We start from the raw sequence: 57,671 nt of genomic DNA on the forward strand, positions 1-57,671 counted from the left end.
AAATTGATCGTACCGATGGCGTAAGCCTCGACTTTGGCGCATGGCGTTTTAATGTCCGCGCATCCAACACCGAGCCCTTACTACGTTTAAACATCGAAAGTCGGGCAGACCGCCACGCTCAGCCTATGCAACATTATGTAGACGAATTGACAGGATTGATTCAGAACTAATCCATAATAAAAAAGGAGCGATTCGCTCCTTTTTTATTGGTATTTAATTATATCCATTAGGATTTTGTTTCTGCCAGTTCCAGCTATCAGCAAGCATATCCTCTAGGCTATATTGTGGTTGCCAACCCAACTCAGCAACTGCACGGCTATTGTCTGAAAAAGAAGTCGCAACATCGCCAGCTCGACGTGCTACAAACTCAAAGACTACAGACATACCATTAACTTGTTCAAAGGTGTCTTTAACTTGCAAAACAGATGAACCATTACCTGTACCGATATTCCATGCTCGGCAACCTTTCGACTGTAATCGGTTATTTAAAGCACACAAATGCGCATTCGCTAAGTCAACCACATGAATATAGTCACGTACACCAGTGCCATCTACTGTGTCATAGTCATTGCCATAAATGGACAATTTTTCACGGCGCCCCACGGCAACTTGAGTCACATACGGCATTAAATTATTTGGAATACCTTGTGGGTCTTCACCAATACGCCCACTCTTATGTGCACCTACTGGGTTAAAATAACGAAGCAATGCGATTGACCATTCTGGATTAGACGCCGACAACTTTTGCAATAACTGTTCAACAATCAACTTAGTATAACCATAGTTGTTACTTGGCATACCTGTTGGCATATCTTCGTTTAGAGGAGAAGTATTGGCTTCATCATATACAGCAGCAGACGAACTAAACACTAGTGTATAAACTTTAGCCTTTACCATCGATTTAACCAGTTGAATGCTACCTGCAATATTATTATCAAAATAAATGAGCGGTTTTTCTTGGCTTTCACCAACCGCTTTTAAACCTGCGAAGTGAATAACAGCATCAATTGAATGGGTCTGAAAAACACGATCAAGTTCATCTGCATTACGAATATCGCCCTGCACAAAAGCTAAACTTTTTTGGGTGATATCTTGAACTCTATTTAAAGACTCTTCTGAACTATTCGAAAGATTATCAAAAACAATGACTTCATGCCCTGCATCTAATAACTCGATACAAGTATGGGAACCTATATAACCTGCGCCACCCGTGACTAGAATTTTAGCCATCTACCTTTCCTAACAATATTTTAATTAACCCCCGTGTCGAGGCATCAAGTTTTGAAAAATCATTTTGAATACCATTTAAAATCGGAAGTAGCTGATCGGCAATCTGTTTACCTTTTTCAACGCCCCATTGATCAAACGGGTTAATATTCCAAATTACAGACTGAACAAATACTTTATGTTCATATAAAGCGATCAGCATTCCTAGATTATACGGGTTTAATTCTTTCAATAATAATGTAGAACTTGGTTGATTACCTTCATATTGCTTATAAATTGGTAAATTCTCTAATTCAGTCGAATCTAAAGCTTCGTTACCAAATGCTAGTAATCTTGACTGTGCTAAACAGTTTGAAAGTGCAAGATGATGTTGTTCGACTAGAGCTTCTGCATTTTCCACATAAGTAAAATGATCTGCATTATAACGTTGTATCGGTGCAATAAAATCACAGCTTACCGCTTGAGAACCTTGATGTAACAATTGATAGAAGGCATGCTGGGCATTTGGTCCAACCTCACCCCATATAATAGGGCAAGTGTCTAACTCAACCTTTTGTCCATTGCGCTGTACAGATTTACCATTAGATTCCATTTCAAGCTGTTGCAAGTACGCAGCAAAATATTTTAAACGCCCGTCATAAGGTAATACCGCATGGGTATGAATATTTAAAAAGTTATTATTCCAGATACCTATCAACGCCATCAAAACCGGAATATTTTGATCAAAACTCGTATTCTGAAAATGCTCATCAACTGCATGAGCCCCTGCTAAAAGTTGCTGAAAACCTTCCACACCAATCGTCAAGGCTATAGGTAAACCGATACAAGACCATAGAGAATAGCGTCCACCTACCCAGTCCCACAGTAGTAGCTGGTTTTCAGGTGCAATTCCCCATTCTGACATTTTGTCAGCTTTTGTAGATACGCCAATAAAGTGACTTTTTAACACACGAGCATGTGTTCCTAATGCTTTTTCAAGCCACTGACGCACCGTTTGAGCATTTGATAAAGTGTCAATCGTACCAAAAGACTTAGATGAAATAATAAATAAAGTTGTTTCAGGACGAAGTTGATGGAGTAATCCTGATAACTGGCTACCATCCATAGTAGACACAAAGTGAACATTTAAAGGCTTAGCCGTTTTTACTTTGAAATCAGACAACGCATGAGTGACCATTTGTGGTCCTAAATCAGAACCACCCACCCCAATATTTACAACGTCTTGAATCACCTCACCAGTTGAACCACGATATTGTCCTGCATGGATTTTTTCCACTAAGGCATACATACGTTGTAACTGGTTATGAACTTGTTCTGTTAAATCTGGGAACTTCGAATAGTCAGCAGGTAAACGCAATGCCCAATGCATTGCTTCACGTTGCTCAGTACAATTAATTTTATTTTGTGAAAAAAGGCGATTAATCCATTCAGTTAAATTTTTAGTATTCGCGAGAGCTACTAATTGTTCCAAAATATCTTTGGTTAAGCGGTGCTTACTATAATCAAAAAATAATTGATCAAATTTTACAGAATAATTTTGAAAACGATCTGGCTCTAAAGCAAACAACTCTTTTATATGTAATTTTGAGTTTTTTTCACCTAAAGTTTGCAGATGAGCTAAAGGTGAGACTAATTCCTTTGGAAATTGCTCAATTGATTTACTCATAAGCGACCTACTCCTTCATAAGCAAAACCTTTCGCCTTTACATAAGCCGGATCATAAATATTACGCCCATCTAAAATTAAAGGATGTTTCATTAACTGTTGTAGTTGCTTAAAGTCAGGACTCCAATATTGCTTCCATGCAGTGACTAGACATAGTGCATGAGCATCTCGTACTGCCTCATATTGATCAGTACATAAAATTAAATCTTCACGATGCCCATAAGTTGCAGCTATTTCATCTAAAGCTTGAGGGTCATGCAGACGTACTATTACACCTTGCGCCCATAATGCAGCTAATAAAATATGAATTGGTGAATTATGTATATTTGAAGTGTTCTCTTTAAAGGATGCACCCCAAATCGCAACTGTTTTACCGTTTAGGCTACAGTGATAATAATTCCATAACTTACGGAATAAAATTTCTTTCTGCTGCTCATTAATCGCCCAAACTTGTTCCAAAAGGCGGCTTTTTGTTCCAGTTTCAGACACAGTGCTCGAAAGTGTTAAAATATCATGCGAAAAATTCTCACCGCCAAATCCTACGCCTGGCGATAGATATGCAGCACCAATACGTGTATCCGCCGCTATACCATGCTTTACATTCGCAATATCAATACCTAACTTTTCGGCAACCATAGCCAAGTCATTCATATAACTAATACGGGTAGCCAACATGCCTGAAATACTAAGTTTGGTGAACTCAGCATCTAAAATTGGCATAAATAAATATTGATAACTAAATTGGAAAAAAGGACGCAATAACTCTTGCATAGTTTCACTTGCATCTCTAGATTCCACACCGATAATGACATGCTTTACATTTAATACGCTGTTGATGGCATTACCTTCTTGAATCACATCAGGAAAGTAAACCCACTCATCTTTTGGCAAATGCTGTTTTAATTTTTCTGTACCGTGCAAACCAAAAGTAGAACCATTAATCATTAAACGTGGGTGAACAATTGGTCGTTCACTCAATTTCTCAACTGTTTTTAATGCAAGTTCAATTTGTGTTGGGCTAAAACAGAATAAATAAACTTCAATATCTAAAGGAATCTCAGAAAAAGGGCTCTCTTTTAAGAAACCCGCTTTTCGCTGTTTGTTTAAATAATTATTTACGTCTTGATCTTGATACGAAAGTACAGAAATATTTTCTTCACAGGTGACACTTGTACACCAGTAAATTTGATTACCATATTCAGCTAATAACGCTGCCATCACGCCGGCATGTAACGTTGTTCCAAATACTGCGATTTTCATTGCACACCTGATTTTTTGTATTTTATAGATTTCTCTTCCCTTTACAGGAAGAGAATATACTGCTCAGCTACTATATTCAGTAGTTTTTACAAATACTTAAGCAGAACTACAAAACTTTATAATTTAAGTTCTTGAATCAGCTGTTTAAATTCCAATCCTAACTTAGGGTGTGCAACACCATAGTGTAGTACAGCTTTCAAATAGCCAAGCTTGCTGCCACAGTCAAAAGTTTGGCCTTGCATCCGATAGGCTTCAACGGTATCAGTTTCTTGAAGCATCGCGATCGCATCAGTTAACTGTATTTCATTGCCCGCACCTTTCGGTGTATTTTCCAAAAGCTGCATAATCTTAGCAGGTAAAATATAACGCCCCACTACAGATAAATTAGAAGGTGCAGAACCTATAGCAGGCTTTTCGATAATTCCCTGCATAGCAATACTTTCACCCTCATTCGGGCTCTGCTTTACATCAACAATTCCATATTGATCTACAAGATGATCTGGTACTGCCTCAACCATGATTTGAGCAGCTTGACTGGATTCATAGCGTGAAATCATACGCGACAGATCATTTTGCCCTGAGTTATCCTGAACTAATACATCTGGCAATAACACAGCAAAATCATCTTGCCCAACAATACTTTTCGCACATAAAACAGCATGCCCCAAACCCAAAGGTTGAGGCTGCCTTACACTTATCACACTCACATGAGAGGGAATGATGTGCGTAATTTCTTCAAGTAAATCGAATTTTTTCTTTTGCTCTAGAGTCGTTTCTAGTTCAAAGTTTCGATCAAAATAGTTTTCAATTGATGCCTTAGATGAATGAGTTACCAAAATAATTTGCTCAATTCCGGCTTCTACAGCTTCACGCACTACATATTCAATTGCAGGACGATCAACCACTGTGACCATTTCTTTGGGAATTGACTTACTTGCTGGTAAAAAACGTGTACCTAATCCCGCTACAGGTAAAACTGCCTTTTTAATCACACATTCACTCTCTAATTAACCATAATATCTTTACTACGTTTATAACCATCCACATAGTGTTCGAGTTGACATAGCGCCCAATCAATATCTTTTTGAACAGCAGTCATGTTATTAACCCGCTCAAAAACTTCTTGAATCTCTGTAAGAGGATAAAACTTTTCAAATGATCGAAGAATTCTACTGTGCTCGGTGTATTCAGTATTTTCTTGATCAATTAATAATTCTTCATAAAGTTTTTCACCTGGGCGTAATCCGCTGTAGTGAATTGCGATATCCCCTTGCTCTGAGTCTTGTTCACGCACAGTTAAACCACTTAAAGAAATCATTTGTCGAGCTAAATCCTGAATACGGACAGGTTCACCCATATCAAGTAAAAAGACATCTCCACCTTTACCTAGAGCACCAGCTTGAATAACTAACTGAGATGCTTCAGGAATGGTCATAAAGTAGCGTGTTACATCTGGATGGGTCACAGTAATAGGACCACCTTTTGCAATCTGATTTTTAAATAAGGGAACTACAGAGCCTGAAGAACCTAATACATTACCAAAACGTACAATACTAATTTGAGTTTGCTTTTGAGCTTCAGCCATTGCCTGACAATAAAGTTCGGCCATGCGTTTTGAGGCGCCCATAACATTGGTTGGACGTACGGCTTTATCAGTCGAGATTAGAACAAATGTCTCAACACCCTTTTTCACAGCTGCATTTAAACTATTCGCTGTTCCAATCGCATTGTTCTTCAGACCAGCAATAGGGTTACATTCTACTAAAGGTACATGTTTATAGGCCGCGGCATGATAAACAGTCTGTACACTATATTGCTCAATAATACGTTCTAATTTTTGTTGATCCTGAACAGTACCTAAAATTGGAATAATTTCACATTGAGCACTTAGGCGTAATTCTCTATCAATGCTGTAAAGAGCAAATTCCGTAATTTCATAAATGATCAACATTTTAGGTTGATTTTTAATAATTTGTCTACATAACTCCGAGCCAATAGAACCACCAGCCCCTGTTACCATTACGATTTTATTATGAATATTTTTTGCAAGTAAATGATCTACAGGTGGTACTGGATCACGTCCCAATAAATCAACAATGTCTACTTCACGAATATCAGCAACTTTTAGTTCACCATCAACTAACTGAGTAAGGCCAGGAAGTTCCGTAATTTTAAGATGTGCAGGTTCTAACTGTTGAATAATTTCACTTTTACGTACGCGACCTACTGAAGGTAATGCTAATAAAATTTCATCAGTTTTATATTTTTCAAACCGTTGTAAAGCTTTTTCTAAAGATAGTACTTTTAAACCGCCAACCATATGGTCTTGCAAAGAACTATTATCATCAATGAAGAAGACAGGTAAATGGTTGCCAGAACGATAAAGCACAGCTGCAATTTGCTGACCAGCATCACCTGCACCATAAATTGCGATACGCTTTCTCTCTTCCCCTGTGAGTAATGCAGCTTTTACAATGAAACGGATAAATGCACGGCTACACCAAATCCAGCTAAACATTAAGAAACCAAACATCAATGGAATTGAGGTTGGAACAAAAGCTGCCGAGAATGCATTTAGGCTATATAAAACAACTACCATCAGTGCAACAGCAAGCGCTAATTTTGCAATAAAGGCTTCGTTAAAAGTACGGACAATAAAGCGATATACCCCTGTTACCATTAAACTTAAAATAGCCACGATAGTAACGATGGCTACTCCATAGTTAATGCCTGGAATAACCTCAGCACCTAAGTCAAATAAACGGAGGGCGTAACAAAACCACAAAATAACAGGAAACGCAAAAAGGTCTACAAGAACCAAAAAACATTGTTTGGCGAGTCTTGGGGCAGACGCAAACTGATAAATAATCTTTTTCACAATACTCTTCTAATCGTTCTAGTAACCGTGCGATATTTATACTCATTTCTCATATAACTAGAAATAAAATTTACGCAGCGGTTACATAACTTTAAATCAGATCATAATTCAAAAGAAAGCTATGTGAATAGCTTCATATTTTTATGATTGTATAGCTCTATTAACGGCGTTAATTGCAAGAATTGTTTTTTCTATACTATCTTGGCTCAAAGTCGGATGTACTAAGAACATTAAGCTTTTTTCACCTAATTGCTGTGCATTTTCCAAACGTTTTTCTGGGCGCCATGGGGTACCATCAAATGCATGCTCTAAATAAACTTCCGAACAAGAGCCACTAAAGCAAGGTACGCTTTGCGCATTAATTTCTTGCATTATACGATCACGTGACCAACCCTCTGGCAACGCCTCTAAATTTACTTGCACATAACATTTATAATATGCATGAACATAATCATCTGAAGGTATGTGAACGCTAAAGTAAGGAGAATTTTCAAACGCTCTTAAAATCTTTTCTGCATTTTCAGTACGCTTTTGTGTCCATTCAGTCATTCGTGTTAACTGAATTCGACCAATAACGGCTTGCATTTCCATCATGCGCCAGTTGGTACCAAATGAGTCATGCAACCAGCGGAAACCTGGAGGGTGCTGTTTGTTATAAATACTGTCATAGCTTTTACCATGGTCTTTATATGACCACATTTTTTTCCAAAGCACCTCATCATTTGTGGTGACCATACCGCCCTCACCACCAGTTGTCATAATTTTATCTTGGCAAAAAGACCAAGCAGAAATATGACCGATTGACCCTGCAGCTTTACCTTTATATTTTGCACCATGAGCCTGTGCGCAATCTTCAATAACATAGATGCCGCGCTCAGCAGCAAGTTGCATAATCGGATCCATATCGCACATCCAACCAGCCAAATGTACACAAATAATTGCTTTTGTATTTGGTGTAAGTACAGCCTCAATCGTACGTCGTGAAATGTTTTGAGAATCTAATTCTACATCTGCAAAAACAGGATTAGCACCAGCGGTTACAATTGAACTTGCTGAAGCAAGAAAAGTACGAGACGTCACAATAACGTCATCACCTACACCAATATCTAAGGCTTTTAATGCAACATCCAACGCAACAGTTCCATTTGCCAAAGCGACCGCATATTTTGTACCAGAAAACTCGGCAAATTCTTTTTCAAAAATTCTACATTCTTGGCCAGTCCAATAATTTACTTTATTTGATAGTAATACATTTTTGACTGCGTCAGCTTCTTCTATAGTAAAACTTGGCCATGGTTCAAATGCAGTGTTTAACATTTTGATTTCCTAATAAAAAATATTTCTTACTTACTTTCTTTCTAAAATTCTGGCAGGGTTACCGACAACTGTTACGCCAGCTGCTACACTCTTAGTTACTACAGCACCCATACCAACAACAGCACCTTTACCAATTACTAAAGGCTTGTCAGGTGTACCTTGTTTAATGACGGCTCCTGCACCAATGTAGGCATGATCTTCAATACGAATATTGCCATTACATTTAACGCCTGGAGCAAATGTAACGTAGTCACCAATCACACAGTCATGCTCAACATAACTGTATAAATTAGCATGAAAACATTTACCGATTTTTATATTTGATGTAATTGAAACAAAAGGACTTAAGGCCGCACCTTCACTTATTTCAACGTTATCCATCATTACTGTATTATCAGCTTGCACAGACCAAAGTTTAATACCATCAGCAATCAACTGATTAGCAATTTTTTCACGAATTTGACTATTCGCAATAGCAATTAATACATACTTATTCGAGCATTCTATTGTTTTAAAAGTTTGATAGTTAACAGCTGTATGCCCGTTTACTATCTTTTCTTCTTGTAAACTATCATCAATAAAATAAATTTCTGCTGCAATACCCTGTCGTTGGAGCTGTTGTCTTGCAACAGGCATCAGACTGCGACCACAGCCTGAAGCACCATAAATCGCATAGATATGGTTACTCATTTATCTGCTTCCGACTTTGAACCTGTAAACTTGGTCATCGTCGCTTCACCAGCTTCATTAATATCATCTTTAGCGATTACTTTTTTAACAGTTTGCAGCATAATTTTAAAGTCTAACCAAAGCGATCTATTTTCAACGTACCACGTATCAAGTTTAAACTTTTCTTCCCAGCCAATTGCATTACGTCCATTCACCTGAGCATGACCAGTCATTCCTGGACGTACATCATGACGCTTTGCCTGTTCTTTATTATAAAGCGGCAAGTACTCCATCAGTAAAGGTCGTGGGCCAACAATACTCATATCACCTTTAATCACGTTCCAAAGCTCAGGCATTTCATCCAAACTGGTAGAACGAAGCATTTTACCAAATGGCGTTAGACGCTCACTATCTGGTAAAGGATGACCCTTGGCATCTGTTGCATCTTTCATAGTTCGAAACTTAATCATTTCAAACGGCTTCCCATGTAAACCTGGGCGAACTTGGCGAAACAATACTGGCGAGCCTAAGTTTTTTTTCACCTTATATGCAACATAGAAATATAATGGTGAGAGTAAAATAAGAGCAATAGAAGCAATAACAATATCCAGTAAACGCTTTAGCATATTATGCTCCTGTTACCCAGTCAGAGAACTTTTGAGAAAGAATGGATCGATTAAATTGTTCTTTAGCAACTTGCTGACCATTTTTACCCATCTGATTGAGTTGCTCACGTTGATCCGCAGCTTGTTCCAATGCATCAGCAAAGGCTTTTGGATTTTCAGGTGGCACAGCAAACCCACATCGTTCCTTTATAATTAACTCAGCTAACCAACCTGGATAGTTATTTAGGACTGGTAAACCTGCCGAAATATAGTCAAAGAATTTGTTAGGAGATGTACCATAATAAAAAGCTGGAACATTCGCTAAAATTTGCAAACCAATATCTGCGCTTGCCATAAGACCAGCCAATTTTGCTTTGTTAACGGGATCATGAAAAACTACATTATCTAATTGAAGCTTTTCAGCTCGCTCCATCAATGCTTTTTTCTGCATACCATCACCTACAAGAACAAGTTTAATATCTGTTCTTTGACGGTCTTTCAACTCTACAGCTACATCTAACACAGCATTCAAGCCATTTGCTAAGCCATGCGTCCCTGTAAAAATTGCCATCAAGTCTGCTTCTTCCACGCCTTCAGGGCGCCATGATTGGTGATCAGAAGCAAAAATGTCTAAATCACACCCATTAGGAATAGAGGCTACTTTTCCTGGTGCAATACCACGTTTGATTATGCCATCCACAATTCCAGGGGATAGACCAATTAAACGATCAGCAGAATGATAAGAAGTCCACTCAAGTACTGACATCATCCATAAAACAATAGGATTTTTTATCACCCCCATAGCTTTCGGAAGTTCAGGCCATAAGTCACGCACCTCAAAAATAAAAGGTTTCCGACGTAACCATTTAGCAAAAATACCTGGAATGCCTGCTGTTAAAGGTGTAGTTGTTGCAAAAACAATATCGTATTGCTCTGTGAAAGCAACTTTAATTGATTTAAATGCAAAACTTAAAAAAATTAGAATTCGTTTTAAAAACGATAAACTATTTGAATAAGGCAATTCAAATTCAATAATATCAATACCATCCACTACACCGCGGCGCACCCCCTTATTAAAAGGTTGGGTTAAACCAGTCTGTCCAGCACCAAAAGAACCACAAACCATAGTGACTTGATGCCCATTGCGAATCAATGATTGAGCCATTGCATAAGAACGAATCCCAGCTGACCCTTTTGGCGTAGAAAAATGTTGATGGAAATATAAAATTTTCATTTTTTCTCTTTTACTCAAAACCGCTTAAATAATTCATTTTAAGTCCTTAATTACTTATAAAATCCCCTTTGTATCAACTACAAATTTAGGATTTATTTCATATAAGCCTTTTTTGAATTCTTTATGTTCTACTAAAATTAGATGAATATCGGCTTTATTTTTTTCTTCTAATTGAATAAGCTGAATATTTGAAGGCATATTTACAGGCATATTATCAATATTTGGTTCAATTGCTAAAATATTTAAACCTTGTTGTGCTAACTGTTTAGTAATTTCTAAAGCGGGACTTTCACGCAAATCATCAATATCAGGTTTAAATGCTAAACCATAACATGCAATAGTGACATCCTGAATAGACTTATTTGGATTGGCTTGTAAAAACTCTACAATTTTAATCTTAACTTGATCAATTACCCATTCAGGTTTCGCATCGTTAACTTCACGTGCAGTTCGAATTAAACGCGCTTGCTCAGGCGTTTTAGCAACGATAAACCAAGGATCGACAGCAATACAATGTCCACCTACACCTGGGCCTGGCTGTAAAATATTTACACGTGGGTGACGGTTCGCTAAAGAGATTAGTTCCCAAACATTAATACCTAATTTATCACAAATAATTGAAAGTTCATTTGCAAAAGCAATATTAACATCACGGAAAGAATTTTCTGTTAACTTGCACATTTCCGCTGTCCGGGCATTTGTTTCAATACACTCACCTTTTACAAAGATTTTATATAACTCACAAGCCGCGGCTGAACAACGTGGTGTCATCCCTCCAATAATACGGTCATTACTAATGAGTTCTTGCAAAACTTTCCCTGGCAAGACACGTTCTGGACAGTGTGCAACTAAAATATCTGCCTGTTCACTATGTGTTTGAGGAAATGTTAAATCCGAACGCGCATCAGCTAGCCAAGCCGACATCTGCTCTGTAGCCTCTACAGGAGAGGTTGATTCTAGAATCACCAAATTACCAGGTTTTAAAAACGGTGCCAAAGCTTTTGCCGCGGCTTCAATATATTTTAAATCAGGTTGATAATCATCTTTAAATGGTGTAGGAACAGCAACAATATAAGCATCTGCTTCTGTTGGTACCATTTGAGCTGTTAATTTAGATTGTGCGACGACATCACGTACTAAAGCATCTAGATCTGGCTCAACAATATGAACTTTACCTTGGTTGATCATATCTACAGCATGTTGGTTCACATCCACACCTGTTACTTTTACTCCATGCGCCGCAAATGTTGCCGCAGTCGGTAAACCGATATAGCCAAGACCAATTACACAAATATGTTTAAATGAATTCTTCATAATCAATACTTTTTCAAAATCAGGTGGTTAAATTCAAACTAAATTTATTTTCAAAAAATCAATAATCTGCTGACAAGCAGTACCATCGCCATAAGGATTATGTGCGGAAGCCATCTCAGCATAAAGCTTTGGATCTTCAAGCAGCTGCGTTACCAACTCCTCAATTCTATTTACATCAGTACCTACTAGCCTTACAGTTCCCGCTTCAACAGCTTCTGGACGCTCAGTTGTATCTCGCATCACTAAAACTGGTTTACCCAAAGAAGGGGCTTCTTCTTGAATTCCACCTGAATCAGTTAAAATTAAATAGCTTTGATTCATCAAATAGACAAAAGGTAAATAATCTTGGGGAGCTATCAGGTGAATATTAGAAATACCCGTCAAAAGCTCATTGACAGGTTGTTGTACATTCGGATTTAGATGAACAGGATAAATAATCTGTACATTAGGATACTTTTTGGCTAAATGCGCTAAAGCAGTACAGATATTTAAAAAACCTTGTCCAAAGTTTTCACGACGGTGACCTGTTACTAAAATCAATTTTTTACTTTTATCAAGAAAATTGAATTCCTGTTCAAACTTTTGTATTAATTGTTGTTCTTGTTCTACTTTGTTTTTTACTTGTAATAAAGCATCAATAACGGTATTACCAGTCACAACTACGTTTATGGGATTAATATCTTCTTTAATTAAGTTATTGTAAGAAGAATTAGTTGGAGCAAAATGATAGTTTGCCAAGACTCCTGTTAATTTTCGATTAGCTTCTTCAGGCCAAGGTGAGTATAAATTTCCCGTCCGCAAACCAGCCTCTACATGGCCAATTTTTATTTTGTGGTAATATGCAGCCAATGAAGCTGCAAATGTGGTTGCAGTATCACCGTGTACTAGAATTAGATCAGGTTTCCATATTTCAAACACCTGATCTAAACCTTTTAATACACTAGAAGTTATATCAGATAGGGTTTGTCCTGGTTTCATTAAATTTAGATCAAAATCTGGATTTAATTGGAATAAATCTAGTACTTGATCTAACATTTGCCGATGTTGTCCCGTTACACACACTTTCGTTTCAAAGTTATCATTATCCTCTTGCAATTTAATTGCTAGAGGTGCCATCTTAATAGCTTCTGGTCTCGTACCAAATATTAATAAAACTTTTTGCACCTGAAATAATCCTTTTAATGAATACATGAACAACCATCAAAATTCCACTCTATAAAGCAACTTTAAACTATCAAAAAAGCTTATTGATTTTTAATAAAATCGCATTTACAGAATAAAATTTCACCGTAACGATTTAAAATTTAATCCTAGCCTTTTTATTACTGCTAATAACCTTGTCAAATATAATAAAAAATTATATTGAAATGGTGATTTCAAATAAACCAGGGTGAAATTCCACATAATTTTAAACCCACTCATAATTTCATGTATCATTTTCATTTGCTTTCTTGATGCAGAGTTTGGTCTAAGTCTACGATAGTAAATAACATCTGGTGAAGTAGACATTATATTTTTAATATTTTTAGATATTTCAAACATAAATAAAGCATCTTCACTTTTATCAAGATTTAAATTAAAACGATTTGTACCTATAAGCTGTCTCGGTATTAATTTAGAACATGAATTTGATAAATATTTCCTATAAGTAATAAGGCTTTTTGATTTAAAATCATGCTTAAAACTTAAATAATCTTCAATCAGAACATCCTGACTTTCTTTAAAACCAAATACATTAGAAGTAACTATACCATTGCTATTAGCACTAAAAAGCAATTCCTCTAAATAATTTTCACTCAATAAATCATCATCATCTAAAAACAAAATATAAGGATTAGATGTTTTTTCTAAACCTAAATTTCGAGCATTTGATACGCCTTTTTTTTCTGTATATATAAAGGAATAATTAAAAGAAAATTTGCTTAACTTTTCTTTAATATTAGAATAATAAGGCTCTTTACATCCATTCAGAATAATAGTAACTTTAAACTTATCAAATGAAATTTTTTGTTTTTGAATAGATTGCAAAGTTTCTATAATATAGGTATCAGGCTGATACGTTGGAATAATAATATCTATAAACATACTAAATCTTCTTATCCAAATTATATTTAGAAAATAATACAATAAGTGCTATGAGGATAAAAAAGCGAGAACTTGCATAATCTGCTCTCACCATTCCAGTTATTAAAAGATCAAAAAACAAAGCATAACAAATAAATTTTTGAAGAATATCAGTTGAAGATCTTTTAATTAAAAGAAATATTTTGACAAAAATACCCAAAAACAGGCACAAACCAACAATACCCATTTCTACAATCACATCAACTAAAACATTATTGGATGTTTCAAACATATTATAGTTAGTACGTAGGGCAGCAAATTTAAAATTAGTTACTCCATATCCAAAAAGAATTGTTAATATATTTGAGTTTAAAAATGTATTTATTACCTCAAAAATTGTTTGAAACCGTACATCTTCACCAATATTTTCTACTCGACCAAGAACATAGCCAATATTTTTAAATTTATCTAATGCACTTACTATAAAAAATAAACCGGCTACTAAAAAAATAGACACAAAAGTCACATATGTTCTATTTTTAAAATTTGCCACTAGAATTAAAGCTAATCCTAAAGAGCTCAGTGCACTTACATAACCTGAGGGTGAAAAAGATAATAATAAAACTAAAGTCCCAATACAGAAAAAAATGAATTTATTTATATTTCTTTTAAATATAATTAATGAAAGTATCATAAAGTCTAAAACAAAAGGGACAAAGAAGCTTGGTTCCGCTGCAATTCCTGTTAATCGCCCTTGAATATCATAGTCACTTTTACCAACACCATGAACCATACTTCTTGTTTCAAAAGGGAATGACCCTATCCCCAAATATAATGATAATGCCTGCCAATAGCCTGTTAAAATCAGTATAAAACAACCTAATGCATAAAAAAAAGCCATTTTTTTGGGGTTAAAGTATTCGGTATTATAAGCAGATAAAGAAACAATAAACCAAGCTAACATTGAAAATAAAATTACATTTAGAATACGCCCATACATATTAATTTCTTTAAAAGAAAATATAGAATTATCTAATATATATACAGCTAAAAAACCCAAAAAAGTGGATAACAATATTGCTAAATAATAGTTATTTATTATTTTAAAAAAAGACTTATCTAATATACTTTTTGTGTAAATAAAAATTGAAATAAAACTAAAACCAATTAGTGCAAAAAAGTAATTAATCATCCTTGAATTTACATCAAAAGAGACTGCCAAGAAAGATGTTGACAAGAAACAAAGTAGTAACAAAGATATCATTTTTGATATATTCAAAGGTGTCCCTCACTTACTTAATTGACATTTCCTCTTGCATCTTTAAAACCAGAGTGAAATATTAAGACAATTATACATTTATTTTTAAAAAAAAAACTTAAACAATAAAATTAATAACAAAAAAGTTATTAAAAACTACATATTCATTCTTACTCAAAAAAGGATTTATATTCCATAATCATTATCTTTAGATTACTTAACCCTAGTAAACTTCAATAAAATCCACCTAAGCTTCACTTAAAATATTTAAAAATTGATTTTTATTATTTTTTGATGAATTTTTTAAACTTAAATCTTGGCTTTTTAATCTTAGCTCTCTCATCAAATTATATTCTTTAGAAATTTTAGTAAAAGCATCAACTAACGTAAGTTCATTACCTTGCTCAACTAAAATCGAACAATCCTCATTAAGAATCTGTCTAAAAATTGGGTTATCCCAAGCAACTATTAAATTACCAGAACACATTTGCTCAAGTAAAGCATTAGAAAGCCCCCCTCCTCCCATTGAATTACTAGAAAAAGTTAGTGCAACAGAAACATCTATATTTTTTAAAAAATCTGGCATTTCCTGATTATTTATTCCATTAATAAACTCTACATTCTCCTCTTGTTCAACCAATTCTAAAATATTATTCATATAACTACCCTGACCAACAATTTTAAAAGAAATATTATTACTTCCTCTTTTATTAAATAATCTAATAGCATTACAAAACTTAATAATACCTTTATTTTCTTCTAACCGTCCAATAAAGGCTATTGATATTTTACCTTCCTTAGGTATTACACTTATTTCATTAAACCACCTATCAGCATTTACTCCATTATTAATCACCTTATTAGCAATACCAATATTAGAATAAAAAGCACCAGTATCCTTACCATTTGTTAAGACGCAATCAAAATAAAATTTAAGCAGTATATATTCAATAAAGATTAATGGCAGTCTTAGAATTTTAGTTTTCATTCCAAATTCTCGACGACTAATTGTTCTTAACCATATAATTTTTTTTCCCCTATATAAAATAGGAGGATAACTAAAAAAACAAGCTAGCATTTCATTTAAACTACCTACAGCTACAACTTGTGAGCTTCTCTTATTTCTTCTAATCATCAAGAAACATAATTTCAAAATAAATAATAAGGTTAAAGGTACAAAACTTTTAGCTCCTAAATCAATTTGATGATTTTCAATGAGATTACCTCCTTTCATATGAAAATCAACCATATTTTCTGGTTTTAGTTTCAATGAATAAAGCACAACCTGCAATTTATCTTGATCTGCCTTCATTTCATTAAAACAATTATTAAACCAAGTCTCCCTTCCTCCATCAGCAAATCCAAATTTAGAAAGCATAATCATATCTATTTTCACTTTTGGATCTCCTTGATTTCCTTAGCTGGAACTCCACCAATTACAACATAACCTTTTGTAAAGCTTTTGGTAACCACTGCTCCAGCAGCAACAATTGTATTATCTCCCAATTCGACTCCTGGTAAAATAACACTATTCATTCCAATCCAACACTTTTCACCCAATTTTACATCTAACCCTTCAGTATGAGCATCTAAATCTGTTAATTTATGATTTGCTGTAATAATTCCTACATTTGGTGCAATATAAGTTCCTTTACCTATGTAAATCTTACCTTTAAAGTTTTGAAAGTAGGTTCCAGGTGATTGAAAATTATTAATATCATCTGGATGAAAATAAATATTCTGATCATTTGATACTTGACAAGTAAGAGCTGTTGGAAAACACTTTGGTTTACTTAGTCTTAATATATTTTTAACCCATATAGATCTTAAAGCAAAAATATAACCTTCAAAACTTTTATCGAAATACCTACCTGTTAAATATTTTTTATCAAAAAAAAGTCTCAAAAAAAGTTTTACTAATGGTGTAATTTTCCATAGTATAGTTTTTAAAAATTTTTTCATAAACCAAACCCTCTTAAAAAAATAACCAATATTAAAACCAATCCACTTACAACACTTAATAATGGCAGAGTCTTTTTTACTAAAAAAATATAATTTTTAAAATTTAATTTAGCAGCTTTTGAAAAAACAAAAAAACATATACCATAAAAGATAGCACTACAAATAGTATAATTTTCCAACAAATATCTTGGATCTATATTATATTGTGCATATAATGCACCTATTTTCAAAACAAAACCAAATACTGTTAAAAATAAAATTTCTTTTTGCTTTCCTGAAATGTGCATAATCATGGATATAGGCGAGGATAGCAATTGAAAAATAAACCATGGAATCATCCAACTGATCAATATCCCGACGTAAGCCCATTCATTGCCAAAAATATACTTTACAAGTAGCGGGCTAACTACACCTATCACTATTAAAATACTTACTCCATATTTTAATAAATCCATCAATACATTTACAGTATATTCACCAATTTCTCCTTTTTCTAGAGCTTTGGGTGCTTGAGCTAAATAGACCTGTGAAACAGCCCCACCAATAAAACGCATTGGAACAGCCATAATTTGCATTGCTAGCATTAAATAACCAGCTTGTGGACCTTTTGCTAGTGCCGCAATAATAATAAGTGGTAATTGAATGCCAGCTGCGTTTGCTAAACCCTCAAATGTAGAATATTTAGGGAATTGATCATATTTCTTAAAAGTTTGCTTTAATTGGCTAAAACTCACACTTCTTAAAAATTGATTTGTTTCATAGTAGAAATTAACTGCTAATTGTTTAATACCTGCTGAAACCTTTATAATTTGCCCTAAAATTAATCCTATACTTGAAAACCCCATTACCCCCATAATAAGTTGTATAGAGGTTCCACTAAGAGATTGTAATACTCTGGTCTTTGCAATTAATTTAAATTGTTTTTTTCGTGTTATCCAATATTGTAATGTATTATAAATTCCAGAAAAAAATAATCCTATAGGTAAAAGCCATATTAATTTTGAAAAACCAGGTTGCTTCAATATAATAATAATTTCCGCGTGAAACAGCCAAATTATTAAAGCAACTAATAAACTTATAATAGAATTACTAATTAAGGAAAGCAAAACTAAATGAACAGCTTCCTTATCATCTTCTGGTATAGAAATAGCAATTTCAAATCGTAAACAGCTTCCAACCATCAAAGTCATAAGAAGTGAAGTATAAACAGCAAATATAGCAAATTCTGCTGGATTATATAGTCTTGTCAATATTGGCAAAGTTAATATTGATACTCCTTGAGCAAAAGCTGTTCCTCCTACCAAAACAGAAACAGCTTTCAAAAAGCCTCCTTGAGCATTGAGCTTATTATTAATCTTTACAAGAAGGCTTTTCACAGTTTAATCAACCTATTAAAGCTTGAACAATTTTCTCTTGAGCTTCAATAGTCAAGTACGGATGCATCGGCAAACTCATTACTCTTTCAGCGATAGCATCACCGACAGGCAACATCACATTTTTATCCGCTACAGCAGGTTGCTTATTAAGAGGAATCGGATAATGCACAGCTGTTGGAATACCCTGTGCTTTTAGTTTTTCTTGTACTTCTGCACGGTTATTAACCTGAATCGTATATTGTGCCCAAGCACTGGTATTATGCGACTCAAGATATGGTGTTGTGTGAATACCTGCCTGATTAAATAACTGATTATAAACTTCAGCTACTTTTTGACGTGCTTGCATTTCATCATCCAAAATTTCTAATTTTGGTAATAAAATAGCCGCCTGAATTGTATCTAGACGGCTATTCACGCCTACACGAATATGATGATAACGCTTGTCTTGACCATGACGCGCAATTTGACGGATCACTTTAGTAAGCTCATCATCATTGGTAAAAATAGCACCACCATCACCATAGCAACCCAATGGCTTACTTGGGAAAAAGCTAGTACAGGCAACCGTACTTAGGTTACAGCTTTTACGACCTTTATAAGTCGCACCAAAACTTTGCGCAGCATCCTCAATCACAGGAATACCAAACTTTGCGGCAATCGCATTGATTGCATCAAAGTCTGCACACTGACCATATAAACTCACAGGAATAATGGCTTTGGTCCGAGGAGTAATTGCCGCTTCTAATTTTTCAACGTCTAAATTGTAAGTCTTCGGATTTACATCAACGTAGACAGGTTTTGCACCTAAAAGTGCAACTGTTTCAGCCGTTGCAATATAAGTAAAACCTGGCGTGATCACTTCATCACCAGGTCCGATACCGAATGCCATTTGTGCAATTTGCAACGCATCTGTCCCATTGGCACAAGTAATGCAGTGTTTAGCACCTACATAGGCAGCAAGTTTTTCTTCCAACTCAATTACTTCTGGGCCTAAAATGTACTGACCATGTGTCAATACATTTTGAATGCCAGCATCAATTCTATCTTTAATTCGATTTTGCTGTGCTTTTAAATCAATAAAGTCAATCATAATTAACCCTGCTTTGTCAGTGTCGTTCCATCAAGTTTATAAACTGCTCCTGTATGTGAACAGATTACTTCTGCCTGTCCCTGTAAAGGAAGGTCAAGCTGCTCACCAAATTCACTCATCCAGCCAATTTGTTTCGCGGGCACCCCAACCATTAGCGCATAAGCTGGTACATTTTTATTTACTACAGCACCAGCCCCAACAAAAGCATAAGCTCCAATGGTGACACCACAAACAATAGTACAGTTTGCCCCAAGCGTAGCGCCCTTTTTCACCAGAGTGTCACGATATTGATCTTTACGCTCAATTAAAGAACGAGGGTTATACACATTGGTAAAGACCATGCTTGGCCCACAAAATACACCCTCTTCCAAAAATACATTATCGTAAACCGATACATTATTTTGGACTTTACAATGGTCACCAATCACAACCCGGTTACCAACAAAGACGTTTTGACCTAAAGACACGCCTTTACCGATTTTGGCACCACCACAGACATGAACGAAATGCCAAACACGTGAATCTTCACCAATTTGTGCGCCATCATCGACTATGGCAGTTTCATGTTGATAAAAGCTCATGCTTTTTTCACCTTTGCCAATAATGGATGTGGATTTTCTGGGTTTTCAACAATAGAAGAAACACGAATCACTTCAACAGTTTCAATTGCTGCACGGTTCTCTTCAACACCATAACCTTTACCTTCTAATACACGTTGATAGCTTTGTGTATGTAAATCGGTAAAGCCGCCTGAAAACTCAAGCTCTTCATTTTCAATGGTAATACTACGATAAGTCAGCTTTTCACCTTGTACCGCATTTTCTGGCAAATTATTTGCATCAATTGACAAGAACCAACGAACACGGGCACGTTCGTATTCCAAGTAACCCGACGCAGTTTTTTCATCACGGAAATGCACTTCATTTTTAACAATTTTTCCAAAAATAAAATGCAGCATGTCGTAAAAATGCACACCGATATTCGTTGCCACACCACCAGACTTCTGGTCTAACCCTTTCCATGATTTTAGATACCATTTACCACGAGAAGTTAAATAAGTAAGATCAACATCGAATACTTTATCAGCTGGTGCAGATTGAACTTTATCACGCAATGCAATAATGGAAGGGTGTAACCGTAATTGTAAAATTGAGTTTACTTTGGCACCGTATTGTTTTTCATATTCAGATAACATATTTAAGTCTTCTGAATTCAGTACCAATGGTTTTTCACAAATGACTTCAATGCCGTTTTTCAAAGCATATTTCATATGTGGTGCATGTAAATAATTAGGTGAGCAAATCGCTACATAATCCAGCTTTTCACCTTTTAGTTTTTGGTCTTCTACATACGCTTCGAATTCTTCAAATTCGGTAAAAAACTCAGCTTCCGGAAAATGGCTATCCATAATCCCAACCGAGTCATTTACATCCATTGCTACAGCCAAGGTATTGCCAGTTTCTTTAATTGCTTTTAAGTGACGCGGTGCGATATAACCAGCAGCACCAATTAATGCAAATTTTTTCATGATCAAAACTTCAATTTAATAATAAGATAAAATTAGAGACGGAATACGGTGAAGCCTGCATCTGACATTTCTGTACGATTAAATAGGCTCTTCACATCAGCCAATACAGGTTTTTCACTCTTCACGTAACTGCGCAGCTCATTTGCAGAAAGTGAGCGGAATTCGTTATGGCCTACCGCAACAATGACGCTATCTACAGGGTTTTGAGCATCAACTTTTCCAAGCTCAACACCATACTCATGTCTAACTTCATCTGCATCTGCCCATGGGTCTGCCACTACGACTTGTGCTCCCCAAAATTCTAACTCTTTAATAAGATCGGCCACTTTACTATTGCGGATGTCAGGGCAGTTTTCTTTAAAAGTTACTCCGAGTACACCAACTTTTGCACGAGGTACATCAATACCATTTTGAAGCATAAGCTTAATCGTGTTACGCGCTACATAGCGTGCCATGTTGTCATTAATACGACGGCCTGCAAGAATTACTTGTGGATGATAACCAACTTCTTCGGCTTTATGAGTCAAGTAGTAAGGGTCTACACCAATGCAATGTCCCCCAACTAATCCAGGACGGAATGGTAAAAAGTTCCATTTACTGCCTGCTGCTTCTAACACATCTAAAGTATCAATACCGATACGATCAAAAATCACAGATAGCTCATTCACTAAAGCAATATTTAAATCACGTTGCGTGTTTTCAATCACTTTGGCAGCTTCTGCAACTTTAATACTAGTTGCTTTGTGAGTGCCTGCAGTAATAATGCTTGCATACACTGCATCTACAGTATCTGCCACTTCGGGAGTGCTACCGCTCGTAATCTTTTTAATTTTAGTTAGCGTATTAACTTTATCACCTGGATTAATACGTTCAGGACTATAACCGGCAAAGAAATCTTGGTTAAATTTGAGGCCCGATATTTTTTCTAATATCGGAATACAGACTTCTTCTGTTGCGCCTGGATATACTGTAGATTCATATACAACTATATCGCCTTTCTTTAAAGCTTGCCCTACAGTCTCACTTGCTTTTTTCAAGGGAGTTAAATCAGGACGATTCACCTGATCGACAGGTGTAGGAACAGTTACAATAAAAAAATTACTTGTTTTTAAATCATCTAAATTTGAACTAAAACTTAATTGTTCTGCTTTTAGAAGCTCTTCTGGCGAAACTTCTAAAGTATGGTCTTGACCATTTTTTAATTCATTAATACGGTTTTTGTTAATATCAAACCCTATTACTGGCCCTTTTTTTCCAAACTCAACTGCCAATGGCAAGCCTACATACCCTAAACCTATAATCGCTATTCTTAAATCGGCAAGTTGCATAAAAGTTAGCCTTTTTCCTTACAAGATTGTATCTATTAAATATATGTTGCATGTTAACTGAATATCGCCGAGCGTAACTATATCAGTTTTTTTCTACTCTCCGTATTGCAATTGTATAAAAGTGTTTACAATGCAAGTATCTCCAGTTAAACAATTCTGTTAAAAATAATATCTTTTAACATTTCTATTAATTTCCTATAACCAACTTAGCTGGCGTAGATAAACTAAACATACAAAGCTCTACTATTTTTCGGTGTTTTTTCATTTCTTTTCAGCTAGAATCTGTCCATCCTGCGTTTAGTTTAAATAGACACTTGTTACTATGCAGTGGACGATATCAATTAAAGATAAATACACAAAGGGTCGCGTGTGAAGTATTGCCAGTTTTTCTCTATTCTTACCTTAAGTTTAAGTGCTGCCAGCTGTGCGGTTACTTCCGGCTTACAAACTTATGATATTCCAAGTGAAGGGATTTATAAAACAGATCTCGGTACTACGGTTAACGTCGTTAAAATCTCTCAAGAAACAATACCAGCAATTCAACCTGCTCAAATTGACTATCAACGCGACTATGTAAGCTTATTTAAAAATCAACAACCTATTTACCGCTTAAGTCCCGGAGATACTCTCTCTATTCAGCTTTGGGCTTACCCTGAAATTACGCCACCTGTGAATGGCATTAGTAACGAGCAATCAATTCAAGCCAATGGTTACCCTATTGACCAGAGCGGATACATTCAATTTCCTCTAGTTGGTCGTTATAAGGCTGCTGGTAAGTCACTTGCTCAAGTCAATCGCGAACTTCGTAGCCAACTTTCCCACTTCTTAAAAAACCCTGATGTGATAGTTCGCGTACTCTCCTATGAGGGCCAACGCTTCTCTGTACAAGGGAGTGTTACTAAAGGTGGGCAATTCTACCTAAGTGATCAACCAGTAAGTGTATACTCAGCTCTAGGTATGGCTGGTGGCGTCACTACAATGGGCGATAATACTTATATTCAACTCATTCGAAATGGTCGAACCTACAACTTAAATACGATCGATTTAGAAAAAGCCGGATATTCATTACATAAGCTATTGGTTCAACCCAATGACACAATTTATGTGAGTACTCGTGAAAACCAGAAAATTTATGTCATGGGTGAAGCTGGGAAAAGTCAAGCCTTACCAATGCGTGATCAAGGTATGACGTTAAGTGATGCCTTAGGAGAGAGTTTAGGTATTAATCCAGCTTCTGGCAGTGCAAGCAAAATTTATATAGTTCGTACTAATCCAAATGATCATACTACTGAGATATATCATTTAAACCTACTCAGTATTGGTGACTTTGGTTTAGCCAATCAGTTTAAATTACGCAGTAATGATATTGTGTATGTTGATGCGACTGGCCTGACCCGCTGGCAGCGTGTGATTAATCAAATTATTCCATTCTCAAATGCTTTATATAACATAGACCGTTTGGGACAATAATATTATGCAAATTAAAAATATTTTAGTGGTTTGCATTGGAAATATCTGTCGTAGTCCTATGGCAGAATATTTCTTAAAGCAGCAATACCCCCAATTAAATATTGAATCTGCTGGCATTTCAGGGCTTATAGGCCATCAAGCTGACAATAAAGCACAACTTTGTATGCAGCGCTTAGGTATCGATATGCAACCCCATATTGCTAGAAAACTAAGTGCTGAACACATTAAAAAAGCTGACCTGATTTTGGTCATGAGTCACAACCAGCAAAAACATATTGAACAAACTTGGCCTTTTGCAAAAGGTAAAACTTATCGTTTGGGTCACTGGCAAAATAGAAATGTGCCAGATCCTTATCAGCATGATCAAGCTATTTTTGATCAAACCTGCCAGCTTATTCAACAGTGTATTGCTGACTGGAAACCTTATATTTAACGCCTAGATTTTAAGCTTATGAACCAAAATACGAATACCGAAGATACAATCGATTTAAAAGAATTGTTTTTTTCACTCATTGCACAGTGGAAGCTTATCGCTCTATGCGTTATTTTAAGTCTTGTATGTGCTCTACTCTACTTACGTGTCACTCCAAATACTTACTCCGTTGATGCACTAGTTCAAGTAGAAGACAGTAAGGGAGCTTCTGCTGCACTATTAGGGGATCTGTCCAATATGATTGAGCAAAAGTCCCCTGCTCAAGCCGAAATTGAAATTTTAAAATCTCGTTTAGTATTGGGTTCAGTCATTAAAGACTTGCATCTGAATATAAAAATTTCCAGCACAGAGAATACTTTTAGTCATCGCTTATTAAGCGATACTGAATATAAAACTGAATATAATAAAAAATCAGTTATCTTTAAGGATGGGCTTAAAAGTTTTGAAATTCGTACATTAGAAATTCCAGCGTATTACCTAGATAAAACCTTACATCTTAACTTTGATAAGCAATCTTTACGTTTAACTGATCCAACAACTGAAGAAGTTATATTAAATGTTCCTCTTAATCAGCTAAACCAAGTTGCAGGACCACATGGATCTTGGAAAGTTGCGATCTTCACAAAAAACCAGTTTGATACAACTTATAACATTAAAAACTTATCTATTCCTGCTGCTGTAAATGCGATTAGTTCAAACTACTCAGTTGCTGAACGTGGAAAACTTACAGGGGTGTTAGGTCTAAACTACCAAGGTCAAGACAAGGAACATATTACCAAAGTTCTAAATGCAATTTTAGCAACTTATAGTGCACAAAATATTGAACGTCGCTCTGCTGAGTCTGCTCAAACATTAAAGTTTTTGGATGAACAACTGCCAGATCTAAAAAAACAACTTGATGATGCAGAACGTCAGTTTAATAAATTCCGTCAACAATACAACACGGTTGATGTGACTAAAGAATCTGAGTTGTACTTGACTCAAAGTATCACCTTAGAAACTAAAAAAGCTGAGTTTGAACAAAAACAAGCGGAAATGGCGGCAAAATACACCGCTGAACACCCTGCAATGCGTGAAATTAATGGACAGTTGGGTGCCATTAATAAGCAAATTGGTGAACTCAACAGTACGCTAAAACAATTGCCAGATGTACAACGTCAATATTTACAATTGTACCGCGAGGTTGAGGTAAAAACGCAGCTTTACACTGCTTTATTAAACTCTTACCAACAGCTTCGAATTGCAAAAGCTGGTGAAATTGGCAATGTACGTGTCGTTGATACTGCTGTTGAACCAGTTGAGCCAATTAAACCTAAAAAGTTACAAGTCCTTATCTTATCTTTATTCTTAGGCGGTTTTATAGGAACATTAATTGCCTTGTTACGTAATATGTTACGTACAGGAATTAAAGATTCTGGACAAATTGAGAATGAACTGGATTTACCAGTTTATGCAACAGTTCCACGCTCTCCAGTTCAAGAAAGTCGCATCAAGATTTTAAAGAAGAAGAAGAGTATTCCTATTCTTGCTGTTAAAAATAGTGATGATATTGCAATTGAGAGCTTACGTAGTATCCGTACTGCGATTCACTTTGCATTGGCGAGTGCGAAAAATAATATCATTATGATTGCAGGCCCGTCACCAGAAGTAGGTAAATCCTTTATTTCGACTAACCTTGCAACAATTTTTGCACAAGGTGATAAGCGTGTGTTACTGATTGATGCCGATATGCGTCGTGGTTATATGCACAAATACTTTGATGTTGACGTAAAGCCAGGTCTTTCTGAATTATTAAGTGGGCAAGCTGATCTTCAGCAGGCACTTCACAAAACTCAAGTTGCTAACCTTGATGTGATTACACGTGGTAAGAGCCCAACAAATCCTTCAGAAATTCTAAGCTCAAACCAATTTAAAGAATTACTTGAGCAGCTACAAAGTCAATATGACCACATTATTATTGATACTCCACCAGTGCTTGCTGTAACTGACGGTATTATTATTTCGCAATATACTGGTGTGAATTTAATTGTTGCTCGTTATGCTAAATCACAAATGAAAGAACTTGAATTAACACTTAATCGCTTTGAACAAGCGGGTGTTAAAGTCAACGGCTTTATTCTTAACGACATTCAACGTGCTAGCGCGGGTTACGGTTACGGCTATAACTACGCTTACGCATATAAAGCACAAAAAGAAGATTAAGCGTAAAATCATAAAAAAACCGGATCAAATGATCCGGTTTTTTTATGATTTTTTAAGCTTAAGCACATTAAAACTAACTAAAATATATAAAAAACCACTCGTTTTTTTTCTTAAACATTCTATGCTTAAGCATGCTAAGATCAAAAGCAGCCTTTTTAGACTCAAATGATTATTTTTGGAACCTTTTATGAGTAAAGCCTTACCCATTGCTGTCGCTGTAGTTTTAGGCGGTGCTGCACTTGTACCAGTATATTATGCAAGCCAACATCCGACCACAGAAGTCGGAAGCAAGGCAAATAAAAATGCCACCCCAATTGAAAAAATTAGTTATGTTCTTGGATATGAAGTTGCTCAGCAAACTCCACCTGAGCTAGATACAAAATCATTTGTGAAAGGGATTCATGATGCTCGCAGCAAGCAGCCAAGTGCTTATACTCAAGAAGAGTTGAAAGCTGCTGTAGGCGCTTATGAAAAAGAATTGCAGCAAAAAATGCAGCAACAGAATAAACCAGAACAAGCTGCTGGTGCTGCTCCTGAGTCTGCCGATGCTCAATTCCTTGCAGAAAATAAAACAAAAGCTGGCGTAAAAACTACGGCGTCTGGCTTGCAATATATCATTACTAAAGAAGGCACAGGTAAACAACCTACTGCACAGTCTATAGTTAAAGTACATTACGAAGGCCGTTTAATTAATGGTCAGGTTTTTGATAGTTCTTATAAACGCGGTGAGCCAGTTGAGTTTCCACTCAATCAGGTTATTCCAGGCTGGACTGAAGGACTTCAATTGATGAAAGAAGGCGGTAAAGCGACGTTCTTCATTCCATCAAATCTTGCCTATGGCCCTCAGGAAGTTCCTGGCATTCCAGCAAACAGTACACTGATTTTTGATGTAGAACTCATTTCAGTGAAATAAAAACATTCAGGAGAGTAGAACACTACTCTCCTTTTTTTTGGAAAACGGCATGAAAAAAATTGGTCTAATTATTGCAACATCAACAATGAGTTTATCTGTTTTTGCTGCAACTCCTATAACGAATAAAAGCCCAGCAAAAGAACAATTTAGCTATAGTTATGGCTATTTGATGGGCCGTAATAATACTGATGCATTAACAGATCTAAATCTTGATACTTTTTACCAAGGTCTTCAAGAAGGCGCACAAAGTAAAACAGCACGCCTAACTGATGAAGAAATGGCAAAAGCGATTAATGACTATAAGAAAACCTTAGAAGCCAAACAACTCGTCGAATTTCAAAGAACAGGGCAACAGAATGCTCTGGCTGGTACAAAATTTCTAGCTGACAATGCAAAAAAATCAGGTGTAATCACGACTAAATCTGGTCTTCAATACCAAGTATTAAAAGAAGGTAATGGTCAAAAACCGAAAGCCACATCTCGTGTTAAAGTAAATTATGAAGGTCGTTTACTAGATGGGACTGTATTTGATAGTTCTATTGCCCGTAATCATCCAGTTGAGTTTCAGCTCAGTCAAGTGATTACAGGTTGGACAGAAGGTCTACAGACCATGAAAGAAGGCGGAAAGACTCGCTTCTTTATTCCGGCTAATCTTGCTTATCGTGAGGTCGGTGCTGGCGACAGTATTGGCCCAAACAGTACTTTAATTTTTGATATTGAATTACTACAAGTTTTACCGAAATAAATTCATTAGATATAAAAAAAGCGATCATTTAAGATCGCTTTTTTATTTTTAGTGTTTTAAGTCTCTAGGACGAAAACCTGTAACAACGAGAGCAACCAGATAAGCAACTACGCCGACGACACATAATCCAACCACTTCGGCAACACGTAACCACTGTGAAAGTTCACCGTTGTACCAATTTAACGCAAACCAAAGCGCTGCAATCATGGCAAGGTTCGCCAAACCATATTGAAGTCCTAATTTTTTCCAATGCGAATCAAATCGGAAAATATTACGTTTATGTAAATAGAAGTAGAGTAAACCCGCATTCACTAAAGCCGAGCCTGAAGATGCCAATGCAAGTGCCATATGCTCTGCATGCCAATCAATCAATTTAAAGAAACCAATAAATACAACGTTTAAAATAGCATTCGCTGCAACTGACATTAAACCGACACGTACTGGTGTTTTGGTATCTTGCTGTGCATAGAAACCAGGTGCAAAGACTTTAATCAACATAAATGAAATCACGCCTGCACTCATACATTGCAGTGCTAGAGCTGTCATTTGTGTATCACGTAGGTCAAACTCGCCACGCTGGAATAATGCCTGAATGATTGGTGTAGAAAGCATAAATAAAGCAATACTTGCTGGTAAACCAACCAATACAATAATTTTTGCAGCCCAGTCGATCATACCGCGGAACTTTGCTTGATCTTGTTCTGCATGACGAGCAGAAAGTGAAGGTAAAATCACTGTACCAATCGCAACCCCGATTAAACCTAACGGCAACTCAGTCATACGCTCTGCACTGTAGAGCCAAGATACTGAACCATCTTGCATGAAAGATGCCCAAATCGTATTTAATAATAGGTTAATCTGGGTAACAGATACCCCAAATAATGCTGGAAGCATTAATTTTAAAATACGCTCTACACCTTCATGTTTAAAATCAACTTTAGGTGGGATCAGCAGGTTTTTACGCCATAGCTCTGGAATTTGTATCGCTAACTGCAAAACACCCGCCACAACAACTGACCAGCCTAATGCTTTGATCGGTTCAGCCATATACGGCGTAAGCCACCATGCCCCGGCAATCATCGCGACATTCAGCAACACTGGTGAAAAAGCTGGTGAAGCAAACGAACCATAACTATTTAAAATACTGCTGGCAAAAGCTGTCAGCGACATAAACAATAAATAAGGGATGGTCAGACGAAACATGCTGACTGCTAAATCGAACTTTTCAGGATCGCTATGGAAACCAGGTGCGTACATATAAATGATTGCAGGGGCTAAAACCATAGCAACAAAAGTTAGTAGTGTCATGACTGTTAACAAGCAGCCAAATACCCGACTAATCAAAATCTGCACTTCAGCGTGTGCTCGGCCTGTTTTATATTCAGTTAATACTGGAATAAAGGCTTGAGAAAAGGCACCTTCGGCAAACAATCGTCGAAAGAAGTTGGGAATACGAAAAGCGACGACGAAGGTATCGAAATCTTTACCCGCACCAAACACGTTGAGCAATACGACGTCACGCACTAACCCTAACACTCGTGACAACATCGTCATTGCACTGACAATAAAAGTCGATCGCCACAATGCCATCGTACTCACCTACAGCTATATTCGAAAGACGCTATTGTAATGAAACTAGAAAATCTTTTCGTTGTGAAATGATGAATGAACTCAACTTTTTTTCTGAGCAAGTAATTGTCTAAAGTGCTGCCATTTAAAATAAGGCCCTGGATCAGTTTTTCGGCCGGGCGCAACATCTGAATGTCCTGTAATATGGTTTTTAATTTCAGGATAAGCCTGACGAATGGCAGTAACGACGTCGGTTAATACATCGTATTGTACTTCTTCAAAGGGCAAATCATCACTTCCTTCAAGCTCTATCCCAATTGAATAATCATTGCATTCTACTTTGGCTAAATAACTCGAACGCCCTGCATGCCATGCCCGATCGTTAAAATTAACAAACTGAAGGACTTCTCCACTACGTAAAATCAGCAAATGCGTAGAAACCTGCATCCCCTCAATAGTTTGAAAATAAGGATGAACTGACCAATCTAATTTATTTTGAAAAAACTGCTCAATATATCCGCCTCCAAATTGAGATGGCGGCAAACTAATATTATGAACCACAATCATTTGAATTTCGGTACCAGTCGGACGCTGGTTAAAATTTGGAGAAGGGATTTGTCTCGCCCCTTTTAATTGCCCATCTATAACTTCATACGGTGTAATTTGCTTCATTGAGATGCCAATAAATTGCTTGCCAATTGTTTTAGTTTAAAGCAGTTATCTTCTTTTCAAAGTAGTAAATGCGATTGTTTATCGCGATTAATCTGATAAAACAGCTTATTTTTAAAGTCGACGGTGCTAATATATCGCAAGTTTTAGGGTCATCTACAAAATGGAAACCGTATGAGCATACCTCAATCTTTGCTTGAACAATCAATTCAAATCAATATTCAGCAAGCATTACAAGAAGATATTGGGGACGGTGATATTACCGCTATGCTCACACCCGAAGATGAGCAAGCCACTGCGACCATTATTAGTCGTGAAGATATGGTTTTAGCTGGACAGCCTTGGGTTAATGCACTCATCTCAGCCTATGACAATACGGTGCAGGTAACTTGGTTAAAACAAGAAGGTGACCGTGTTGCTGCAAATGAGGCATTTTTAAAACTTGCAGGTTCTGCACGTAGCTTACTTACTGTAGAGCGCCCTGCTTTAAACTTTATTCAGACTTTATCGGCGGTTGCAACGAAAACTGCTGAATATGTTCAACAGCTCGAAGGTTTAAATACAAAACTTCTCGATACACGCAAAACCTTACCGGGCTTACGTATTGCACAGAAATATGCTGTGGCTATTGGTGGTGGTCAAAACCATCGTCTAGGTTTATTCGATGCGTTCTTAATTAAAGAAAACCATATTATGGCGGCTGGTGGTATTGCTCAGGCAATTGCCAAAGCCCATCAAATTGCACCGGGTAAACCCGTTGAAGTCGAAGTTGAAACTTGGGATGAGCTAAACCAAGCGCTCGAAGCTGGGGCAGATATTGTTATGCTTGATAACTTCAGCCAACAGCAGATGATTGATGCCGTTAAACATGTTGCAGGCCGTTGTAAGTTAGAGGCATCAGGTAATATCACCATTGAAAACTTGCGCGAAGTTGCCACTACTGGCGTTGACTACATTTCTATGGGTGTACTGACTAAAGACGTTAGAGCTGTTGATTTATCAATGCGTTTTAATGCTTAAATAAAGTCTACATCGTTACTAGTATTTTTTTGCGACTTGGTCATGTCTGCCGCTTGTGTTTTTTGCCATGCTGACTGAGTCGCTTGCGCCTCACCATCACGTGGGTCAGCAGCCATTAAAACAAATGTCACTACTGCTAATAATACAATAAAACCTTGTAGCATAAATTTTCCCCATTACTTTAAAAAAATCAGGGTTCCAAGGTAAAAGATAAATATGATCAGGCTTAGGAGGTTGTGTTACAAAAGGTAAGTCTTTATTTTTATTATTCATCTACACCACAAGATAGTACCTCTCTTCATTTATATTTCCCAACATTAGATTGTGTGAGATGTCATCTACAACCTGCCCAAAATCTATAAATATATTGTTTTTGCAATAAATCAGATATATGCAGAAAGAGAACAGGTTTTGTAGATGACAAATGCATTTGGTTACTTTGGGCAAAACCAAAGTAACGAATTAGCTACTTCCACTGGATGAATAAATGATAAGACTCCGTCGTGCTAGCTAATTTAAAATAAATTATTAACCCAAAACTTCAGCTTAATCACTCATCCATTACACTAAATAACCCATATATGGATCAGAAATTGAATCTTCTTGGGTTTCAATACGGCCAGCAAAGCGACGGCTAAAAGTAGTATCATCAGCTAATGTCACAGTGAAGTCGTACCAACCACCAAATTCAGACATATCCCAAACCAGTTCTTTTTCAGAATGATCTGTTTCTATGGTCCATGTCTTATTTGCAAGATAAGCATTTGCTTTGACTGTCAGCTTGACAGACTTATTACCATCATGACGCACTTTTAAATACAAATTCGCATCACATGCTTCCACACACACTCTAATTTCCGGCAATGCTTGAGTCTGGTTAGCTTGGCTTAAATTACCTTTAAAAGCACGATGGAAACCATTTGGACCAAGCACCCATAAATCGTACTGCCCAGTTGGAGCATTCCAGACATCATCAAGCTGTTTACCTGCCTCAACCATATAACGACGTGGAATTGCTGCAAGATCTAATCGGTTATAGACATGGAAAACCGCTGCTTGCTTACCTGTATTTGAGAACATCAGTTTTACAGTCTTTTGTATTGCATCAACTTTAGCACTGGTATGCAAAATATAAGGCAAAGCACGTGAAGGTCTAATGCCCATTTCCTGCTGTGCAAATTGTTGCTGGCTTGGAACCGGAACTTGTGGCAATAAAGCTTGAGCCACGCGAATAGCATCGGCTTCTGCTTTTGTTTTCTTACCGTCTAGTTCAGAGACAGGTAAAAGGTTCGGGGTTTTAAAATCAAAAGCTGTAGTCAAATCACCACACACGGCACGGCGGTATGGACTGATATTTGGTTCTTGCACACCAAAGCGTTTTTCCAAGAACTGTAAAATAGAGGTATGGTCAAAGACTTGAGAGTTTACCCATCCCCCACGACTCCACGGTGAAATCACATACATTGGAACGCGCACACCCGGTCCATAAACACGCCCATCTGTTGCGGGTTGAGATTTTGCCGTAGCAACTGCTGGATGATTAAAGTACTCATAAGACACTTGTTGGTCACTTAAAGTCGTTTTCCCCTGAACTACACCTTTTTCATCTTTAGATGGTGCACTTGGTGAAGGAATATGGTCAAAGAAGCCATCATTCTCATCAAAGTTCACCAATAAAACCGTCTGGCTCCAAACTTGAGGATTTTCAGTTAAAGCATTTAGTACTTCTTGCATATACCAAGCGCCCTGTACAGGACTAGATGGCCCAGGGTGTTCGCTATAGGTTGCAGGAGCAACTAACCAACTCACTTGCGGCAATTTACCTTGTGCAATATCAGCTTTAAAAGTTCCTAAAAAACCACCATCAGACATAGTATTGGCAATACCTTTGTAAAGTGGCTGTGTTGCATCAATCTTTTCATCGTATGCAGGGCAAACGAGAACATCATTACTTACAGGTTGCCCTGACTGCTCATTTGCACGGCGGTACTGTTTGAAACCAGCTAACGGGTTATCTGTAAAGTTATCTGGCATGTTTTGGTAAACTTTCCATGTCACGCCAGCCTGCTGTAAGCGCTCAGGATAGGTCGTCCATTCATAGCCTTCTGTTGATGGTCCAATACCATCAAATTCATTTACAACACTGGCAACGCCTGCACCTGTAGGACCATTGGTTCCAGTCCAGATAAACTTACGGTTTGGGTTAGTTCCCGCATGCATGGCACAGTGGTAAGCATCACAAATGGTAAAAGCATTAGCTAAAGCAAACTGATATTCAACTTCCTGTTTTTTGTAGTACCCCATCGACTGCGGCTTTTTATAAGCGACCCAATCGCTCATTCGGCCATTATCCCAAGCGGCTTGGCCATCAGACCATGAATGCGGCGTACCTGAAACACGCTGCGCATTTCCTAAGCGGCTATCCAAATGATAAGGCAATATTTTATTTTTTTTCGCATCATATTGCTCCCATACTTTCCGGCCTTCGGTCATTGGAATGGTAAAGCGGTCGCCAAAACCACGTACACCTTTTAGTGTTCCAAAATAGTTATCGAAAGAGCGGTTTTCCTGAGTCAAAATCACAATGTGTTTAACATCTTGAATAGTTCCACTTTCAACTTTGGCATCAATAGCTAAGGCTTTTTGAATACTAAGCGGGAAACTCGCTAACGCTGCTGTCCCAAACATAGTTTTTGTAGAATTTAAAAGAAATTCGCGACGGTTCATTAGTTCTATCCTGAGTTCTTATTATGGTGCACAGTGCATTTTGCAATTACTGGTTGGCGGTGTTGTTGGCGATGAATTGTCTGAGTCGTTATCATCGTTACAAGCACTGAGCATCAGTGCTAAAGAGGTAATTAGTAGAAGTGAAAGTTTTCGCATTGGTTTTTTCCAAACGGTTTAAATGCGAACTACTAATAAAGCGTAAAAGTGACAGGCAAGTGATGTTTTTATGTCGATTTGATGAAGGCATAAAAAAACGCACCCGAAGATGCGTTTTTGAGAAAGCGTAAAATTACCAGCCTAAAGCTTCTTGTTGCTTTTTAACTAGCTCGGCAATTCCCTTTTCTGCCATTTCTAACATGTCATTGCTTTGTGCACGAGTAAATGGTTTATCTTCAGCTGTACCTTGAATTTCAATAAATTCGCCAGCTTGTGTCATCACCACGTTTAAGTCAGTTTGACAGTTCGAATCTTCTTCATAACAAAGATCAAGTAACACTTCGTCTTGATAAATACCAACAGAAATTGCAGCAACTAATCCTTTAAGCGGATCATGCTTAATTTTCTTTTGAGATAACAAAACATTCATAGCATCAACCAATGCTACAGCCGCACCAGTAATTGCTGCCGTACGTGTCCCACCATCTGCCTGAATCACATCACAGTCGATGGTAATCGTGTTTTCGCCAAGCTTCTTCAAATCAACCATAGCACGTAAGCTACGACCAATCAGGCGCTGGATTTCCTGTGTCCGGCCCGACTGTTTACCACGCGCTGCTTCACGGTCACTACGGGTATGGGTTGAGCGCGGTAACATGCCATATTCAGCAGTGACCCAGCCCTGTCCTTTTCCTTTCAAAAACCGTGGAACCGAATTATCGATACTTGCAGTACACAATACTTTGGTATGACCAAACTCAACCAGAACTGAACCTTCTGCGTAACGGGTATAGTTACGTGTGATTTTCACTTCACGTAACTGGTCTAATTCACGTTGGTCAATACGCATAATCCTTCCTAACTTCTCTTAAATACAAATCTGGGTATAGTATAGCAAAGGATTTTGACAGGTTGAGTTTATTCCCTACTTTCAAATGTAAGTCTGCACTTTTAATGACTCAAAAATAAAAATAGCCCCTTAAAAGGAGCTATTTGGAATGTCTTAAATAATGATCTATCTTTATTAAGCAGCTTTGCCAAACATGCCCTTCACCGCCTCAACAAAAGTCCGCTTGGTCGCCACCAAACGATCAACCATATTATCAGGCAAAGAGTGAACAGCCAGACGTTTATACACACTCACAATCTGAGATCCAAAGGGCGCGGTATTGTACTGTTGACCAAACTCTGCACAGACTTCACGTACTTTAGGTGCCATCTCTTGATAGCGGTTGGCAGGTACATCAGGAAACAAGTGATGTTCAATTTGATGACTCAAGTTACCACTCAAGAAATGCATGATTTTACCGCCAGTAAAGTTTGCTGAACCACGAATCTGACGCAAATACCACTCTGCTTTGGTTTCATTATCAATATTGTCAGTGATAATTTCAGAGTCTTCTGTGAAATGACCACAATAAATCACGGTCGATGCCCAGTAGTTACGAATCAAGTTAGCAAAAAAGTTACCCGCCAATACTGGCAAGAACATTGGTCCTGCAATTAGTGGGAACAACACATAATCTTTCCCAAACTGACGTACCATTTTTTTACGTAGATTTTTAGATTCTACATACACTTCTTTCCAAGTTTTGGTGCCATCAAACAACACTTTTTCCATCTCTAGACGTTGCAAAGCTAATAGCCATTCAAAACCCGTTGACAATACAAAACCCATTGGCACGTTGAATAAAAAACGGGGTTCCCACTTTTGCTCACGGCTCATGCGCATCACACCATAACCGCTAATATCATGATCCATGCCAAACACATTGGTATAGGTATGATGCTTATAGTTATGGGTATATTTCCAGTCTTCACCCGTACACACCGTATCCCAGTCATAGGTTGCACCGTTAAGTGCCGGATCATTTAACCAGTCAAACTGACCATGCATCACATTATGACCGAGTTCCATGTTTTCAACGATTTTAGATACGCCTAGCATAGCGGTACCCAACAACCATACTGGTGGAATCCAACCACCAAACATCAACATGCCACGTGATGCAATTTCGGTGTAGCGTACAAAATTACGTACTTTGTAAATATATTTTGAATCTTCTTCCCCGAGATCTTTCATCACTTCAAGACGAATTTCTTCAATACGGCGACCAAAAGCTTCTGTTTGCTCTGGGGTTAAATGTGCCGATTTTGATGTTGCTTTAATTTCCACTGCCATATTCATAAGGGTATCCTCAAATCTCTTTTATGTTTGTTTTTATAGATCAATCGTGACTGGGCTAAGGGCTTGGTTCACGCATAATTTAATTGCACGATTGGGTTGATCGTCAATTTCACCTGTTAAGATATTCTGGGTGACACCACTGACTTTGGTACACGTACATTGGTTGCATACACCCATACGGCAACCATGTTGCGGACGTAAGCCTGCTTGCTCTGCACTGCTTAATAACGTTGTCGTGGCAAGAAAGTTTTGTTGCGAACGACGGAATATGATTGGTTGTGCTTCATTAGACTGTTCGATTTGAACAGGCATGAAAAACTCTTGATGAAGCTGCGACTGAGCATCTTGCTGCGCATAAATTTCTTTTGCCTGTTGCATCATGCCGTGGTGTCCACACACGTACGTTGCAGTCTGCGCGTAATCAGGAACCAACTTTTGCAATAGATCTTCAGTTAAATGCTGCTTTTGTGCAGTGGTATTAAAAAAATGATATTTAAGCTGTGGATGCTTTTCTGCCAAAGCTTTTAATTCAGCATGGAAAACTTCAGCACGGTTGAAATAAATCACGTGAATCTGTTCAAGCTGCTGTTTCAACGCTTGCTGCAATAATGAATAGATCGCAGTAATTCCACTACCTGAAGCAATTAAAATAGCTGGCTGTTGACCTGAATGTAGTGTGAATTCACCTTGTGGCTGTGAAATTGTAACACTCTCACCAACATGTAACAGCTGAGCTGCACTAGACACCAAGCCCTGTACTTTAATACCTAAAGAGATCTCGCCTTCACTCGTCACTTCAATAATTGAATAACTACGCTGTTGGTAAACTCCATCTATAAGTAGAGTTAATAAAATACTTTGCCCAGCACGTACCTGATCGAATTTAAAGTTACGATTCGGTTTAAGCTTAATGAGCACCATATCGGTATGAAGAGACTGAACTGCGGTAACTTTGGCAAGTACCCGTTTCCAAGCCCAAGTCACGTTAATTTTCTGCAAAACAAAATCAACGAAATCTTCTCGAACCCAATGTGGCTGATAATTAAGTGTTGCGTTCATACGTTCCTCTTTTGTATCTGGCTATTTATTTGAGTGAACACATGTTCGTATAGTGAACATATGTACACTATATTTATAACTGTTCACTCAGTCAACACTTGTTCACTATTTTTTTTATGAAAGTTTGCTCTTTTTTGTTAGACTCTGGCTCACGGTTTAAATAGGCTCTTTTAATGTCGATACGGGATGAACGAAAACAGCAAAGTCGTCAGGCACTTCTCGATGCAGCCTTGCATCTGAGCACGTCTGGGCGTTCGTTCAGTAGTATCAGTTTGCGTGAAGTTGCACGTGAAGTTGGTTTAGTACCGACAGCGTTCTATCGTCATTTTCAAGACATGGATGAACTTGGTAAAGAACTGGTTGATCAAGTCGCACTACACTTAAAAAGTGTTTTACATCAATTGGGCCAAAGTTATTTACAACATAAATCGACCAAAACTCAAACCAGCATTGAGCTATTTGTTCAGGCGGTAAATCATAGCCCTAAGCAGTGGCAATTTATGATTTCCGAACGTTGGGGAGGTTCAGAAACGGTCCGTGCAGCAATTGCCCGAGAAATCGAATTTCTAATTGAAGATTTAACAACCGATCTCACCAAACTCGAAAATTTTAAACATATTCAACAACCTCAAGACTTAAATGTCTTATCTACAATTTTGACCAACATGTCATTTACATGGGCAATGACGTGGCTCAACCTATCTAAACAATATCAAGACGAGCAGCTCAAACAGCAACAAACTGCCTTTATCGAAAATGCCTCTACACAAGTTCGCTTACTCTTTAGAGGGATTGCAAATTGGGAACGGTAAAAGCGGCAAATGACAAAAAACAGGTTATGTGGTAATACGTAAAGAGAGAAAGAAAAAGGCTAAAAATTTCGAGAAAAGTCTTTTTCTTTTTTACAGGAAGTAAATTATTAGTTAGGCCAAACTGGTGTAGGAATACCTATGAATCTTGATCGTCATACACAGTTTTTGATGCGCAAAGAAAAAATTCTAAGCGTGGCAGAAAAGTTGTTATTAGAAAACAATCAGGAAATTACTCTAGATGAGTTAGTGGCCGAGCTAGATATTGCTAAAGGTACACTTTATAAGCATTTTAGAAGCAAAAATGAGCTTCTACTTGAGCTAATTATTCAAAATGAAAAGCAAATTTTAGAAATTTCTAAAAAATATAATACTGATTTCAAAGAGTACGCTCCTCATTACATGCTTCATCATTTGCTTACGCCTGGTAAAACGATTCTATTGCATCAACTTGAAGAAAGTCTGACGATGACAGAGTCTAAGTTGAAGCATCTTTTCGAAGAACTTTATGAAATCCGCCAACAGCGTATTTTAGCTATTAAGGATATTACTGAAAATTATTTAAAATCATTAAATTATGATATGTCGATTCGTGACTATTTGTCTTATATCTGGTCACTGACTTATGGCGCATCACTTCTTTTGAATTCTACTTACTATCAACGCTCGATTGGTTCTCGCCAGAAACTCATTAATCTATATATTAACCAAGCTTTATCCCTACCTACACAAACCGCTAATTTTGATGTTTTAAATTTTCAAATTGATGATGAAAACCAGTAAAATTAATTGAAATATTTTGTGATAATTAACGATAAATTAAATATAAAAATGGGCTTCAAATGAAGCCCATTTTTGAAGTAAAGCCTAAACAACTTATTTGGCTTTACGTTCTTTCTCAATTAAATAATTAAGAACTTGAGTGACTTTACCATCTTCACCCTGCACAACATATTTACCATTTACCACTACAGCAGGTACACCTGTTAATTGGTACTGCTGAGCAAGTTTATTTGACTCTGCAACTTTTGCAGTCACAGCAAATGAGTTGTAAGTGCTATTAAATTTCTGTTCAGGCACGCCATAACGAGTGAAGAACTTCGCAGCAGAAGCCTGATCAAAAATTTGCTGCCCGTTCACCATAATCGCATGGAACAATGGTAAATGCGTGCGCTTACGTACACCTAGTGCCTCAGATGTATAATATGTACGCGCCCCTTGTTCCCACATTTTATTCATTGCAGCTGGTGTACGTACAAAACGTACATCTTTAGGAATCTGTTTTAACCACGTTTGCATATGCGGTTCAAGTTTAAAACAGTGTGGACATCCATACCAAAAGAATTCTCGAACCTCAATTTTCCCCGGAACTTCCACTTTGCCTGGATTGGCAATCACGGCGTAGTCTTTACCAGCAACAAAATCTGCTGCCATTGCACTACCCGATACGGCCATAATTGCTGCTGTCAAACCACCCAAAACCAAATTTTTCATTGTTACAGCTTTTCCTCTAAGTTGTTATGCATTAGCTTATGCCCTAAATATAAAACAAATATGCTAAATTCGTTTTGCTTCTGTGAAGTTTTTTATTGGGTTTATCGCTTTTTTCCCAATAATCGCTACACTAACGGCGAACTACATCCAAAAAGATAACTCAAGTTTAGAGGTAGCACCATGTCGCAATTGAATGTTGATTTACAAGAAATCGCAAAATTTGAAGCACTTGCTGCCAAATGGTGGGATCAACATTCTGAATTTCGCCCACTTCATCAAATTAATCCACTACGTTTAAACTGGATCGATGAACGTGTAGGCGGTCTTGCTGGTAAAAAAGTACTTGATGTCGGCTGTGGCGGCGGTATTTTGGCCGAGAGCATGGCACGTCGTGGGGCAGATGTACTGGGCATTGATATGGGTGAAGCACCGCTCGCTGTAGGGCGTTTACATGCTCAACAAGACAATGTTCAAAATATTGAATATCGCCAAGTTCCTGTAGAAGAATTAGCACAAGAGCAAGCAGGCCAATACGATGTGGTGACTTGCATGGAAATGATGGAACATGTTCCAGATCCAGCGTCTATTGTAAGAGCGTGTCAGGCTTTGGTTAAACCGGGTGGCCATGTGTTCTTTTCAACCATTAACCGTAACCCAAAATCTTATTTATTTGCCATTATTGGTGCAGAATACGTATTACGCATGTTGCCAAAAGGCACTCACGATTATCATAAATTTATTCGCCCTTCTGAAATGGCCCATGACATTCGTAATGCAGGCCTTACTTTAAAAGAAATGACTGGACTGCATTACAACCCACTTACCAAGCATTACTGGTTAGCGTCCAATGTCGACGTTAACTATATGGTTCATACAATTAATACAGGTGCATGATGAAAGCTGTTTTGTTTGATTTAGACGGTACTCTTATCGATACAGCGGCTGACTTCATTCGTATTATTCAGCAAATGTGCCGCGATGAAGAACGTCCTGTGGTGGAAGCAGATCTGATTCGTACTCAGGTTTCTGAAGGCGCACGTGCAATGGTTAAATTGGTCTATCCAGAGTTGGATGTGACCAATCCAATTTTCTTGGCGCATCGACAAAACTTTTTAGACCTTTACGGCAATAATATTGTGGTTGATACAGAGCTGTTTGTAGGCATGTATCCTCTTTTAGAAGAGTTAGAAGCACAGCAAATCCCATGGGGCATTGTGACCAATAAACCACGCGGTTTAAGTGAATCTCTTTTAGAAAAGTTAAATCTGACTGAACGCTGTGCAGTTTTGGTATGTCCTGAAGATGTCAGTAAAACTAAACCAGACCCTGAACCGATGTATTTGGCGGCTAAACAGTTAAATATTCCGGCAAATGAAATTATTTATGTGGGTGACCACCCGCGTGATATTGAAGCTGGTCGAAATGCCAACATGTATACTATATTGGCTGCATATGGCTATTTACCAATCGAACACCGTGATGATCTCGCTGCATGGCAGGCCGATTCGATTGTAAATACAGTGACAGAATTACACGATATGTTACGTCAAAAGCTTCCTGCTCTACAGGAAAATCAGCGTATGATAAGTTAACATAAGAGTTTTATAGGCTTTTTTAACAGTTCTTTGTTTTATCAATATAAAAAGAAGGAGGTTTACCAATGAAATATTCAGAATACCAACCTCGTCCGGATCTACTCAAAGATCGAATTATTTTAATTACTGGTGCTGGCGATGGAATTGGGCGAGCTGCGGCTCTGACTTATGCCCTACATGGCGCAACCGTTGTACTACATGGTAGAACCTTAAATAAACTTGAAGTTATTTATGATGAAATTGAAAGTCTAGGTGCCCCACAACCAGCGATTTTACCCTTACAACTTTCGAGTGCTTCTGACCGTGATTATGACTTCTTAGTCGATACACTCGAAAAGCAGTTTGGACGCCTAGACGGTATTTTACATAATGCAGGTATTTTAGGTGAACGCGTTGAGCTGGCACATTATCCATCTGAAGTATGGGATGATGTTATGGCTGTTAACTTACGTGCGCCTTTTGCGTTAACTCAAGCTTTATTACCTCTTTTGCAAAAATCAGAAAATGCCTCTGTGGTATTTACCAGCTCGGGTGTAGGCCGTGAAGCACGTGCTTTATGGGGAGCATATTCTGTATCAAAAATCGCAATTGAAGCTGTCAGCAAAATTTTTGCAGCAGAGCATACCTATCCAAACATTCGCTTCAACTGCATTAATCCAGGTGCAACGCGTACTGCCATGCGTGCCAAAGCCTATCCAGAAGAAGATCCGAAAACTTTACCAACACCAGAGTCGATCTTGCCTGCTTACCTCTATTTAATGGGTGAAGACAGCTTGGCGCTCAATGGTCAAAGTATCGACGCACAGGATTAAAGAGTTAACGATGAAAAGCTAAAGAAAATTACAGCCGATCATCAAATCTGGCTTGCCTATACCTGAAAAGATATATACAAGCCTTTTTTATTATTGATAAAAAACTCTTGATCTATCCGTAATTTTAATTGAACCATTAAATGATCTTCACAGTTTCTCTGCATTTTGCGCGTACAGTATTCAACATGAGAGACATCAGATGTAAACGAGGATGCATCATGAAAAAGTTGTTCACCATCTTAACCCTTTCCATAGCCGTACTCACCACAAGTATGGCGAGCTTTGCTGATCCCCCTTTTGACCGAGGTCACGGCCACAAAGGTCCTAAAGGTGGAGGACCACGTGGTGAGTGGAATGATCGTGGGCATAAATTTGACCGTGATAACGATGAAGACCGTGTTCGTGATGAACGCCGTATGCGAGAAGAGCGTGGTTTTGAACGGCTTAAACAGCATCGCTGGCAGCCTGGCTATGTCATGCCACAGCACTATCGTGGCAATGGTTATAAAGTTGACTATAAAGACAGTAACTTGCCTAAACCTGGCCGTAATCAACAATGGTATAAGATCAATAATGACTATATTTTAGTCGACACTGACTCTAACAGCATTGTCAGTATCCGCGGTTTTTAAAGCGATAGAACCTCGCTATCGCTGAGCAAAAAAGGATAAAGCCTTATGGTTTTATCCTTTTTTTATTACTTATCTATTTTAAAAATAAAAAGATTTTTTACATTTCTTATTTTCTTAATTTCTTCTTATTTCATAGCCAGTTTTCACATTTATTCTTCGCAGCCTCCACGATTTATCTGCAATTGTTCACTAATCTTTAGTTATTGAAATTTAATTTATTATTTGAGGTTTACAATGAAAAAACTAACAACAGCGATTGTTCTTTCAATGACTGGTTTAGTTGCATCAACAGCAATGGCGGCACCTAATGACCATAATCATCATGGCAATTATCAAACACATGAAGTAAAAACGGTTAAAGTGATTAAAAAAGATGACCATCGCAATGTTTGGCGAGCAGGTCAGGTTGTACCACACCAGTATCAACATTCACGTTATGTGATTGATTACCGCCAACATCAAAAATTAACTAAACCGGGTCGCTACCAAAAATGGTACAAGGTGAACGGAAATTATGTCCTTGTGAATGAACAAAGCCATAAAATTATTCGAGTGATTCACTAATTTTAAAAAATTTAAACACCCAAACTTAGATTTGGGTGTTTTTTTATCTAAAACATGCGGCTTTAATCTTTTTTGTTTAGAATCATCTTTATATCTTTTTGCTGTTGATTCGAGATCGGTATGCCAAGCAAGTCTTTAGAAAAGTCGCATAATAACACCCAGCATTATGTACACTGGTTTCGACACTCAGCGCCCTACATTAATGCTCACCGCGATAAAACATTCGTATTAATGTTTGGTGGTGAAGCAGTCCGTCACCCTAATTTCGAACATATCATTCATGATATTGCTTTATTGCACTCTCTTGGTATTCGTTTAATTCTCGTGCACGGTGCACGTCCGCAAATTAATCAAAACCTTAAAGAGAAAGGAATTGAAACCCCGTTTTATGACAACAGCCGTATTACCACGCGTGAATCTTTAAGCTGCGTCATGAGTGCTGTAGGCTCTATTCGCCTAGAAATTGAAGCATTGCTTTCTATGGGCTTAGCGAACTCTCCAATGTACGGCGCTCGAATAGATGTGATATCAGGTAATTTTGTGACTGCTAAACCTTATGGCATTCGTGATGGAATGGATTTCCAGCTCACAGGTGAAGTTCGTTCTATTGATACCGATGCGATTGAGAGACACCTTGATAATCATAATATTGTGCTACTGGGGCCAACAGGTTATTCCACCACAGGTGAAGTATTTAATTTAAGAGCTGAAGAAGTTGCGACTAAAACTGCAACTTATTTAAAAGCAGATAAACTCATTTTTCTTGGGGAACAACAAGGGCTGCTTAATGAAGATGAACAAATATTACGTGAGTTAAGCCCTCATCAACTTGATTACTATATTCAGCAATATCAGGCCAGTAGTCCAACGCTGACTTTACATTTACAACAAGCAAAAAAAGCCTCTTTATCTGGTGTACATCGTGTTCATCTTATTTCTTATGCCTATGATGGCGCACTTCTCGAAGAGTTATTTACTCGAGATGGCATAGGGACCATGATTACCGATGCGCATTATGAAGAAGTTCGCACAGCCCATATTCAAGACGTGGGCGGTTTAATGAATTTATTACGTCCTTTAGAAGAAGAAGGTATCTTGGTTTATCGTTCACGAGAACGTCTGGAGCAAGAAATTAGCCAGTTCGCTGTTATTGAACGCGACGGTATGATTCTAGCGTGTGCTGCGCTCTATCCAATTCCGACTGAATTTAACGAAACTCGCTCTGCAGAAATTGCCTGCGTTGCAGTACATCCAAGTTATCGTAAATCAAACCGTGGTAGCCAAATTCTACAATTCCTTGAAGAAAAAGCTAAAGAACAAGGTATTCGTCAATTATTCGTTTTAACAACGCGTACCGCTCACTGGTTTTTAGAACATGGTTTCCATCAGGTCAGTGTTGATGAGTTACCCAATGCCCGTCAGGCGCTCTATAACTACCAAAGAAATTCTTTAGTCTTTAAGAAACTGCTTCCCTAGCCTTTACTATTTTTAAGATATTCTTATTTCAGATAAGCTTAGTTAAAAAAGTACATCCATAAACGCTATTTATTTATGGATGTACTTTTTTTAAACCCCTATTTTTTAATATCTAATATTTTTTATTTTATTTACAACAACTTAATCACAATTCATCAAACATGTTTCTTTTAGATAAATCATTTTTTTGCATAAGTTTATAGCCTATTGTGTTTAGCTTTTTTTTGCATAAATAAAGACCGAATACTTATTTTTTCTGAAATAAAAATCCCTTTAGGGTATCTGCTCATCCAATTATTTTTCTTTTTCTCTTTCGGGGAGCACGAAACCTCATGGCACTTTTCAAAACCACTTCATGGGCAAAATATTCAGTCATCGCGGCCAGCCTTGCAGGTGTGATGATGCTAAGTGGTTGTGCCAAAAAAGAAGAACAGGCCACCACAACTTTAAATATTGGCTATCAAAAATATGGCATCCTTCCTATTTTAAAGGCTCGTGGTGACCTAGAAAAAGTATTAAAGGATCAAGGCGTACAAGTAAAATGGGTTGAGTTTCCTGCTGGCCCTCAATTGCTTGAAGGCTTAAATGTAGGGAGCGTTTCACTGGGTGAAGCAGGTGAAGCACCGCCTATCTTTGCTCAGGCTGCCAATCCAAATTTAGTCTATGTCGCAAACCAGCCAGCTGCGCCAAAAGCAGAAGCACTGTTGGTACAAAAAAACTCTCCTATCCACTCTATTCAAGATTTAAAAGGCAAACGTGTTGCTCTTAATAAAGGCTCGAATGTTCATTACCTGTTATTGAAAGTTCTAGAAGCCAACAACTTAAGCTTAAGTGATATTCAACCTGTTTATTTACCGCCTTCAGACGCACGTGCTGCCTTTGAAAAAGGTGCGGTAGATGCATGGGTGATTTGGGACCCGTTCTTTGCAGCGGCTGAACACCAAATTCAGGCACGAGTTTTGGCAACAGGTGAAAATTTGGTAAGCAATCATCAGTTCTATTTAGCTGACCGTAAATTTGCCGAAAATAATCCGAAAGTTCTCAATACGGTTGTGCAAACCCTTAACCAGACAACTGAATGGGTCAGCACACATCAGGATGAAGCTGCCAAGCTACTCGAAAAACCTACAGCACTTGAGTTTGATGTACTCAAAACTTCCATTTCACGTATGGGTTTTGGAGTTCAGCCAATATCAGACAAGGTGGCGAAAGAACAACAACAAGTAGCTGATGCCTTTTATGCACAAAAGCTCATTCCAAACAAACTCACCATTCAAGACGCCATTTTAAAACTGAAATAAACCCAGCTTAGGCACGGCTTAAATAACCATATAAATGCTGTGCCTTGCCTCAAGGGGAACAAGGATATCAATATGCAACATCAGTCATTTTTCAATAAAAGTCAGTGGGTCCAGTTAGCTAAACGTATTAGCGCAGTCACTGTATTAGGTTTAACAATTGCAGCACCAGCTTGGGCAATTGATCCAACTGTGAAAGAACTTCGTATTGGTTTTCAAAAAAGCTCTATTAATTTTGCGATTGCCAAACAGCAAAAATTATTTGAACAAGAATTTCCAAATGCCAAAATTACGTGGAATGAGTTCCCTGCTGGACCACAAATTTTAGAAGCTCTGGCTGTGGGTTCACTTGATGTAGGCGTTACTGGAGACACCCCACCAGTCTACGCACAAGCAGCTGGCAAGCCTTTATATTACATTGCTTATGAAGCAGCTAAACCGCTGGCATCAGCAATTTTAGTTCCTAAAAATTCACAACTGAAACAGCTTAAAGACATTAAAGGCAAACGCATCGCGCTGCAAAAAGGTTCAAGTTCACACTACTTACTTGTACAAGCCGTACGTAAAGCAGGCCTAAACTGGAGCGACATTACTCCAATTTGGCTTACGCCTGCCGATGCTCGTGCTGCATTCCAAAAAGGTGCAGTCGATGCATGGGCAATCTGGGATCCTTATTTCGCTTCAGCACAATTAGAAGATCAAGCTCGTATTCTTGCATCAGGTAAAGGTTTAAGCCCGAATTATACTTTTTACTTAGCAGCTCCAAATTTTCTTAAACAACATCCGAAAGCCGTTACAGGGCTCATCAAACAAATTAATCAGGCCGACAAATGGGTTCAAAGCCATCAAGCCGATACCGCAACTGCAATTGGTCAAAGTACAGGATTAAAACCTGCAACCAGTGACTTATTCATTAAGCGTCGTCCACGTCCATCATCGGCAGCGCCACTCAACAGCAAAGTTATTGCTGAGCAACAGCAGCTCGCAGACATTTTTACCCAACAAGGCATCATTCCAAAACCAATCAGCATTAAACAGGCTGTTTGGATTGCCAAGTAATTTCAATAGACATATAGGTAATGCACATGAAAATTTTCTGGTTTATTCCTACTCACGGTGATAGTCGCTATTTAGGTACAAGTAAAGGCGCTCGTCAGGTTGACCATGCCTATATGAAGCAAATTGCTGTGGCAGTAGATAATTTGGGTTATGAAGGTGTACTTATTCCAACGGGTCGTTCATGTGAAGACCCATGGATTACAGCGGCTAGCCTCATTGATGCAACTCAAAATCTTAAGTTTTTAGTCGCGTTACGTCCGGGTGTCACTACGCCAGCTTTGGCCGCGCGTATGGCCGCAACATTTGACCGCTTGTCGAATGGCCGTGTGCTACTCAATCTGGTCACAGGTGGTGATGAGGCTGAGCTACGCGGTGATGGTGTATATGAAGATCACTCAACACGTTATCAAACTGCAAATGAGTATGTAAAAATCTGGCGCGAAATTTTGACACGTTCGCATACAGGTGAAGCATTTACCTTTCACGGCGAACGTTTACAAGTTGATGATGCTAAACTGCTTTACCCACCTGTGCAAAAACCTTATCCACCACTTTGGTTTGGTGGTTCTTCAGATGTCGCTGTCGACCTTGCGGCCGAGCAAGTCGATACTTACCTCACTTGGGGTGAGCCACCAGTAGCAGTTAAACAAAAGATCGAACATGTTCGTGCCAAAGCTGAGGCGAAAGGCCGTAAATTAACTTATGGCATTCGCTTACATGTGATTGTTCGCGAAACTAACGAACAAGCATGGGCAGCAGCTAATGAGCTTATTCAATATCTTGATGAAGCCACTATTGCTGCTGCACAGAAAAAATTTGCACAAATGGATTCCGTAGGCCAGCAACGCATGGCAGCTCTCCACGGTGGGAATCGAGATAAGCTTGAAGTATCTCCAAACCTCTGGGCAGGTATTGGCTTAGTTCGTGGCGGTGCTGGCACCGCACTTGTAGGTGATCCAGAAACAGTCGCTGCCCGTATTCAGGAATATGCAGACTTAGGCATTGATACCTTTATTTTCTCGGGCTATCCACATCTCGAAGAGTCAATCCGTTTTGCAGAGTTAGTATTTCCACTACTACCAATCGAAACTCGTGCCAAACTTGCTCAGCCAAATTTAACCGGTCCATTCGGTGAAATTATTGCCAACAACTATGTTCCAGACGAGAAGAAACAGAATGGTTCCGTCAAGGAGCCTGCATGAGTAAAGCTGAAAGTATTGTTTCACGTGGAACAAAACAAATCGGGCAGCATTTGCTGCCTTGGATTTTCCCAACTGTTCTATTGATTGTTTGGCAAATTGCTTCAAGTTCTGGTCTTTTAGAAAGTCGTATTTTGCCTGCACCCACGGCAGTCATTTCCGCTTTTTGGCACTTACTCATTAGTGGAGAATTATGGCATCACGTCAAGGTAAGTGCTGGTCGTGCTTTGCTTGGACTTTTAGTGGGTGGTGGTTTAGGTCTGCTCTTAGGTTTACTAAATGGCTCTTCACGTTTCGCCTCTACCCTGCTCGATACGACCTTGCAAATGATCCGTAACATCCCAGCATTAGCACTTATTCCACTTGTAATTTTATGGTTCGGTATTGATGAAACAGCAAAATTATTTTTAGTCGCAGTAGGTGTCTTTTTCCCAATTTATATCAATACCTACCACGGTATTCGATCAGTTGACCCTCAATTGATTGAAATGGGTAAAAGCTACGGACTCTCACGTTGGCAACTCTACAAAGAAATTATTCTTCCGGGTGCGATGCCTTCTATTTTAGTGGGTCTCCGCTTTGCTTTAGGTTTGGTTTGGGTATTGCTGATTGTTGCAGAGACTATTTCGGCTCAAGCAGGTATTGGCTATATGACCATGAATGCGCGGGAATTTTTACAAACAGATGTGGTTCTGGTGGGCATTCTTCTTTACGCGCTCTTAGGCAAACTAGCAGATGTTTTAGCACAGCTTTTAGAACGCTATTTATTACGTTGGCACTCTGGATATCAGAAATAAGGGAGCTTAAACATGACAAATCTGAATTTAAATATTAATCAAAATGAAGTGCAGCTCATTCCTGAAAGTCCAACAGAATCACAAGAACCTATATTAGGCGCAGAGATTCTGATTGAGCAACTTTATAAGTTTTATGGCGAGGTAAAGGTTCTTGAAGATCTTGACCTACACATCCAGCCTGGTGAGTTTTTAGCAATTGTTGGTCGAAGTGGTTGTGGCAAAAGTACGTTGCTACGTTTAATTGCCCAACTTGAAAAAGCCAGTTTTGGGGAAATCAAATTCAAATCTGCCCGACATTTGCGTGAAGGCATTACTAACGATGATATTCGAGTCATGTTCCAAGATCCACGTTTGCTTCCGTGGAGAAATATTCTTCAAAATGTTCAACTTGGACTACCAAAGTCGCAACATGCTTTAGCTGAAGAACTACTAGAAAAAGTGGGTTTAAAAGAAAAATCGGGACAATGGCCTTCACAACTCTCTGGTGGACAGCGTCAGCGTACAGCCCTAGCCCGTGCGTTATCTCATACTCCGCGTATTTTGTTGCTTGATGAGCCGTTGGGAGCCTTAGATGCTTTAACTCGTCTTGAGATGCAAAGCTTGATTGAGCGCTTGTGGAAAGAACAAGGCTTTACCGCCATTTTAGTCACGCACGATGTAAGTGAAGCAGTGCAATTAGCTGACCGTATTATCTTATTAGATAAGGGCCAGATCGCTCAAAGTTTCCAAGTTAATTTGCCACGTCCTCGTAAAAAAAGTATTAGTTTTTCCCAACTTGAACAACAAGTACTCGATGCAGTTTTAGCAACATAACCATTCGAGAGGAATTATCTTAATAATTTATAAAAATGCCCATTTTTCGAGCAATAAAGTAGTTATTTTATTGCTCTTTTTTAGGGCGAAATTTAAAAAATATTTCCAAGAATAACAATAAACTAGTTAAATTCTTTATTTTTTGCACAATAGTATATCTATTACGCAAATAACTAGCCGTTTTTTCATTAAAAAAGCAATACACCTGTGCACAAATCAAACAATTTCCCTTACAATGGGGATATTATTTTTTTAATTATGCAGCAGATGGAACAAAAAAAGAGTACCCAAAAGCGCAATCAGCTTCTTGCTGCCGCCCTTGACGTATTTTCAGTCTATGGGTTCACTGGCGCAAGTCTGGATGAAATTGCCCAACTCGCCGAAATGCATAAGTCCAATATTTTCTATTACTACGAAAATAAAGAGTCTTTATATGTAGAAGTGCTCACAACTGTTTTACAAAAATGGTTGGCACCCTTACAAACTTTAGAATCTGAATTAGAACCAGCTGAAGCCTTATCTCACTATTTAATACAAAAAATCGAACTGTCGCGTAGCCAACCGAAAGCATCTAGATTGTTTGCATTAGAAATAATTCAAGGCGCTCCACATATTTTACCTATACTCAAAGGGCCATTAAAAAAACTATTTAAGCGCAAAGCTAAAGTCATCCAGACTTGGCAAGAAGAAGGGAAGATTTCACCAGATATCGACCCAGAATTATTAATCTTAAATATTTGGGGCCTTACGCAAAACTATGCAGATTTTGCCACTCAAATGGAAATGGTCACTGGAAAAACACTGCGTAACCGAAGCATGTTCCAACGCTCAATTGAGCATACAGTACACCTGATGCTCTACGGCGTATTGCCTCGTTAAAACCAAAAAAAGATCGGCAAACTTGCCGATCTTTTTTAGAAATGATTTTGATAAAGGGCCAGAAGTTTTTGGGCACCTAATAATAAATTTTCTTCCCAATCCAAATGGGCAGTGTCATCTGCCCCATCAGTAATATATTTCACTGAAATCAGGCGAACTCCTAATTTATGGCAGACCTTGGCTAAGGCATACCCTTCCATATCAACCACATCACAAGCTACTTTTGGCTGACCCGTTTCAAATGAATCACCAGTTCCACAAACTGCTTTTGGTAAATCAACAAAATGTGATTGAAGGTGAATTTCAGCTGGCAAGTGATCATCTAACGGCGTTACACCTACTTCAAACCCTAACGGTGAAACATCCATATCTCGTTGTACAAAAGTCTTCACCTCGACTAAATCATGTCGATTAAATGCAGAACTTCCTGCTGAACCTAAGTTAATTAAAGTTTTACAACCTGTTTTTTGAATAACCTCAAATGCTTTAAAGGCAGCATTAATCTTGCCAATTCCACTATAATGAACTTCAATACCTGCTTGTTCAAATAAACCTTTAGATTCATTAGGAAGTGCCATAATTAAAGCAATATCAGTGTTCATGCAAAAAGGCTCATATCAGAATTAAATAAAATTAGAAAATAAGTATAAATCAGGTGCAAAAGCTTTTTGCACCTTTTCATGATCACTGCATTTTTTGTTGTAAGGCGATTAAGCATGGAGAAAAGAACAGTTTCCCACTATAAGCTCCTGCTAGCGTTTTCTTCATTACCACGCCCCACATCACTAATAATAAAATACTCAATGCCACAGCCACATATTGTAAAAATACAATTTCAACCTGATGACCTAAATTAAACAGCGCCAAAATAAACACACCGAATGGAAAGGTTAAGCCCCACCAGCCTAAATTAAATGGAATACCAGTTTTGGCATGACGAAGTGTAGTTAAAATTGCAAGGCCGAGCCACCATAACCCGAAACCTAAAAGCACCAAACTGCCCACGATTCCTAAAGCTTGAAAGACATTCGCGAATTGATAAAATCCCACACCTACAAATACTCTTTGTGCCTGCTCACCTAGTAATAATAACCCTAGCGCACCTGTTCCAATTGGGCCTAAAGAAAGCCAGCTAGAAATTGCGAGTTCTTTTTCAGGTAATTGATGCAAAGCCATACGCAACATTAGAATTGTCAAAATAGCGAACGCAGGTAAAACAGAGATTCCCCAAAGTACATAACCAGCCATTAATAAATGAAAGCTATGCATATCTGCTGGTAAATGTGCAACTAACATGCCCACAGAACTTGCTGCTACTTCACAGGCAACTACAGGTAAAAGCCAGATTGCCGTCATGGTATGTAGCTGATGGTTCTGGCGACTAAACATACAAAACGGCACAATCCATGCAATTGCTAGAGCTACAAAGACATCGATGTACCATAAAGCTTGAGCAATATGGATTGCAACTTCACCGTAAAGCCCAATACCGAAGCTTAAGAAACCATTTAGTATGGTAGCTAACCCCATCGGAATAGCGCCTAAAAACAAGCTCATGTTTGGATGCTTAAATATTTGCTTCGCTTCATGAGGGAAAAGCAACCACCGCAATAAATAGAGACCTGAAAAAACACTAAATAGCAAAATATTAAATTGCCATAACCAAGTTGCTAACGTGAATAAAAATGATTGAGCAAATGGAAGCTGAATTAAAATCATACTTACCACACCAGTACCCATAGTCGCTGTAAACCAATTTGGGGTAAAATGTCGTATAACATCTTTGCTTTGATTTAATTGGTAAAAGGGTTTTTTCATCTTAAGTCTCTAATCAAAGAGTGGATGAAGATATAGTAGAGCAAATTATCAATAAGAAAAATTGATTTATATTTATTTAATTCATCAATATTTTAAATATAAAGATATTCATATTGAAAAATAACTGAGTAAAAACACAACAACAAGACGAATCTGTGAGATTATGGCAATATATAGCCCTTGCAAAAATAGCCATATTTTAAGTTCATGAAACTGCTTCGTCTTAATGCGTTATCGCCCAATTTTCAGTTACCCCAAACAGCGGTAACGATTGGTAATTTTGATGGTGTCCATTTAGGTCACCAAGCGATGATTGCTCAACTCAAAAAAATTGCTGCAGCACAAGGCTTAAAAACATTGGTCATGATTTTTGAGCCGCAACCTCTTGAGTTCTTTAAAGGCTACGATGCCCCTCCTCGTATTAATTCACTACGGGAAAAAGTTGAATATCTAACAGAACTTGGGGTTGATTATATTGCGGTTGCTAAATTTGATCAGCATTTCCGTAGTATGAGCGCGTCTGCCTTTGCAGACTTATTAAAAGACAAATTAAACGCGCAAACTTTGGTTTTAGGAGATGACTTTCATTTCGGCAAAGACCGTCAAGGCAACAGCGAATTTTTAAAAGATTACGGATTTCAAGTCACCAATTTACATACGATTGAGCTTGAAGGTGAGCGTGTAAGTTCAACTCGTATTCGTCAGGTACTTCAGGTAGGAAATCTTGCCTTAGCCGCTAAATTATTAGGCCGTCCATACAGTATTACTGGACGTGTCCAATATGGTGACCAGATAGGTCGAACTCTTGATTTTCCAACCATTAATGTTCGTCTCAACCGTCATAAACCTTGTTTAAATGGCATTTATGGCGTTGAAGTCATTTGCGAAACAACTTCGCTAACTGAAAAAGTACTTCAGGATACACCTGAAAAACCGGGAATTGCCGGATATCATGAAAACAGCCTATATGGCGCAGGTCATGTCGGCACACGTCCAGCCATCCAGCAAGAACATCCAGAGTGGAGATTAGAAGTACATTTCCCTGATGTTTCTGCTAATCTGTATGGCTTATTTATGCGGGTGACTTTTCTTCACTATCTTCATGGTGAATTGAATTACCCTTCGCTTGAAGCACTTAAGGCTGGAATTGATAATGACGTGCATCAGTTACGACAATATCGTAACGACACGACACAATTTCCTTTTTAATTCGAATTTTGATTGTAAAACATGTCGGCTCCCAAGCTGATTAAACTGGATGAAAACTTGCATGAGCGATAAGCAAACTCCTGAGAATGCAGTGGACTACAAAGCCACGCTAAACCTGCCGGATACTCAATTTGCAATGAAAGCAAATTTGGCAGTACGTGAAGTGAAATGGTTAGAAGAGTGGTATACCGACAACATTTATCAGCAGATTCGTGCATCGCGTATTGGCAAGAAAAAATATATTTTGCATGATGGCCCTCCATATGCGAACGGTACAATTCACTTAGGCCACGCGGTCAATAAAGTACTCAAAGACGTAATTGTAAAAAGCCGTACTTTGGCAGGTTTCGATGCACCTTATGTTCCGGGTTGGGACTGTCATGGTTTGCCAATCGAGCTAAAAGTTGAAGAAAAAGTTGGTAAAGTTGGCGAAAAAGTTGACGCAGCTACTTTCCGTAAACTCTGCCGTGAATATGCGCTGAAACAAATTGATTTACAGCGTACTGACTTTAAACGTCTTGGTATTTTAGGTGATTGGGATAATCCTTATCTCACCATGAACTACAAACAAGAAGCCGATATCGTTCGTACTTTAGGCTTAATCCAAAAAAATGGTCATATCCAGCCGGGCTTAAAGCCAGTGAACTGGTGTATGGACTGTGGTTCAGCACTTGCTGAAGCTGAAGTTGAATACGAAGATAAAAAATCTGACGCAATTGATGTCGGTTTTGGTATTGTAGATTTAAAAGATTTAAGTGCGCGTTTAAATGTAGACGTTCAAGATCCAACTGATATCGTGATCTGGACCACTACACCATGGACATTACCTGCGAACCAAGCCGTTGCTTTGCACGCCGAAATTGAATATCAATTGGTACAAGTAACGACTGAGCGTGGTAAGCAAAACTTCATTCTTGCTAAAGACCTCGTTGCTTCAGCGATTGAACGTTATAAACTTGAAAAACCTGTAGTTTTAGCGGACTTTACTGGTAGCAAGCTTGAAAACCTTACATTACAACACCCTTTACTTACTGATCGTCAAGTTCCGGTGATTTTAGGTGAACACGTTATCGCAACAAGTGGTACAGGTGCAGTACATACAGCTCCTGGCCATGGTGCAGACGACTATAAAGTAGGTCTTCAATACAACCTTACAGTGGATAATCCAGTTGGTGGTAACGGTGTTTATTTACCAACTGCTCCAATCTATGCTGGTGAGCACATCTATAAAGCCAATCCAAAGATTATCGAAGCTTTGGGTGCTGTAGGCCGTTTATGGGCGCATCAACCAATCAAACACAGTTACCCACATTGCTGGCGCCATAAAACTCCTATTATTTTCCGTGCAACCCCGCAATGGTTCATTAGCATGGATCAAAAAGGTTTACGTGAAGGTGCGCTTAACGCCATTGAAAATGATATCGAGTTTGTACCGAACTGGGGTAAAAACCGTATCGAATCAATGATTGAAGGTCGTCCAGACTGGTGTATCTCACGTCAACGTACATGGGGCGTACCAATTCCATTCTTCGTTCATAAAGATACGAACGAATTACACCCTCGTACACCTGAACTCATCGAAGAAGTTGCACAACTGATCGAACAAGAAGGTATCGAAGCATGGTTCAAACGTGACGCGAAAGACTTCATTAGTGAAGATGCTGAACAATATAATGCTATTCGCGATACCCTCGATGTATGGTTCGACTCCGGTACAACGCATTACGCTGTACTTGAGCAACGTGAAGAATTAGAAAGCCCAGCAGATTTATATTTAGAAGGTTCAGACCAGCACCGTGGTTGGTTCCAGTCTTCTTTATTAACCTCTATGGCAATTCACAATCGCGCACCATATAAAGCATTGCTAACACATGGTTTTACGGTTGATGAAAATGGCCGCAAGTTGTCGAAATCTTTAGGCAACTATATTCCGCTTGAAGAAATCATCAAACAGCTTGGTGCTGATGGTTTACGTTTATACGTAGCTTCTAGCGACTATCGCTATGAAATCGCAGCATCTAAAGAAATCTTTAACCGTGTAAGTGATAGCTATCGTCGTATTCGTAATACATTACGTTTCTTGCTTGCGAACTTAAATGGTTTCAAACCAAGCACAGATGCTTTAGCTGTTGATGACTTAATTGCTCTAGATCAATACATCTTGCAACGTGCAAATGAAGTACAAAAAACAATTATCACTGCCTATGAAGAAATGAACTTCCATGTCGTGTGTAGCGCGTTAACGAGCTTCTGTATTAATGACTTAGGTGGTTTCTACCTCGATATTATCAAAGATCGTCAGTACACCACTAAAGCGGATTCTCAGGCACGTCGTTCAGCACAAACAGCGCTTTACCATATTGTCCAAGCATTTATCCGTTGGATGAGCCCAATCTTAAGCTTTACCGCTCAAGAAGCTTGGCCATTAATTCCAGAACAAACTGAAAAGTATGTATTTACTTCAGAATGGTATGACTTACCAGTTTCATCAAAAGCAAACTTGCTTTCTGAAGAAGACTGGCAAACATTGATTAGCGTAAAATCTGCAGTAAATAAACAGATTGAAGCAGCACGTAACGCTAAACTTGTCGGTAGTAATCTTTCAGCCAAAGTTGAACTTTGGGCAAATGAATCATTACAAACAGTTTTAAATCAACTGGCTGATGAACTCCGTTTTGTTCTTATTACTTCAGAAGTAGTAGTACATCCATTTGCTGAACAAGGTGAAGCAACTGAAATGGAAGGCTTACGTGTACAAATATCTGCAGCTGAAGGTGAAAAATGTGCACGTTGCTGGCACGTCCTTCCAGATGTAAATACACATGCCGATCATCCTGGTTTATGTGGTCGTTGTATTGTGAACGTCACTGGTCGTGGCGAAGTGAGAAAATATGCCTAATTCACAAGCTAAAAAAGGCTTATTCCAGTTTTATCCACACAATCTAATTTGGCTTGGACTTTCTGTCCTTGCCATTGTGTTGGATCAATGGACAAAATGGATTGCAAGTACACATCTGAACTATGCGGATCCAGTGCCTGTGCTTCCATTTTTAAACTGGACACTATTACATAACTATGGCGCAGCTTTTAGCTTTTTATCTGATGCAGGGGGATGGCAACGCTATTTCTTCACATCTTTAGCAGGCTTAGTTTCAGTTCTTTTTGTATTTTGGTTGCTTCGTATGCCTAAAAAAATGGTGGTGCTACCTGTAGCAATCGCTTTAATTTTAGGTGGGGCATTAGGCAATTTAATTGACCGCATTACTTTAGGCTATGTTGTCGATTTTATTC

55 protein-coding genes (2 of these 55 cut by a window edge) are annotated in these 57,671 nt (G+C 38.0%); 24 read left to right on the forward strand and 31 right to left on the reverse strand.

The features are described from left to right. Nucleotides 1-170: the final stretch of a phosphomannomutase CpsG gene (locus MSG66_RS00550; RefSeq protein ID WP_324651439.1), read on the forward strand. Its footprint begins 1,201 nt before the window's first position; 170 of the gene's 1,371 nt are visible here — the last part of the coding sequence; the start codon falls outside the window, past its left edge; the stop codon is at nt 168-170. Nucleotides 171-213: 43 nt separating this feature from the next. On the opposite strand, the gene galE is transcribed toward MSG66_RS00550, so the two are convergent. From galE to tviB, 20 genes are all read right to left on the reverse strand, one after another. Then, nucleotides 214-1,230, reverse strand: a complete 1,017-nt coding sequence (galE, locus tag MSG66_RS00555; protein WP_324651441.1) for a UDP-glucose 4-epimerase GalE — start codon at nt 1,228-1,230, stop codon at nt 214-216. Beyond that, nucleotides 1,223-2,893 carry a glucose-6-phosphate isomerase gene (gene pgi, locus MSG66_RS00560; RefSeq protein WP_324651443.1) on the reverse strand — a complete coding sequence of 557 codons (1,671 nt, stop codon included), beginning with the start codon at nt 2,891-2,893 and terminating at the stop codon, nt 1,223-1,225. The genes galE and pgi overlap by 8 nt, the downstream gene beginning before the upstream one ends. Beyond that, nucleotides 2,890-4,152, reverse strand: a complete 1,263-nt coding sequence (locus MSG66_RS00565; RefSeq protein ID WP_262473627.1) for a nucleotide sugar dehydrogenase — start codon at nt 4,150-4,152, stop codon at nt 2,890-2,892. The genes pgi and MSG66_RS00565 overlap by 4 nt, the downstream gene beginning before the upstream one ends. A 116-nt stretch (nt 4,153-4,268) precedes the next feature. Further along, the gene (gene galU, locus MSG66_RS00570) at nt 4,269-5,144 is read right to left on the reverse strand and encodes a UTP--glucose-1-phosphate uridylyltransferase GalU (RefSeq protein ID WP_324651445.1); all 876 of its coding nucleotides are present in this window, start codon (nt 5,142-5,144) and stop codon (nt 4,269-4,271) included. A gap of 11 nt (nt 5,145-5,155) precedes the next feature. Continuing rightward, nucleotides 5,156-7,030: a nucleoside-diphosphate sugar epimerase/dehydratase gene (locus MSG66_RS00575; protein ID WP_324651447.1), complete on the reverse strand. Its 1,875-nt coding sequence runs from the start codon at nt 7,028-7,030 to the stop codon at nt 5,156-5,158. Between the two features lie 141 nt (nt 7,031-7,171). Next, nucleotides 7,172-8,347 carry a DegT/DnrJ/EryC1/StrS aminotransferase family protein gene (locus MSG66_RS00580; protein ID WP_324651449.1) on the reverse strand — a complete coding sequence of 392 codons (1,176 nt, stop codon included), beginning with the start codon at nt 8,345-8,347 and terminating at the stop codon, nt 7,172-7,174. A gap of 30 nt (nt 8,348-8,377) precedes the next feature. Further along, entirely contained in the window at nt 8,378-9,037 is a 660-nt protein-coding gene (locus MSG66_RS00585) for a NeuD/PglB/VioB family sugar acetyltransferase (RefSeq protein ID WP_324651451.1), read from the reverse strand. Continuing rightward, the gene (locus MSG66_RS00590; RefSeq protein WP_324651453.1) at nt 9,034-9,642 is read right to left on the reverse strand and encodes a sugar transferase; all 609 of its coding nucleotides are present in this window, start codon (nt 9,640-9,642) and stop codon (nt 9,034-9,036) included. The genes MSG66_RS00585 and MSG66_RS00590 overlap by 4 nt, the downstream gene beginning before the upstream one ends. 1 nt (nt 9,643) lies before the next feature. After that, entirely contained in the window at nt 9,644-10,855 is a 1,212-nt protein-coding gene (locus tag MSG66_RS00595; protein ID WP_324651455.1) for a glycosyltransferase family 4 protein, read from the reverse strand. 54 nt (nt 10,856-10,909) lie between these two features. Continuing rightward, nucleotides 10,910-12,169, reverse strand: coding sequence for a UDP-N-acetyl-D-mannosamine dehydrogenase (wecC, locus tag MSG66_RS00600; RefSeq protein WP_324651457.1), 1,260 nt, complete (start codon nt 12,167-12,169; stop codon nt 10,910-10,912). Nucleotides 12,170-12,202: 33 nt separating this feature from the next. Continuing rightward, a complete protein-coding gene (wecB, locus tag MSG66_RS00605; protein ID WP_026057182.1) occupies nt 12,203-13,333 on the reverse strand; it encodes a non-hydrolyzing UDP-N-acetylglucosamine 2-epimerase in 1,131 nt (376 codons plus the stop codon). A gap of 120 nt (nt 13,334-13,453) precedes the next feature. Next, entirely contained in the window at nt 13,454-14,254 is an 801-nt protein-coding gene (locus MSG66_RS00610; RefSeq protein ID WP_324651460.1) for a glycosyltransferase family A protein, read from the reverse strand. Nucleotide 14,255: 1 nt separating this feature from the next. Beyond that, the gene (locus tag MSG66_RS00615) at nt 14,256-15,512 is read right to left on the reverse strand and encodes an O-antigen ligase family protein (RefSeq protein ID WP_324651462.1); all 1,257 of its coding nucleotides are present in this window, start codon (nt 15,510-15,512) and stop codon (nt 14,256-14,258) included. Nucleotides 15,513-15,738: 226 nt separating this feature from the next. Continuing rightward, complete coding sequence (locus tag MSG66_RS00620; protein ID WP_324651464.1) at nt 15,739-16,887, reverse strand: glycosyltransferase; 1,149 nt, start codon at nt 16,885-16,887, stop codon at nt 15,739-15,741. Further along, a complete protein-coding gene (locus MSG66_RS00625) occupies nt 16,884-17,453 on the reverse strand; it encodes an acyltransferase (protein ID WP_324651466.1) in 570 nt (189 codons plus the stop codon). The genes MSG66_RS00620 and MSG66_RS00625 overlap by 4 nt, the downstream gene beginning before the upstream one ends. After that, complete coding sequence (locus MSG66_RS00630) at nt 17,450-18,829, reverse strand: oligosaccharide flippase family protein (RefSeq protein ID WP_324651468.1); 1,380 nt, start codon at nt 18,827-18,829, stop codon at nt 17,450-17,452. Before MSG66_RS00630 ends, MSG66_RS00625 begins: the two co-directional genes overlap by 4 nt. A 7-nt stretch (nt 18,830-18,836) precedes the next feature. Then, complete coding sequence (locus MSG66_RS00635) at nt 18,837-19,919, reverse strand: DegT/DnrJ/EryC1/StrS family aminotransferase (RefSeq protein ID WP_324651470.1); 1,083 nt, start codon at nt 19,917-19,919, stop codon at nt 18,837-18,839. A 2-nt stretch (nt 19,920-19,921) separates the two neighbouring features. After that, nucleotides 19,922-20,500 (reverse strand): UDP-2-acetamido-3-amino-2,3-dideoxy-D-glucuronate N-acetyltransferase, encoded by a 579-nt coding sequence (wbpD, locus tag MSG66_RS00640; RefSeq protein ID WP_324651472.1) that lies wholly within the window; start codon nt 20,498-20,500, stop codon nt 19,922-19,924. Continuing rightward, nucleotides 20,497-21,447 carry a Gfo/Idh/MocA family oxidoreductase gene (locus MSG66_RS00645; RefSeq protein WP_324651474.1) on the reverse strand — a complete coding sequence of 317 codons (951 nt, stop codon included), beginning with the start codon at nt 21,445-21,447 and terminating at the stop codon, nt 20,497-20,499. The genes wbpD and MSG66_RS00645 overlap by 4 nt, the downstream gene beginning before the upstream one ends. 32 nt (nt 21,448-21,479) lie before the next feature. Continuing rightward, complete coding sequence (tviB, locus tag MSG66_RS00650; RefSeq protein WP_324651476.1) at nt 21,480-22,775, reverse strand: Vi polysaccharide biosynthesis UDP-N-acetylglucosamine C-6 dehydrogenase TviB; 1,296 nt, start codon at nt 22,773-22,775, stop codon at nt 21,480-21,482. Nucleotides 22,776-23,144: 369 nt separating this feature from the next. Between tviB and MSG66_RS00655 the strand changes: the two genes are divergently transcribed. From MSG66_RS00655 to MSG66_RS00675, 5 genes are all read left to right on the forward strand, one after another. Next, a complete protein-coding gene (locus MSG66_RS00655; protein ID WP_324651478.1) occupies nt 23,145-24,245 on the forward strand; it encodes a polysaccharide biosynthesis/export family protein in 1,101 nt (366 codons plus the stop codon). 4 nt (nt 24,246-24,249) lie between these two features. Continuing rightward, entirely contained in the window at nt 24,250-24,678 is a 429-nt protein-coding gene (locus MSG66_RS00660) for a low molecular weight protein-tyrosine-phosphatase (protein ID WP_017389260.1), read from the forward strand. An 18-nt stretch (nt 24,679-24,696) separates the two neighbouring features. Continuing rightward, entirely contained in the window at nt 24,697-26,880 is a 2,184-nt protein-coding gene (locus MSG66_RS00665) for a polysaccharide biosynthesis tyrosine autokinase (protein WP_324651481.1), read from the forward strand. Between the two features lie 187 nt (nt 26,881-27,067). Continuing rightward, nucleotides 27,068-27,793 carry an FKBP-type peptidyl-prolyl cis-trans isomerase gene (locus MSG66_RS00670; RefSeq protein ID WP_324651483.1) on the forward strand — a complete coding sequence of 242 codons (726 nt, stop codon included), beginning with the start codon at nt 27,068-27,070 and terminating at the stop codon, nt 27,791-27,793. Between the two features lie 49 nt (nt 27,794-27,842). Next, nucleotides 27,843-28,538: an FKBP-type peptidyl-prolyl cis-trans isomerase gene (locus tag MSG66_RS00675; protein ID WP_324651485.1), complete on the forward strand. Its 696-nt coding sequence runs from the start codon at nt 27,843-27,845 to the stop codon at nt 28,536-28,538. Between the two features lie 48 nt (nt 28,539-28,586). On the opposite strand, the gene murJ is transcribed toward MSG66_RS00675, so the two are convergent. Continuing rightward, nucleotides 28,587-30,137, reverse strand: a complete 1,551-nt coding sequence (murJ, locus tag MSG66_RS00680) for a murein biosynthesis integral membrane protein MurJ (protein ID WP_324651486.1) — start codon at nt 30,135-30,137, stop codon at nt 28,587-28,589. 72 nt (nt 30,138-30,209) lie between these two features. After that, nucleotides 30,210-30,779: a 1,6-anhydro-N-acetylmuramyl-L-alanine amidase AmpD gene (gene ampD / locus MSG66_RS00685; RefSeq protein WP_324651488.1), complete on the reverse strand. Its 570-nt coding sequence runs from the start codon at nt 30,777-30,779 to the stop codon at nt 30,210-30,212. Between the two features lie 171 nt (nt 30,780-30,950). Between ampD and nadC the strand changes: the two genes are divergently transcribed. Further along, on the forward strand, nt 30,951-31,796 hold the full coding sequence (gene nadC, locus MSG66_RS00690; protein WP_324651490.1) for a carboxylating nicotinate-nucleotide diphosphorylase: 846 nt from the start codon (nt 30,951-30,953) through the stop codon (nt 31,794-31,796). On the opposite strand, the gene MSG66_RS00695 is transcribed toward nadC, so the two are convergent. The 6 genes from MSG66_RS00695 to MSG66_RS00720 all read right to left on the reverse strand — a co-directional run bounded on the left by MSG66_RS00695 (nt 31,793) and on the right by MSG66_RS00720 (nt 37,926). Further along, nucleotides 31,793-31,960: a hypothetical protein gene (locus MSG66_RS00695; protein WP_324651492.1), complete on the reverse strand. Its 168-nt coding sequence runs from the start codon at nt 31,958-31,960 to the stop codon at nt 31,793-31,795. The two genes, nadC and MSG66_RS00695, sit on opposite strands and share 4 nt — an antisense overlap. A 397-nt stretch (nt 31,961-32,357) precedes the next feature. After that, nucleotides 32,358-34,523, reverse strand: a complete 2,166-nt coding sequence (locus tag MSG66_RS00700; RefSeq protein ID WP_324651494.1) for a phosphocholine-specific phospholipase C — start codon at nt 34,521-34,523, stop codon at nt 32,358-32,360. 21 nt (nt 34,524-34,544) lie between these two features. Continuing rightward, a complete protein-coding gene (locus tag MSG66_RS00705) occupies nt 34,545-34,679 on the reverse strand; it encodes a hypothetical protein (RefSeq protein WP_255787789.1) in 135 nt (44 codons plus the stop codon). Between the two features lie 133 nt (nt 34,680-34,812). Next, nucleotides 34,813-35,529, reverse strand: coding sequence for a ribonuclease PH (gene rph, locus MSG66_RS00710; RefSeq protein WP_042898352.1), 717 nt, complete (start codon nt 35,527-35,529; stop codon nt 34,813-34,815). 174 nt (nt 35,530-35,703) lie between these two features. Further along, complete coding sequence (locus MSG66_RS00715) at nt 35,704-36,867, reverse strand: acyl-CoA desaturase (RefSeq protein ID WP_324651497.1); 1,164 nt, start codon at nt 36,865-36,867, stop codon at nt 35,704-35,706. Between the two features lie 33 nt (nt 36,868-36,900). Beyond that, entirely contained in the window at nt 36,901-37,926 is a 1,026-nt protein-coding gene (locus MSG66_RS00720) for a ferredoxin reductase (RefSeq protein WP_262473587.1), read from the reverse strand. A gap of 173 nt (nt 37,927-38,099) precedes the next feature. Between MSG66_RS00720 and MSG66_RS00725 the strand changes: the two genes are divergently transcribed. Both MSG66_RS00725 and MSG66_RS00730 read left to right on the forward strand, forming a co-directional pair. Next, nucleotides 38,100-38,738 (forward strand): TetR family transcriptional regulator, encoded by a 639-nt coding sequence (locus MSG66_RS00725; RefSeq protein WP_003655781.1) that lies wholly within the window; start codon nt 38,100-38,102, stop codon nt 38,736-38,738. Nucleotides 38,739-38,876: 138 nt separating this feature from the next. Continuing rightward, entirely contained in the window at nt 38,877-39,518 is a 642-nt protein-coding gene (locus MSG66_RS00730; protein ID WP_133976036.1) for a TetR/AcrR family transcriptional regulator, read from the forward strand. A 93-nt stretch (nt 39,519-39,611) separates the two neighbouring features. Here the strand turns inward: MSG66_RS00730 and MSG66_RS00735 are convergent, their stop codons facing one another. Continuing rightward, a complete protein-coding gene (locus tag MSG66_RS00735) occupies nt 39,612-40,229 on the reverse strand; it encodes a thiol:disulfide interchange protein DsbA/DsbL (protein WP_324651502.1) in 618 nt (205 codons plus the stop codon). Between the two features lie 180 nt (nt 40,230-40,409). Here MSG66_RS00735 and ubiG point away from each other — a divergent pair, with 180 nt between their 5' ends. From ubiG to MSG66_RS00795, 12 genes are all read left to right on the forward strand, one after another. After that, on the forward strand, nt 40,410-41,123 hold the full coding sequence (gene ubiG, locus MSG66_RS00740; RefSeq protein ID WP_324651504.1) for a bifunctional 2-polyprenyl-6-hydroxyphenol methylase/3-demethylubiquinol 3-O-methyltransferase UbiG: 714 nt from the start codon (nt 40,410-40,412) through the stop codon (nt 41,121-41,123). Continuing rightward, nucleotides 41,120-41,821, forward strand: coding sequence for an HAD-IA family hydrolase (locus MSG66_RS00745; RefSeq protein ID WP_324651506.1), 702 nt, complete (start codon nt 41,120-41,122; stop codon nt 41,819-41,821). The genes ubiG and MSG66_RS00745 overlap by 4 nt, the downstream gene beginning before the upstream one ends. 68 nt (nt 41,822-41,889) lie before the next feature. After that, nucleotides 41,890-42,636 (forward strand): YciK family oxidoreductase, encoded by a 747-nt coding sequence (locus tag MSG66_RS00750; protein ID WP_042898346.1) that lies wholly within the window; start codon nt 41,890-41,892, stop codon nt 42,634-42,636. A 218-nt stretch (nt 42,637-42,854) separates the two neighbouring features. Continuing rightward, nucleotides 42,855-43,268, forward strand: a complete 414-nt coding sequence (locus MSG66_RS00755) for an RcnB family protein (RefSeq protein WP_197730953.1) — start codon at nt 42,855-42,857, stop codon at nt 43,266-43,268. Nucleotides 43,269-43,502: 234 nt separating this feature from the next. Continuing rightward, entirely contained in the window at nt 43,503-43,832 is a 330-nt protein-coding gene (locus MSG66_RS00760; protein WP_324651511.1) for an RcnB family protein, read from the forward strand. A gap of 120 nt (nt 43,833-43,952) precedes the next feature. Then, a complete protein-coding gene (gene argA, locus MSG66_RS00765; protein WP_324651513.1) occupies nt 43,953-45,308 on the forward strand; it encodes an amino-acid N-acetyltransferase in 1,356 nt (451 codons plus the stop codon). Between the two features lie 332 nt (nt 45,309-45,640). After that, nucleotides 45,641-46,609: a sulfonate ABC transporter substrate-binding protein gene (locus tag MSG66_RS00770; protein WP_262473579.1), complete on the forward strand. Its 969-nt coding sequence runs from the start codon at nt 45,641-45,643 to the stop codon at nt 46,607-46,609. A 72-nt stretch (nt 46,610-46,681) separates the two neighbouring features. Continuing rightward, nucleotides 46,682-47,665 carry a sulfonate ABC transporter substrate-binding protein gene (locus MSG66_RS00775; protein WP_324651515.1) on the forward strand — a complete coding sequence of 328 codons (984 nt, stop codon included), beginning with the start codon at nt 46,682-46,684 and terminating at the stop codon, nt 47,663-47,665. A gap of 26 nt (nt 47,666-47,691) precedes the next feature. Next, nucleotides 47,692-48,867 (forward strand): FMNH2-dependent alkanesulfonate monooxygenase, encoded by a 1,176-nt coding sequence (ssuD, locus tag MSG66_RS00780; RefSeq protein ID WP_324651517.1) that lies wholly within the window; start codon nt 47,692-47,694, stop codon nt 48,865-48,867. Further along, nucleotides 48,864-49,661, forward strand: coding sequence for an aliphatic sulfonate ABC transporter permease SsuC (gene ssuC, locus MSG66_RS00785; protein WP_133976053.1), 798 nt, complete (start codon nt 48,864-48,866; stop codon nt 49,659-49,661). The genes ssuD and ssuC overlap by 4 nt, the downstream gene beginning before the upstream one ends. 12 nt (nt 49,662-49,673) lie before the next feature. After that, complete coding sequence (locus tag MSG66_RS00790; protein ID WP_202743532.1) at nt 49,674-50,474, forward strand: ABC transporter ATP-binding protein; 801 nt, start codon at nt 49,674-49,676, stop codon at nt 50,472-50,474. A gap of 258 nt (nt 50,475-50,732) precedes the next feature. After that, complete coding sequence (locus MSG66_RS00795) at nt 50,733-51,353, forward strand: TetR family transcriptional regulator C-terminal domain-containing protein (RefSeq protein ID WP_128814554.1); 621 nt, start codon at nt 50,733-50,735, stop codon at nt 51,351-51,353. Between the two features lie 35 nt (nt 51,354-51,388). Here MSG66_RS00795 and MSG66_RS00800 read toward each other — a convergent pair whose 3' ends face one another. Together MSG66_RS00800 and MSG66_RS00805 are read right to left on the reverse strand one after the other, a co-directional pair. Next, nucleotides 51,389-51,955: a 5'-nucleosidase gene (locus MSG66_RS00800; protein ID WP_042898338.1), complete on the reverse strand. Its 567-nt coding sequence runs from the start codon at nt 51,953-51,955 to the stop codon at nt 51,389-51,391. A gap of 82 nt (nt 51,956-52,037) precedes the next feature. Continuing rightward, entirely contained in the window at nt 52,038-53,171 is a 1,134-nt protein-coding gene (locus tag MSG66_RS00805) for a TDT family transporter (RefSeq protein WP_324651521.1), read from the reverse strand. 207 nt (nt 53,172-53,378) lie between these two features. Here MSG66_RS00805 and ribF point away from each other — a divergent pair, with 207 nt between their 5' ends. The 3 genes from ribF to lspA form a co-directional block, all read left to right on the forward strand. Next, nucleotides 53,379-54,380, forward strand: coding sequence for a bifunctional riboflavin kinase/FAD synthetase (gene ribF, locus MSG66_RS00810; protein WP_324651523.1), 1,002 nt, complete (start codon nt 53,379-53,381; stop codon nt 54,378-54,380). 61 nt (nt 54,381-54,441) lie between these two features. Continuing rightward, nucleotides 54,442-57,279: an isoleucine--tRNA ligase gene (gene ileS, locus MSG66_RS00815; protein WP_262473574.1), complete on the forward strand. Its 2,838-nt coding sequence runs from the start codon at nt 54,442-54,444 to the stop codon at nt 57,277-57,279. After that, nucleotides 57,272-57,671, forward strand: partial view of a signal peptidase II gene (gene lspA / locus MSG66_RS00820; protein ID WP_005037701.1) — the 5' portion only. It continues 131 nt past the right edge of the window; only the first 400 of its 531 coding nucleotides appear in the window; it begins with the start codon at nt 57,272-57,274; its stop codon lies off the right edge, out of view. Before ileS ends, lspA begins: the two co-directional genes overlap by 8 nt.

The sequence above is a fragment of the Acinetobacter sp. IK31 genome, assembly GCF_035615195.1.
Lineage (GTDB): Bacteria > Pseudomonadota > Gammaproteobacteria > Pseudomonadales > Moraxellaceae > Acinetobacter > Acinetobacter calcoaceticus_C.

What these genes read in the sequence shown, in the direction of transcription:
- MSG66_RS00645 (WP_324651474.1), bottom strand. Translation starts at nt 21,447, where the DNA reads ATGAAAAAATTTGCATTAATTGGTGCTGCTGGTTATATCGCACCGCGT.
- rph (WP_042898352.1), bottom strand. Translation starts at nt 35,529, where the DNA reads ATGCGTATTGACCAACGTGAATTAGACCAGTTACGTGAAGTGAAAATC.
- wecC (WP_324651457.1), bottom strand. Translation starts at nt 12,169, where the DNA reads ATGAAGAATTCATTTAAACATATTTGTGTAATTGGTCTTGGCTATATC.
- MSG66_RS00670 (WP_324651483.1), top strand. Translation starts at nt 27,068, where the DNA reads ATGAGTAAAGCCTTACCCATTGCTGTCGCTGTAGTTTTAGGCGGTGCT.
- pgi (WP_324651443.1), bottom strand. Translation starts at nt 2,893, where the DNA reads ATGAGTAAATCAATTGAGCAATTTCCAAAGGAATTAGTCTCACCTTTA.
- MSG66_RS00665 (WP_324651481.1), top strand. Translation starts at nt 24,697, where the DNA reads ATGAACCAAAATACGAATACCGAAGATACAATCGATTTAAAAGAATTG.
- MSG66_RS00725 (WP_003655781.1), top strand. Translation starts at nt 38,100, where the DNA reads ATGTCGATACGGGATGAACGAAAACAGCAAAGTCGTCAGGCACTTCTC.
- MSG66_RS00745 (WP_324651506.1), top strand. Translation starts at nt 41,120, where the DNA reads ATGATGAAAGCTGTTTTGTTTGATTTAGACGGTACTCTTATCGATACA.
- MSG66_RS00660 (WP_017389260.1), top strand. Translation starts at nt 24,250, where the DNA reads ATGCAAATTAAAAATATTTTAGTGGTTTGCATTGGAAATATCTGTCGT.
- argA (WP_324651513.1), top strand. Translation starts at nt 43,953, where the DNA reads ATGCCAAGCAAGTCTTTAGAAAAGTCGCATAATAACACCCAGCATTAT.
- MSG66_RS00565 (WP_262473627.1), bottom strand. Translation starts at nt 4,152, where the DNA reads ATGAAAATCGCAGTATTTGGAACAACGTTACATGCCGGCGTGATGGCA.
- MSG66_RS00805 (WP_324651521.1), bottom strand. Translation starts at nt 53,171, where the DNA reads ATGAAAAAACCCTTTTACCAATTAAATCAAAGCAAAGATGTTATACGA.
- tviB (WP_324651476.1), bottom strand. Translation starts at nt 22,775, where the DNA reads ATGCAACTTGCCGATTTAAGAATAGCGATTATAGGTTTAGGGTATGTA.
- MSG66_RS00790 (WP_202743532.1), top strand. Translation starts at nt 49,674, where the DNA reads ATGACAAATCTGAATTTAAATATTAATCAAAATGAAGTGCAGCTCATT.
- MSG66_RS00770 (WP_262473579.1), top strand. Translation starts at nt 45,641, where the DNA reads ATGGCACTTTTCAAAACCACTTCATGGGCAAAATATTCAGTCATCGCG.
- MSG66_RS00715 (WP_324651497.1), bottom strand. Translation starts at nt 36,867, where the DNA reads ATGAATATGGCAGTGGAAATTAAAGCAACATCAAAATCGGCACATTTA.
- MSG66_RS00800 (WP_042898338.1), bottom strand. Translation starts at nt 51,955, where the DNA reads ATGAACACTGATATTGCTTTAATTATGGCACTTCCTAATGAATCTAAA.
- MSG66_RS00755 (WP_197730953.1), top strand. Translation starts at nt 42,855, where the DNA reads ATGAAAAAGTTGTTCACCATCTTAACCCTTTCCATAGCCGTACTCACC.
- MSG66_RS00625 (WP_324651466.1), bottom strand. Translation starts at nt 17,453, where the DNA reads ATGAAAAAATTTTTAAAAACTATACTATGGAAAATTACACCATTAGTA.
- MSG66_RS00695 (WP_324651492.1), bottom strand. Translation starts at nt 31,960, where the DNA reads ATGCTACAAGGTTTTATTGTATTATTAGCAGTAGTGACATTTGTTTTA.
- nadC (WP_324651490.1), top strand. Translation starts at nt 30,951, where the DNA reads ATGAGCATACCTCAATCTTTGCTTGAACAATCAATTCAAATCAATATT.
- MSG66_RS00730 (WP_133976036.1), top strand. Translation starts at nt 38,877, where the DNA reads ATGAATCTTGATCGTCATACACAGTTTTTGATGCGCAAAGAAAAAATT.
- MSG66_RS00795 (WP_128814554.1), top strand. Translation starts at nt 50,733, where the DNA reads ATGCAGCAGATGGAACAAAAAAAGAGTACCCAAAAGCGCAATCAGCTT.
- MSG66_RS00775 (WP_324651515.1), top strand. Translation starts at nt 46,682, where the DNA reads ATGCAACATCAGTCATTTTTCAATAAAAGTCAGTGGGTCCAGTTAGCT.
- galE (WP_324651441.1), bottom strand. Translation starts at nt 1,230, where the DNA reads ATGGCTAAAATTCTAGTCACGGGTGGCGCAGGTTATATAGGTTCCCAT.
- ampD (WP_324651488.1), bottom strand. Translation starts at nt 30,779, where the DNA reads ATGAAGCAAATTACACCGTATGAAGTTATAGATGGGCAATTAAAAGGG.
- MSG66_RS00750 (WP_042898346.1), top strand. Translation starts at nt 41,890, where the DNA reads ATGAAATATTCAGAATACCAACCTCGTCCGGATCTACTCAAAGATCGA.
- ubiG (WP_324651504.1), top strand. Translation starts at nt 40,410, where the DNA reads ATGTCGCAATTGAATGTTGATTTACAAGAAATCGCAAAATTTGAAGCA.
- MSG66_RS00585 (WP_324651451.1), bottom strand. Translation starts at nt 9,037, where the DNA reads ATGAGTAACCATATCTATGCGATTTATGGTGCTTCAGGCTGTGGTCGC.
- ribF (WP_324651523.1), top strand. Translation starts at nt 53,379, where the DNA reads ATGAAACTGCTTCGTCTTAATGCGTTATCGCCCAATTTTCAGTTACCC.
- MSG66_RS00595 (WP_324651455.1), bottom strand. Translation starts at nt 10,855, where the DNA reads ATGAAAATTTTATATTTCCATCAACATTTTTCTACGCCAAAAGGGTCA.
- ileS (WP_262473574.1), top strand. Translation starts at nt 54,442, where the DNA reads ATGAGCGATAAGCAAACTCCTGAGAATGCAGTGGACTACAAAGCCACG.
- MSG66_RS00705 (WP_255787789.1), bottom strand. Translation starts at nt 34,679, where the DNA reads ATGCGAAAACTTTCACTTCTACTAATTACCTCTTTAGCACTGATGCTC.
- MSG66_RS00720 (WP_262473587.1), bottom strand. Translation starts at nt 37,926, where the DNA reads ATGAACGCAACACTTAATTATCAGCCACATTGGGTTCGAGAAGATTTC.
- MSG66_RS00700 (WP_324651494.1), bottom strand. Translation starts at nt 34,523, where the DNA reads ATGAACCGTCGCGAATTTCTTTTAAATTCTACAAAAACTATGTTTGGG.
- wbpD (WP_324651472.1), bottom strand. Translation starts at nt 20,500, where the DNA reads ATGAGCTTTTATCAACATGAAACTGCCATAGTCGATGATGGCGCACAA.
- MSG66_RS00735 (WP_324651502.1), bottom strand. Translation starts at nt 40,229, where the DNA reads ATGAAAAATTTGGTTTTGGGTGGTTTGACAGCAGCAATTATGGCCGTA.
- MSG66_RS00610 (WP_324651460.1), bottom strand. Translation starts at nt 14,254, where the DNA reads ATGTTTATAGATATTATTATTCCAACGTATCAGCCTGATACCTATATT.
- MSG66_RS00590 (WP_324651453.1), bottom strand. Translation starts at nt 9,642, where the DNA reads ATGCTAAAGCGTTTACTGGATATTGTTATTGCTTCTATTGCTCTTATT.
- MSG66_RS00635 (WP_324651470.1), bottom strand. Translation starts at nt 19,919, where the DNA reads ATGATTGACTTTATTGATTTAAAAGCACAGCAAAATCGAATTAAAGAT.
- MSG66_RS00760 (WP_324651511.1), top strand. Translation starts at nt 43,503, where the DNA reads ATGAAAAAACTAACAACAGCGATTGTTCTTTCAATGACTGGTTTAGTT.
- ssuD (WP_324651517.1), top strand. Translation starts at nt 47,692, where the DNA reads ATGAAAATTTTCTGGTTTATTCCTACTCACGGTGATAGTCGCTATTTA.
- MSG66_RS00675 (WP_324651485.1), top strand. Translation starts at nt 27,843, where the DNA reads ATGAAAAAAATTGGTCTAATTATTGCAACATCAACAATGAGTTTATCT.
- ssuC (WP_133976053.1), top strand. Translation starts at nt 48,864, where the DNA reads ATGAGTAAAGCTGAAAGTATTGTTTCACGTGGAACAAAACAAATCGGG.
- MSG66_RS00580 (WP_324651449.1), bottom strand. Translation starts at nt 8,347, where the DNA reads ATGTTAAACACTGCATTTGAACCATGGCCAAGTTTTACTATAGAAGAA.